Source organism: Oliverpabstia intestinalis (assembly GCF_009696065.1).
Classification (GTDB): Bacteria; Bacillota; Clostridia; order Lachnospirales; family Lachnospiraceae; genus Oliverpabstia; species Oliverpabstia intestinalis.
Genome location: NZ_VUMS01000006.1, coordinates 57,672 through 115,342 on the forward strand (window position 1 = coordinate 57,672; position 57,671 = coordinate 115,342).

A 57,671-nucleotide genomic window follows, 5' to 3' on the forward strand; every position below is an offset into this window, starting at 1 on the left:
TCGGCACTCTGAATATGAAAGACCTGATTCTGCGAGATCCGGAAAAAACGTTTTCTGTACGGGATTTTCTCAGAAACCCATATTTTACCTATGAATACAAAGGTACGGCAGATCTTCTGATGGAGATGAAAGAATATGCCGTCAATCTGGCAATAGTCCTTGATGAATATGGCGCAACCGCCGGTATGATCACACTGGAAGACCTGCTCGAGGAAATCGTCGGAGAGATCCGTGATGAATACGATGCCGACGAAGAGGAAGACTTTAAAGAAATCGTTCCAAAACGAGAATATCTTGCAAAAGGTTCTGCCAAACTGGACGATCTGAATGAAGCTCTGGATCTGCATCTGGAAACGGAAGATTACGATTCTATCGGAGGTTTTGTGATCGAACAGCTCGATCACCTGCCGGTTCCCGGTGAATCCTGTATCACAGATAATCATCTGAAACTGGTCGTTGATCAGGTGGACAAAAACCGTATCGAACTTGTACACATCTATATACCGGAAGATTTTTACGATAAAAAAGAAGAAGAGGATTAACCTCTTCTTCTTTTTTATTCCACACTTTTCAGTGATTCGATCATATCAATCTTTTTCAGCCGGTAATACATCATTCCATTGACTAACAATGCAAATGCCAGTGTGATCAGTCCGCTGTACAAGAAACTTCTGAAAAATATACTTCTTCCGAACATCATCATATCCACTTCTACGGTTCGGATCACCTTTCCATGCAGAAAAGCACCGATTCCCACACCTGCGAGGATTCCGAATACCGTAAGCACCATATTCTCACGATATACATACGAAGCCACTTCTCCGTCGTAGAATCCAAGCACTTTCAGTGTTGCCAGCTCTCTCTGACGTTCTGTGATATTGATATTGTTCAGATTATACAGCACCACAAATGCCAACAAACCTGCCGATACGATCAGAACCACAATGACGATATTCAGAGAGCGAAGCATGTTGTCGATCTCACTGATCAGATCTGACGTAAAGGAGATAGCTGCGATCTCCGGATATTCCATGATCGTCTGTCCCAGTCCGTCCTCGTAACTGTCTGACGTATCTTCGTAGCGAAGCAACAGCTGATTATACTCTGCCGCTTCCCCGAACAAGGTCTGATATGTGTCTGTCGTTATATAGATAAAATGCCGCACATAATTTTCAACAATCTCCGTGATTTCGACTTTCACAATCTGATCACCCTTTTTCATCTGCACTGTATCACCGACTTTGAGTCCCAGAATATCTGCCGTCTTCTCACTGATGGCAGCCCCCTGCGCCGGGAAATCATAATGTTTTCCACTGATGCGATCACGCAGATCAAAGAAATCTCCAAAACAAGTCAGATCTTTCGGTACTTCCATCACCGCATCCACACTGCGCTTCGGTGACTGCAGTTCCACACTCTGGCAATACATCTCCAGAATCTGCTGTATCCCCGGATACGTCTCCATCTCGCTTTGTACCCGTGCCTTTTTCTCTTCCGTGGCATCCCCGTTAAAAACAGCGCTTGCCTGATAGGTAAACAGATTGACAAACTGATTCTTTGCAATCGCAGTAATCGAATCCTGCAAGCCAAATCCCACCACGATCAGTCCCATACATCCACCGATACCAATGACAGTCATAAAGAACCGCTTTTTATATCGGATCAGATTCCGGATCGTTGATTTTGTTGTAAAGTTCAGATGTTTCCATAAAAATGGAATCCGTTCCAGCAGAATCCTCTTTCCGTTTTTTGGAGCCTCCGGGCGCATCAGCTGTGCCGGGCGCGCTGCCAGTTCCTTATAACATGCCACTACAGTTGCCACACCGGTACAGAGTGCACTCGCAAGGATCGCAAGTCCGCCCTCTTCCCAGTTTAACGGGGTCAGATACTCTTTCATACCCGTATACAGCATACCATACGCATTCATGATCACCCACGGCAGAATTTTCTCACCGAGCAGCACTCCGACAAATGCACCGGAGATGGTAAACATCAGTCCGTAGGCAAGATATTTTACCGCGATCACACCGTCTCCGTATCCCAAAGCTTTCAGTGTACCGATCTGCTGACGCTGTTCCTCGATCATTCGAGTCATCGTCGTCAAGCTGACAAGCGCTGCCACCAGAAAGAAAATGACCGGAAAGAACTTTCCTATATTTGTGATGCGCACTGCATCCTGTCCGTAATTTTCCGTGGAAGACACCTGATCTCGTCCCCATACATACCAGTCCGGAACCTTCAGATCTTCCAGTTTCTTCTCTCCGTCTGCAATTTCTTCTTTTGCGTCTGCCAGTTTTTTCTCTGCTTTCCGGCTTTCTTTTCTGTATTCCTTCCAGCCGTCCTCCAGTTCCGTCTCTTTTGCATCGATCTCATCTTTTGCCTCCCGGAGTGCGCTTTTTCCATCCACAATCTGCTGTTTTCCGGCAGAAAGCTGCGTCTTTCCATCTGCAAGTGCAGCTTTTGCTCCGGCAAGCTGCTTCTTTCCGTCCGCAATCTGTGCTTTTGCCTGCCCAATCTGCGCCTCACCATCCGCGAGCTGTTTTTGTACCTGACTGATCTGTCTTTCTCCTGCTGCAAGGTGTTCCTTTGCCTGTGCGATTTTCTCCTCGCCCGCCGCAAGTTCCTGACGATGCATACTGATTTCCGCTTCTCCGGCATCCAGCTGCGTCCTTGCCTGCTCGAGTTCTCCTTTGCCCAACTGGATCTGTGTAAGATTCCCGGTCAGTTCCGTCTCTTTCTGTGACAGCACTTCCTTTTGTGTTTCCAGTCCGGTAAGCTGCTGTTTTAACTCCTGCAAAGCAGTCTCGATCTGCTGCAGCTGTTCCGCATCCGGTTCTTCCATCTGCGAGAGTTGTTCTTTCTGTGCTTCCAGTCGGGTGATTTCTTCCTGCACACTTTGCATACCGGTGGCAAGCTGTTCCTGCCCTTCCTGTACCTGTGTGATACCCGCAGTTACTGTCACCTCATTTTCATCCAGCTCCTTTTCTTTTTCTTCCAGCTGACTTTTCTGTTCTTCCAGTTTCGCCGCCTGCTCCTCAAGCTGACTTTTGGCTGTATTCAGCTCTTCTTCCTGTATCTGCAGCTGTACCTTTCCATCCGTCAGTTCTGTCTGCTTTGTGGCAAGCTCCTGTTTTCCGGCTGCAAGTTCCTGCATTTTCTGCTGCAGCTGTTGTTCTCCGGCAGTCAGTTCTTTCTCCTTTGCAGCAAGCTGATTCTCCCCATTTTGCAATTCTGTTTCTTTTTCTGCCAGAAGGGATTCATTTTCCTTCAGTTCTTTTTCCTTTTCAGCGACGGTATCTTTTGCCTCTTCGATCTGCAAAGTACCGTCTTCCAGCGTCTTTTTTCCATCCGCCAGTTCCTTTTCACCGTCTGTTACCTGTTTTCTGGCATCGGAAAGCTTGTCTTGCCCCTCCTGATAAACCGTATCATATCTCCTCTGACATGCTTCCTCTTCCAGCTCTTCTACCCGGTTTTGTACCTGTTTTACAGCCTTTTCGTAAGAGGTACTGTAACTTTCCAGCTCCTTTGCCCCATCCACCTGCACATAGATTTCTGTATAAATCTCACTGGTAAACGTCTCCGGAAGTAACAGCCCAAAACTGTCAATACTGCCGTTTCCGATACTTCCCGTTCCACGGGTCAGTTCCATATAATAGGGTAACGTTGCCGATCCCACAATCGTAAACGTTTCATGAACAAGGTCATCCGAAAGTGCAGTGTCCGTACCACTCTCAAATATCACCTGATCGCCGATCTTTTTTCCGGTTCCATCCAGGAATTTCTGATCCACCAGAATTTCATCCGTTTTCTGCGGCAGCCGCCCATCCAGAATCTGTGGTTCATTTACGCCATCTTCTAACGCGATCAGCTTCACTGTCTGTTCTTTTTCCCCTTCTTTATGTAATACTTCTAACGTATGCCCGCCGGTTACCTGTGCTACGCCTTTCACCTTTGCGATATCTTCCATATCCGTGTCTGTAAGACCGAGCGTTCCCAGCACCCGCAGATCCATGTAATTTGTCTGATCGTAATAAGCATCCGCTGAAGTTTTCATATCTCCTTCTGCTGACCGAATACCCGAAAAGAACGCCGCACCCAGCAGGGAGATGAAAAAAACAGATAAAAACCGTCCTTTATTCTTTAAAATCTCTCTGAAAAAATCTTTCCGAAATGCTTTCATCCTCTCCACCTACCATTCTATCTCTTCCACCGGTGTTGGATTCTCGTTTTGTATCATCTCTGCCACCCTGCCGTTTCGTATCCGGACGATCCGATCCGCCATAGGTGTCAGTGCAGAGTTATGTGTGATCACGATCACAGTCATTCCCTTTTTGTGACAGGTATCCTGTAATAACTTCAGTATCGATTTTCCAGTCACATAGTCCAGCGCACCCGTCGGTTCATCGCAGAGCAGTAACTTTGGATTTTTTGCCAGGGCTCTGGCTATCGCCACCCTCTGCTGTTCCCCACCTGAAAGCTGTGCCGGGAAATTATACATCCGTTCCCCAAGCCCCACTTCTTCAAGAACTGTCTTTGCATCCAGCGGATCTTTACAGATCTGAAGTGCCAGCTCCACATTCTCCAGTGCAGTCAGATTTTGCATCAGGTTATAAAACTGAAACACGAAACCAATATCCTCTCTCCGATACTGGATCAACTTTTTCCCTTTCAGCTTATCCACCCGTGTTCCGTCCACAGATACTTTTCCGGTCGTTGCAGTATCCATGCCGCCGAGAATATTTAGCACCGTTGTTTTTCCTGCTCCACTTGGTCCGACCACGACCACAAATTCTCCCTTTTCTACCTGAAAAGAAATACCATCCGCAGCTTTGATCGTCACTTCTCCCATCTGATAGGTTTTTGTAACCTGATCCATTTCCACATATGCTGCCATAACACCCTCCTGCCTTCCGTATGAAATGATAACATCCTGTTCGTATCATCTGTTTATCCGAATCTCTCAGATACTCCATGAATCCGCTTCCCTGCAAAAGATCCGTTGCAGCTGTTCCCCACATTTTTCTACTTCTCCCAGTACTTCCTTTCTGCCTTTTTGCGTATCAAACCAGTTTTCCCGGTTGATTCCCACATCCGAAGGGCAAATGAGAAAGGTTGTCTGTGGGTATAAGTACTGATAATACAGCTTGCATCTTCTGGCATGCTGGGCTTTGCAGCAGATAATTGCCTTTTTCACCCGAATGCCCACTGCATCTGTCACTTTTCTGGAGTTGATCGCATTCTGATAGGTAAATGTAGCCCCGTCTTCCCGCAGGATCACTTCTTCCGGCACGCCTTCTTTTAGCAGCACATCTTTTATAAATTCCCATTCCGTCTGATACGGTCCCTGATATTTTTCCTTCATGGCCTGTACCCCTGTAAATGCACCTTTTCCGATACTGTATTTTCCGGAAGGCAGTATCCAGGGTGCCATTCCCTCTTTCCACAGTCTGGCCGCTTCTATGGACATCTGTGGAAATCCATTACCCGGTACAAAAATGATATCTGCCCTCTCCGGTTTATCCTCCACAAAAATGAAATCACTGATCTGATCTAAAAAACGTTCATATTCTCTGTCTTTCTTTTGTATTCCCATGGATCTGCTCCCTTCTTCATCCTGTCTTCTAGCGGGTTGTGATCAGAGTCTGATACCCATCCTTTCGAAGCCTTTGTTCCATCAAAACAGCATTCCCAAGCTGTTCAAAAGCTCCCACCTGGACTTTATAATATCCGTCCTGCTGTAAAATATAAGATGGATATCCCTTATCCAGAAGTTCATAATTCAGCCGGTCTGCATTTTCTTTATTTCTGAAAACTCCCACCTGCACCCGATATAAAAGTGGATCTTCCACAGTTTCCTGATCCAGTGTACCGAGAATCGCCTCAGAAATTGCTCCTGCGATTTCTGTAAATTTTTCATCAAACAGCTGATTATCCTGATCGTTGTTAATAAATCCTGCCTCCACCAGAAGTGCCGGCATATTTGTTCTTCGCAACACTACAAGTCCCGGTCGTTCTTTCACCCCGAGATTACGGAATCCCACCTCCTCCAGAGCCCCGTTAATTGCCTCTGCCATCTTCAGTTTGATTCCCGACTTGTCATAGATCAGTGTCTCTACCCCCTGATACTGATTCTGTCTTGGACTGGAATTTCTGTGAATCGAAATAAAATAATCCGCTTCTTCCCGATTTGCAATCTGCGCTTTTTCAAAGGGTGTCTGGTAGACATCCGTGGTTCTTGTATACACCACATCCTGTCCTCCTGCCTCCAGAAGTCTCCCTACTTCCAGTGCGAGCCGTAACGTATCTTCCTTTTCCTGCCTGCCAGGATAGACTGCACCCGGATCTTCTCCTCCGTGTCCACTGTCCACTACAATCTTATATGCCATATTTTTCCGCCCGTATTTCTTTTCTTCTTTTACTATATGCCGGTATACGGAGAAATGTTGTTTTATAATTTATTATAACAAAAAGGACACCGGCGTAAAAGCCGATGCCCTGATTTTATAGATATTTTATATTATTTGTTACTGTTCACTCCGTGCCCAGCAACACGCTGCGCGATGCACAGAATTTATGCTAATCGCATAAATTCGCGCGATATTTCTCGGGTTTTCTGTGACCTTCGCTCACAAAAAACACCTCGCGGGATATTACCAGTGAACAGTAACTATTATTTTACTGCTCCGTTTACCACGCCGTTGATAATCTGTTTCTGACAGATCAGATAGAAGATCAAAATCGGCAGCAGTGCCAGCAGATAAGAGGCGAATGCCAGGTTATAATTAGTTCCGAACTGAGTCTGGAAGTTTAACTGCGCCAGTGGTAACGTATTTTTTCCTGTTCCGGACATGATAACCAGAGGTGTCATAACATCGTTCCAGGTACTCATAGCAGTCAGTACAGCAACGGTTGCATGCATTGGCTTCATGATCGGGAAAATGATATTCCAGTAAGTACTCCATGTAGTAGCGCCATCCACACGTGCTGCTTCTTCCAGTGCCAGTGGAATATTTTTCAGATAACCGGAATATAACAGGATATTCATTGGCATAAAGAATACCACATACAGTACGATAACACCAAAACGATTGGCAATTCCGATCTGCGCAGTCTGTTTTACCAGAGGCATCATCAGAATCGCAAACGGTACGAACATACCACTTACAATATACAGATACGCAAAATTATAAAACTTTTTATTTGCCATACTTCTTCCAATCGCATACCCCGCCAGAGAATGGATCAGAATAGCAAGGATCACGGTCACGATCGTAAGCAGTAAACTGTTCCCCAGAGAATGCCAGAAATCAGTTACCTTCATCGCTTCCGAAAAGTTCGCAAAACTCCAGGTTTTCGGAAATGCCAGTGCTCCGGCGATATCATTTGTCATCTCAGACGGCTGTTTGAACGCAATGATCACTGCCATATACAGAGGAAAAAACACGGTGAGACAGCCGATGATCAGTAAAATGGTAATCGGCCAGTTGACTTTTGCTGTCTGATTATTTGTTTTCTTACTCATTATAACTGTTCCTCCTTCTTACCCATTACTGTCATCTGGAATGCAGAGATTGCCACGATAACGACAAAGAAAAGAACTGCGTTGGCACTCTGGAAACCAAACTGTCCACCACTCATACCATTCTGGTAGATCAGGTAAGAGATGGACTCTGTACTCTGGGACGGACCACCTTTGGTCAATGCCATAATCTGGTCAAATACCATCAGGAAGTTTTTCATACACAGCACCATATTAATCGTAAAGAATGGAATAATCAGCGGAAATGTAAGGTCTTTGAACCTTCTCCATCCGGTGGCTCCATCGATCGCACCGGCTTCATACACATCTTCCGGCACGGTCTGCAGACCGGAAATATAGATGATAGTATTCATTGCAATTGCCTGCCATGCACCTACAATAACGATACCAAACCATGCAGTACTTTCTTTTGCCAGAATACTGGAACTCAGCCATTCGATTCCTGCTGCCTGACCAGCTACCGGAAGAATATAAGTAAAGAAGAAACTAAAAATATAACCGATAACCAGTCCACCAAGAATATTCGGGATGAAATAGATTCCTCTCAGCACCGTTTTTCCTTTAATTTTCGCATTCAGTCCCAGTGCCAGAAGCAGACTGATGACATTTACAATGATCGTACAAACAATTGCATATTTAAAAGTAAATAGGTAAGATCTTCCCACGCGGGCGTCGGTAAACAGATCTTTGTAGTTTCGAAGTCCGACAAAATCATAGGTTCCATATCCTTTGAAATTTGTAAAACTATAGATAAAACCTTTGATCAGCGGTAATGTGTTAAAACAGAAAAACAGCACCAGTACCGGAATGGTAATCAGGAGAAACGTGCGCTCTCTGTCGTTGGTTTTCCCTTTCTTATTCATCGTTCTTATCCCCTTTCCTAGTTGTTACTTCCGTTTTCTTTTTCGTAATCCTGTACTTTCTGAATCAGATCACGGTTGTAACGAACCCACTCAGTATCAAATTTCTTCAGGAATTTGTCGGTAGCATTTTCGCTGTCATCCAACAGATAGGTCTGAATCATCGCATCTACGGACATTTCACTGGGATAATGATGATCCTGATAGTCCACCAGTTTTCCTTCGTTGATGTATTCTTTCATACCATCCAGCATAGACGGCAGTTCGAAATCGCCTTTTTCACATGGCACGGCACTCTGATCATCAATGTATGACTGTACATTTTCATCTTCCATAAAGAAACGCAGTACTTCATATGCTTCTTCTTTGTGTTCGCAGTTTTTCATAATGGAAAACTGTAAGTCGTTACCGGAGTTTAACACATTTTCTTCTGCATTGTTGCTTGCCGGAAATACAAAGGAATCAATGTTCATATCCGGATTCACTGATTTGATCTGAGGAACGGCATAACTTCCGATCACAAACATCGCAGACTCACCTTTGGCAAATGCTGTACACGCATCGTTGTATCCGTATGCTGCCGGATTATCCTGGGCATATGCCAGAAGCGCTTTTTCTTTCTCTGCCACTTCTCTGTAATTATCGGTAAATGTGGTATTCCCTTTATTTACCTCCGAGCACACATCAGACGGAGCCAGATCTACAGCGATCGCATTCCACGGAGCCAGACAGGTCCAGGAATCTTTGAATCCAAAATACAGCGGCTGAATTCCTTCAGCTTCGATTCTTTCACACAAAGCAGTAAATTCATCCCATGTGGTTGGAATCGTCCAGCCATGTTCTTCAAACATATCCTTGTTGTAAAGGACACCGGCCGCATTGGCCATGTACGGCATTGCATAAACTCCGTCCATCGGCACATATTCCAGTTCTTTATCTGTCTCAAGATACGCTTCTTTAATATCATCGAGCCCGTCAAAATCCGAAATATCCATTAACATATCAGAATCAAGGAAATTAGAGTAGTTTACATCACCGCCGATTCCGATGATATCCGGATAATCCTCACGAATAAATCTTGTTTTTAAAATAGTCATGGCATCGTTCGGAGAATCGATAACCAGTTCTATATTGTCGTGTGTCTCATTGAATTTCTTTTCCAGCTCTTCAAATACATCTACGGCTTCCGGTTTGTACTGAACAACTTCAATTTTAACTTTTCCGTTTGTTTGTTCTTTTCCACATCCGGAAAGCATTGTTCCAACTGCCATCACGCCGGTCATTCCAAGACAAAGTGCTGCTTTTCCACGTCTTTTCATTTTCCATAATTCCTTTCCTTATTTATCCTATAAACCGTTATGAATTCTAGTTAGTTTTGTCTGGTTTTGCAACACGTTTACAAAAACACCAATATTTTGTACAATATTTTTCCTCGTTTTTTGTCTATTATATCCAAAAAATAATTTTATTATCCTTTCCAAATCACGTATAAATTATTGTTTTTTGTATAGAATGTTGGTAGTATCGGTTCTTTTCTGCTCCCATCAAAGATTTTCAGACAATTCACAGAGCAGCAACGTGAAAATAGTTTCATTTTAATGTTTTCCATACATACTCGTTGATTTTTTCTATAGATAGCTTATAATAAAAATAGTATTATTACTGATACTTGTTTATTTATGTGAAAGGAGCTTTTATGCAGACACTAACCCGCAAGGAAGAACAGATTATGCAGGCTGTATGGCAAATCGGTCACCCCTGTCTGATATCTGAGATTCTGAAAAAAGATGTAACATTGAAAAGAAATACTGTTGCACCCGGTATTATCACACTGACAAAAAAAGGATATCTGAAAGTAGATTCCATCGGTAAGTCCATGACACGCACCGGGAGAGCCTATGCACCACTCATAGATCAGCATGCATACAACGAACAGAAAAAACTGATTCAGTGTGTAGTAGACAGCCCGACAACAAAAGGCGGTATTTTGAATTATATTCAGTCACTGATTGATACCAATCAGGCAGACGACGCCTTCAAAACAGCTTTAAAAGAAAAGATTGAGAAATAGCAGTATTTAGTTTTATGAAAGAAGAAATAGAATATATACAAAAAAGAACCGACGATTTCTGATTTTGTTTTTTTCAGAAAATACAAATCAGAAATCATCGGTTTTTCGTTTTATTACTTTACTTAGCGTAACTGTTCAACACTCTCACAGTTACTCCTGTTTTTAATGATGGAACAGACGGATACCGGTGAATGCCATTACCATATTGTACTTATCACAGCACTCAATCACGAGATCATCGCGGACAGATCCTCCAGGCTGAGCAATATAAGCAACACCACTTTTATGTGCACGTTCAATATTATCTGCAAACGGGAAAAACGCATCAGATCCCAGCGTAACACCTGTCAGCTGATCCAGCCATGCACGCTTCTCTTCTCTTGTGAATACTGCAGGTTTTTCAGTGAACGATCTCTCCCAGTTTCCATCACCGATCACATCCATGTATTCCTCACCCATATAAACATCAATCGCGTTATCACGTTCTGCACGGGTAATACCCTCTTTAAACGGCAGATTCAGTACCTGTGGACTCTGGCGCAGCCACCAGTTGTCTGCTTTCTGTCCGGCCAGACGGGTACAGTGTACACGGGACTGCTGTCCGGCTCCTACACCGATGGCCTGTCCGTCTTTTACGAAACATACAGAGTTAGACTGGGTGTATTTGAGGATGATCAGAGAAATCTTCATATCTCTCTTTGCCTCTTCGGTCAGTTCTTTGTTATTTGTCACCAGATTGGAAATCAGTTCATCATCAATTGCCAGTTCCTGTCTTCCCTGTTCAAAAGTAACACCAAACACTTCTTTATGTTCCAGTGGAGCCGGTACATAATCCGGATCAATCTGAATCACATTATAATTTCCTTTTTTCTTCTGAGACAGAATCTCCAGAGCTTCCGGTGTATAACCCGGTGCAATTACACCGTCAGATACCTCTCTCTTGATCAGCAGGGCGGTATCTTTGTCGCATACGTCAGACAGAGAAATAAAATCACCGAAAGAAGACATACGGTCTGCACCTCTTGCTCTTGCGTAAGCACAGGCAATCGGAGAGAAGTTTTTCCAGTCCATATCATCTACCCAGTAGATTTTTGCCAGTGTCTCACTTAACGGAAGTCCCACGGCAGCCCCTGCCGGGGATACATGTTTAAAAGAGGTTGCTGCCGCCAGACCGGTTGCCTGTTTCAGATTGGATACCAGCTGCCAGCCATTAAAAGCATCCAGAAAGTTAATGTATCCAGGCTTTCCGGAAAGCACTTTGATCGGAAGTTCCGATCCGTCATTCATATAGATTCTGGAAGGTTTCTGATTCGGGTTACATCCATACTTTAACTGTAATTCTTTCATTGTGCTTCTCCCTCTCTTATTTATTTTTATTTACAATTCTTGTCTCGCAGGTACCGTCTGCAATATCGATATAACGTACAAACAGAGATACTTTATTTTCTTCATTCAGGCTTTCCCATAACAGACCGGTAAATTCATCAATCTCATCCGGAATTGCCACAAGCTTCGGTTCTCCTTCAAAACTGGGCAGCGGATTGCCATCGCCCATATATGTATGAATAAAATGTCCTTCCCCTGCAAGTGCTGTTCCATAAGAGAATGTATAACGGTTACAGGAGTCCGGATTTCCATTATTGCTTTTTAAGATAGACATTGCATAATCAAACGCTCCGTTTTCAATATGCATCACTCCGGAGATTCGAGGAGTGTAATTTGGTGCATCCGGTTCAAATTCTCTGGATGTCAGAGCCTGCTCAAATGTCAGCTGTCTGTCCATTCCCTCATAAATGGTATCTGTCTGGTCTCCGTTGGTCACGATGGTTTTATTGCCCAGCACACGTACCGGCGCATAGATAATAAGACTGGGATCCACCAGTTTGGAAGGATCAAAGGCCTGGGTACGGATTCCCTGTCCTTCTTCTACAAAGACACGGTTTCTGCTGTTTTCACTTCTTCCCATGATGAAATAGGCCGCAACTGCTTTCGTTCCGTCTGCAGATCTGCCAATTACAATTCCTCTTCCCGGGTATGAATTTCCTCTCAGTTCCTGTTCCAATGATATCATCTTCATGAACAATTCTCCTTTTGTCTTATGTTTTGATTTTACCATGATCCGGATCGGTATAGCGAATCTTCATAACGAAAATCACTATACCCGGCTTTTCCCGTTTTCTCCATACTACGCAGAAATTATGCTGAAAATGAAAAAAGCCTACAATCCGAGCTACACTGCCCAGACGGTCGGCTTCAAACCCTTATACTCCCCGTGGTAAACTCCACTTCCGTCAGTCATATAAGTTACTTCAAAAATAGCATTTATTTTTCTTTCTGTCAACCCTCTTTTTATAATTCCGCCCTTCAGCAAACAGTGTCTTTGTATTCCTTCTTCTCCTTTTTTATAAAAACTCCGTCACATGTTTTCTGTATCGTAACGGAAACATGTTTCTCTGGCATACCGGATTCTTCCTTTTTTCCACTGCAATCGTATAGAAAAATTCTTTCCACATCTGCGTATAAAGATCTTCCTGCTGTTCCGTCTGACAAAGCCGCTCCATCTCTTCTTCCCGGAACTTTGTAACATAAAACGGCTCATTTTTCGGATGGATCACCCCCAGGCCTCGCCTATCATCAATGATCATCCAGTCTTCCGATGGCATCCGGTCTGCAAAATGTTCTGCTACCAGTGCCACCACATTTCCCTTTGGCTCCATATGTGCAACATAAATCCCGGGGTCGATTCTCGTAAACCGCAAAATTTCCCGAAAAAAATGTCTTTCATTCGATACCTGTCGGCTCAGTTCAAAGATCTGCATCACCGATTCTTCTCTCAGACACTCGGTTACTTTCCCTCCCACAGCAAATCCTATCCTCAGAAAACGATAAATATCATCCAGCCGCCCCGGATCATTGCTCATAGCCGCCAGATAGACCTGATAATAGGCTTTTGCAGATATTTTGGTCCGAATTGATCGAACCACCTTGTGTGCCAGCTCCGGATCCACCTCCACATGAACATATTCCGTCAGAAGGTCCATCTGTTCCACCGGTTCGATTTCCAACCTGACATTCTGACTTCCTTTTTTTGCCTCCCATACCCGGTAGATACAGGTCATCATACTCTCAAAATCTTCTTTACAGGTAAAACAATACATTTCCGTTCCCTTTCTTCTCACGCCTGCACACCAAAATCTCCGAACAACGACATCTGATGATACTCCTGCTGATTCATCAGCTGCCAGTTTTCTTTATATTCTACACTGGTCAGCTGTTTGGTGATAAAATTCTCTTCCATCGGAATCCTGTACATCATCTTTCCGTTACAGGTGATAAAATAATGCGCTCTTTTTAAAACGACACCCATCTTTTTCAGATGGTCAAAGTCCAGACTTCCGTATCTCCTTGCGCGCACGATCCTGCCCGCTGATTTTGGTCCCACACCCGGAATCCGCAGGATCCGCTCATAAGATGCAGTATTGATCTCCACCGGAAAAAGTTCCAGATGCCGGAGTGCCCACTCACACTTTGGGTCAATCTGCTCGTTAAAATTCGGTCTCTGTTCTGACAATAATTCCTCCGCATGGAATCCATAAAACCGTAGCAGCCAGTCTGCCTGATAGAGACGGTGTTCCCTTAAAAGGGGTGGTTTTTCATCAATCCCCGGGAGATCCGGGTCTTCGTTCACAGGCACATAGGCAGAGAAAAATACTCTTTTAAGATCATACCTCTGATACAGGTTCTGCGTCATGCAAAGCAGATGGTAATCTGTCTCTGGTGTTGCCCCAATGATCATCTGTGTACTCTGTCCCGCAGATGCAAAGGGTCGTTTTTTCAATTTTTCATGTTCTTTTGTTGTAATCCGGTAAACGGAAGACTCTCCGATCCGATCCGTTTGATTTCCCGTAATTTTCCTCTGCTCTTCCGAAAAAATACTGTCCGTCAGATACCGATTGGATGCGCTCCGTTCCAGATACGCACTTTTCCCCTGTGCCAGTCGGTTCGCAGCAATCGTATCCGTCACCTTCGCCATCGGCTTTAATATTGTCTGATGAGACTTGTTAGGGGCAAGTTTTTTCATTCCCTCTGCTGTCGGCAGTTCCAGGTTGATACTCATACGATCTGCCAGATAACCGGCACGCATGATCAAGTCGTCTGGTGCCCCCGGAACTGCTTTTACATGAATATATCCGTTGAAATGATATTCAGTACGGAGAAGCTGCAGCGCCTCACATATCTTTTCCATCGTATATGCCGGATTCTTTTGTACTCCGGAACTGAGAAACAGCCCTTCGATATAGTTTCTTTTATAGAATTCCACTGTCAGCTCACACAGTTCCCTTGGGGTAAATGCAGTACGCTCTGTATCGTTCGATACCCTGTTTGCACAGTATTTGCAGTCATAAACACAATGGTTCGTCATCAGCACCTTTAATAGCGAGATACATCTGCCATCCGCTGAAAAACTGTGGCAGATTCCACAGGCTTTTGAATTGCCCAGAGATCCTTTCATACCCTTTCTGTCTACACCACTTGACGTACACGCAACATCATACTTTGCCGCATCTGCCAGAATCCGCAGTTTTTCCTGTATCGACAGCCCTTGTCTCAATTCCATTTCTTTCACCTCCATCATTTCTTTTATTATACACGAATATATGTTCGGTGTAAATCTTTTTTTCGAACATTTGTACGTATTATTGTTTCAGGTGTCTGCTGAGCCTGCCACCGAAAGCTCATTTCAGATACTAAGTACGAAAAAAAGAAAAACTTCTGTCAGCGCATTCGCCAACAGAAGTTTTTCTTTTTTCACTTGTTAATGAATTAATGTAATTGTTGAAAACAGAGATGCCAGTGTATTGGCAACTGTAGACATACTCTTAATAAAAATATCCAATGCCACGCCGACAACGTCTTTTCTTGTATCACCAACAGTGTCACCGGTAACTGCTGCTTTGTGAGCAGCCGATCCTTTCCCGTGCCCTTCAAGAGCTTCACTTTCAATGTATTTTTTCGCATTATCGAAAGCTCCACCGGAGTTACCCATAAACAGTGCACGCGGAATCGCCACGATTGTGGCACCGATCAGGATACCGCCTACAAACTGCACCCCAAAGACAAATCCACCGATTACCGGGATACAAAGTGCCAGTACAGACGGTACTACCATTTTTTTCAAAGCCTGGTTTGCAGCCATACCGATCAGTTTATTATAATCCGGTTTTACTTTTCCTTCCAGTACACCGGGAGTGGAAAGCATCTTATCACCCTCATCGGCCATCAGTTTGGCTGACTCGATAGTGTTATCAGTGAGCATCGCAGAGAAATACTCGATCAGTGCACCACCGATCAGGCCACCGGCAACCACAATGAATGATGCAATATTTAATACCGGCTCTTCTCCTTTTGCTGTATAGTTTCCTACATAAGCCACAATCAGGGATACAGCTGCAAATGCAGCTGAACCAATAGCAAACCCTTTTCCGATCGCCGCTGTTGTATTGCCTACCGAATCCAGCTTGTCCGTGATGATACGGACTTTGTGTTCCAGATGACAGGATTCTGCCAGACCACCTGCATTGTCTGCGATTGGTCCGAAAGCATCGATGGATACCGTTGCACCTACAAAAGAGAGCATACCCAGTGCAGAAATTGCTATTCCATAAGTTCCGCTGATTTTTCCGGAGATAAACAGGGCAATACCGATGATGAGGATAGGCAGTAAGGTGGAACGGGATCCGATCGCATCACCTTTTGTGATAACGAAAGCCTCGCCCTCGATTGCCATCTCTGCCAGTTTTTTCGTCGGCTTGTATTTGTCACTGGTATAATATTCTGTAATACTTCCGATCGCAATTCCGCTGACGATACCGAGGATACTTGAGATCCACGGAGATATCCATCCACAGACCATATCTTCATATAACGGAACATTTCCAAACATCATATACGAAGCAGCCAGACCCAGGATAACCGTAATTCCTGCTGAAATCCAGGTGGCAAGATTCAGTTCTCTTGACGGATCATCTCCCATCTTCCGTATAAATGCGTAACTCAGGCCGATCAGACATCCAATCAGGCCGACACCGGCAAGAATCACCGGGAAAATAATCATACGGATAAAGGTTTCATCAGATACATTCACGATTCCATTGATAAATAAGGTAACTGCAATCATAATAGAAGCTGCGATGGTTGCAACGAAGCTCTCCAGAAGATCTGAACAGTTACCTGCGATATCATTGACATTATCTCCGATAAAGTCTGCAATAACATTTGGCACACGACTGTCATCCTCCGGCATATCATGGCGAATCTTGGCAAGAATATCAGATGAAATATCTGCCGCCTTCGTGTAATTACCACCTGCAACCCTGTTGAACATGGCTACGATTGAACATCCCAGAGAGTATGTAGTGATTCTCATGATGGAAGGATTGCACTCCAGGTTTGCCACCAGTCCGTGACTTGTTGCGTGAGGATCCACACCCCAGATGATCAGCACCAGCAACAATCCCAGCATACCAAATGCCTGTACAGCAATGCCACTGACACTTCCACCGCTCAATGCTACTTTTACGGTCTCTCCGATAGAAAGTGATTCTCTTGCCTTGTTTGCTGTACGTACATTGGCATAGGTGGCACTCTTCATACCAATGATACAGACCAGACTGCTCATCAGCCCGCCTAGCAGAAATGTGATTCCACTTGTGGCTTCCACAAACAGACTGAATACCAGAGCAATAATGACTCCTATGATTGCGATCACCTTAAACTCTGCTTTCAAAAATGTACCCGCACCACTCCGAATGATACCGGCCATCTCTACCATCTTGTCGTTTCCCTCTTTCAGTTTCTTTACTTTGTTGAAATTAAAAAGGACAAAAACGAGAGCAACTACTACGACAGCTAACATTGCGTACCATATAACGGAACTATCCATAAGCTCCACCCCCATAAAATATATTTTTGCAAATTACCGCCTCATCCGGTAACGATTGCCCAAATAGCTTTATACTTTTTTACAAATAAAGGTTCTTTCCACCCCTGTTAATCGCCTTTATTTTCATGAACCGACCTTCTTCCCAATTTATCATCATATTATCATATTTTCTTATATTTTTCAATAGATTCTCTTTGCATTTTTATTTATTTTACACAATACTCTTTCTTTCTTCATTTGCATTTTATCGGTATTTTGCATATTTTTTATTGTGTATCTTTATTTTTCTTGTTATTATTTTTTTCAACCCTTTGCGTATATTATAGAGCAAAAGTATCTCTTGCCACATTGTCACTGTGTGTTTTCTGTAAACGAGATGACGTACGCCTTGTGAATTTTACTCGTTGCATTACATATCAATAATCGATCCAGTGGATCGATTTTGATTATCGCAGTGCTTGCCAAATCTGCATATATGCGATTTCTCTCGCTGCTCGCGTAAATCAAAAAAGACCCCGTGGTCTGAATCACTTCAGACCCTCGGGGTCCATCTTTACGTTTGGACACAATTCATGTTTTCACATGCTTTTATATAATTTTAAATTATTTCTGATTGATTGCTGCCTGTGCTGCTGCCAGTCTTGCGATCGGTACACGGAACGGTGAGCAGGAAACATAGTCCAGACCCAGTTTGTTGCAGAATTCTACAGAACTTGGATCTCCACCGTGTTCTCCACAGATACCTACATGCAGGCTTGGATTAACCGGTTTTCCTAATTTCAGAGCCATATCCATCAGTTTGCCAACACCTACCTGATCCAGTTTTGCAAATGGATCGTTTTCAAAGATCTTAGCATCATAGTAAGCATCCAGGAATTTACCAGCATCATCACGAGAGAAGCCGTATGTCATCTGTGTCAGGTCGTTTGTACCGAAGCAGAAGAAGTCAGCTTCTTTAGCGATCTCGTCTGCAGTCAGAGCTGCTCTCGGGATCTCAATCATGGTACCAACTTCATATGTCAGGTCGCTGCCAGCTGCTGCGATTTCTGCATCTGCTGTCTCAACAACAAATTTCTTAACATATTTCAGCTCTTTGATATCGCCTACCAGCGGAATCATGATTTCCGGTTTTACATTCCAGTCCGGATGAGCTTTCTTAACGTTGATAGCTGCACGGATAACTGCGCTTGTCTGCATCTTAGCGATTTCCGGATAAGTTACAGCCAGACGGCATCCACGATGACCCATCATCGGGTTGAACTCATGCAGAGAATCGATGATAGCTTTGATCTGCTCAACAGTTTTACCCTGAGCATCAGCCAGTTTCTTGATATCTTCTTCTTCAGTAGGAACGAACTCATGAAGCGGCGGATCCAGGAAACGGATAGTAACCGGGTTACCTTCCAGAGCTTCATACAGTTTTTCGAAGTCTCCCTGCTGTTCCGGAAGGATCTTAGCCAGAGCTGCTTCTCTTTCTTCTACTGTTTCAGCACAGATCATTTCACGGAATGCATCGATTCTGTTGCCTTCGAAGAACATATGCTCTGTACGGCAAAGACCAATACCTTCTGCACCCAGCTCACGAGCTTTTTTAGCATCTGCCGGAGTATCTGCGTTTGTACGAACTTTCATAGTTCTGTATTTGTCAGCCCATCCCATGATTCTTCCGAATTCACCTGCGATTGTAGCGTCTACAGTCGGGATGATACCGTCATAGATATTACCTGTGGAACCATCCAGAGAGATTGCATCTCCTTCATGGTATTCTTTTCCAGCCAGTGTAAATCTCTTGTTTTCTTCGTCCATTGTGATATCTCCACAACCGGATACACAACAGGTTCCCATACCACGGGCAACTACTGCTGCATGAGATGTCATACCACCACGAACTGTCAGGATACCCTGTGCAGATTTCATACCGGTGATATCTTCCGGAGATGTCTCCAGACGTACCAGAACAACTTTTTCTCCTCTTGCAGCCCATTCTACAGCGTCATCAGCTGTGAATACGATTTTACCACAAGCAGCTCCCGGTGAAGCTCCCAGAGCTTTTGCCATTGGAGTAGCAGCTTTCAGAGCAGCTGCATCAAACTGCGGATGAAGCAGAGTATCCAGGTTACGAGGATCGATCATTGCTACTGCTTCTTCTTCTGTTCTCATTCCTTCATCTACCAGATCACAAGCGATCTTCAGAGCAGCCTGAGCTGTTCTCTTACCGTTACGTGTCTGCAGCATGTACAGTTTACCATGTTCTACAGTAAACTCCATATCCTGCATATCTCTGTAGTGAGTTTCCAGAGTTTTGCAAACTTCTTTGAACTGTTTGAATGCTTCCGGGAACTTCTGTTCCATCTCGGAAATATGCATAGGTGTACGAACACCGGCAACTACGTCTTCACCCTGTGCATTTGTCAGGAATTCGCCGAACAGACCGTTGTTACCTGTTGCAGGGTCACGTGTGAATGCTACACCGGTACCACAGTCATCACCCATGTTACCGAATGCCATCATCTGTACGTTAACTGCTGTTCCCCAGGAATACGGAATATCGTTATCACGACGATATACGTTAGCACGTGGGTTATCCCAAGAACGGAATACAGCTTTGATAGCGCCCATCAGCTGTTCCTTCGGATCTGTCGGGAATTCAGCTCCGATTTTTTCTTTGTATTCAGCTTTGAACTGATTAGCCAGCTCTTTCAGATCTTCTGCTGTCAGTTCAACGTCCTGTTTTACGCCTCTGTCAGCTTTCATTTTGTCGATCAGCTCTTCGAAGTATTTTTTACCTACTTCCATAACTACGTCAGAGTACATCTGGATAAATCTTCTGTAGCAATCCCATGCCCAACGAGGATTTCCGGAATGAGCTGCCAGAACTTCTACTACTTCTTCATTCAGACCCAGGTTCAGGATAGTATCCATCATACCAGGCATGGATGCTCTTGCACCAGAACGAACGGAAACCAGAAGAGGATTTTCTTTGTCGCCGAATTTCTTTCCGGTGATCTCTTCCATTTTTGTGATGGATTCCATGATCTGAGCCATGATCTCATCATTAATTTTTCTTCCGTCTTCATAGTACTGAGTACAAGCTTCTGTTGTAATTGTGAAGCCCTGCGGTACCGGCAGTCCTAAGTTTGTCATTTCAGCAAGGTTAGCACCTTTTCCACCCAGAAGGTTTCTCATGGTAGCATTACCTTCAGTGAACATATAAACCCACTTTGTTGCCATTTAAACATTCCTCCTAAAAGTATATTAAATTTCCAAACATCTCCCACCAGGAAAAGCGGAAAACATTTTCACTCATGCAGTTCGCACTCGTATATAATAATTGTAATCAAAAAGCACATTATAGTCAAGTCAAACCGAAGAAAAAAGGAAAAATACCTTAAAAATCCTTCTGTTTTTTTCAGGATTTTCGGCACGTTATTTCTTTTTCATATCCAGTACCAGATGACGTGGCAGACCATTTACCATAATCGGCTGATAATCACCCTGAATTAACGGTTTTACATAGTCAATAAAGTCTTTTGTTACATAATTGCCTTCTTTGTTTACCCATTCTCTCGGCACCAGTTTTTCCTCATTGGCGATCCGGTGCACATCGTAGATTCCCGCAGATGACATGTACGGATCATCGGATACACGGTCTATTACCACCATATTTCCATTGTATCCTTCGTCTGCCGCTTTTACTGCTGCTCCGCCTACCATAAATGCTTCTTCGATATCTACTCTGGATGCCATATGAGAAGCACTTCTTTGCAGTGTAGAGAATTCTACGCTACGAGTCTTGCATCCGATCTCTGCACCCAGGAATCCGGCGAGATAAGCTGCTGTACCCTGTAACTGTTTGTGTCCGAATGCATCTACATAATCTCCGCCACCGGACAGTTCGCACACATACCGTCCGTCAGCCAGTTTGATTCCTTCTGAAACTGCAATTACAATAGAGCTCTTCTTCTGCAGCAGTTCTTTTACTTTTGCCAGGAAATCGTCCACATCAAAAGCGATCTCCGGAAGATAAATCAGATCCGGTCCTTCACATTCCTCTGTTTTAGCAAGCGCTGCAGCTCCTGTAAGCCATCCTGCATTTCTTCCCATGATTTCCATAACGGTGATCATTTCTTTTTTGTATGTCAGCCCAAGTGCATCACGGATTACTTCTTTTGTGGAAGCCGCAATGTATTTTGCCGCACTTCCAAACCCAGGTGTATGATCCGTCAGAGCCAGATCGTTATCAATTGTTTTCGGCACACCGAGAAATTTTTGTTTATGTCCTTTTACGATGGCATAGTCGGAAAGTTTACGGATGGTATCCATGGAGTCGTTTCCTCCGATATATATAAAGGAATCAATCTCCAGCTTGTCCAAAATCTCAAAAATTCTGTCATATATCTCCATATTTTCATGAATTTCCGGGAGTTTATAACGACAGGATCCCAAAAAAGCGGACGGGGTTCTCTTTAACAGTTCAATATCCAGATCGGAATGGATCTGTGTGGACATATCCACATACTGTTCATCTAAAAGCCCCTGAACACCATGCAGCATACCATATACTTTGTCAAATCCTCTCTCGATTGCATTTTTATACACACCTGCCAAGCTTGAATTAATTACAGATGTCGGACCTCCGGACTGTCCTACGATTACATTTCTTTTTTTGCTGGCCATTGGCATCTCCTCCTATAAATATTTTGTACGATAATACTATAATCGTCATTATACTAAATTATTATTGTATTTTCAATATTTCTTTATATATATTTACCATTATTATAGTTTTCCCGTGTTTTCTTGTTGACCTTTTGTATAATACAGGTTATTCTTATACAAGATGTTTATACATTATTTATCCATAAAACATTATCAGATATTTTGTGAACCACGACAAATCGAGGTGGAAACATCTATGGAAGGTTTTGAAGTAACTAAAATCGGCAAACATATCTTTTGTATTCTGGATGCAGGAAATTCTTCTTTCTACATGGTAGAAGGTGATGAAAAAGCGGCAGTCATCGATACCGGGATTACCACCGGAAAGAAAATCATGCCACTGCTCCGTGAACTCACGGACAAACCACTTCTTCTTGTGGTAACTCATGTACATTGGGATCACATCTACCATATGGATGAGTTTGAAGAAGTTTATATGTGTCACGACGAAAAAAAAATAGAGGAAACGACGCTGCGCACCCTGACTGCTGGAAGACTGAAACCCTGGGATGAGATTCACGATATTCACACAGACTCTGTAATTTCTCTTGGTGGAACAGAGCTTCGTATCTGTCAGGTCCCCGGACACACACCGGGAAGTATAGTTATTCTGGAAACCAGGGAGAATTACCTGTTCACAGGCGATGCGATCGGAAGCGGATGTGGAGTCTGGATGCAGATTCCAGGATCAACGGATCTTAAAACATATTACGACAGTCTGATTCATCTCATGCATTGGCTGGTTGACAACGGTGGACGGATGAAGTTCTTCGGCGGTCATCATATGCAAGCCTTCGAATCTGTTGCACATCCGGTTTATAATCCACTGGGTCTCGGTGTTCTGGCTGATATGATCGACCTGGTGGGTCAGGTACTTTCCGGTGAAATCCAGGGACGTCCAAGCAATGTTTCAAGAGTATTCACCCAGGAACCATTACTTTATGCTTCGTATGGACGCGCAGAAATGCAGTATCTTCTTTCACAGAAATAGGGAACACAGTTTTCGATGTTCCATTCGAAAAAACAACGATTTCATATAGACAGCGAGGGAATTACATGAAAGAAACAATCTATACCATTCCACTAAACGATGCTTTTCATGCAGAAGATGAATGTCCTTTCTGCAGATTAGAACGGGATGCCGAGCAGCACGCTCTGGATTTCATACTTGGCAAACAGTCTTCTTATATGGAGGATGATATCCGCATGGAGACTGACCGGATCGGCTTCTGTCGTCACCATTATAAAATGATGTATGATTTTGGCAATCGTCTCGGTTGTGGACTGATGCTCAGCACACATCTGAAAAAACTGAATGAAGAGATGACCAGACAGATCAAATCCTTTACTTCCGGCAAATCTACTCTGATGGGACGTCTGAAAAAGACAGACCTGAACCCGGATGCCCCGGAAACACCATTAGGACAATGGCTCTATGAAAAAGAACACAGCTGCTATGTCTGTGACCATTTTAATGCAACCTATCAGCGTTATCTGGATACTTTCTTTTATATGTATAAAAACAGCAAAGAATTCAAAGAACTTTTCAAAAACAGCAAAGGATTCTGTATGCATCACTTCCGTGACCTTGTGGAAGTCGGAGAAAAAAAACTGTCTGTCAAAGAAAAACAGGAGTTTTATCCGGTTCTTTTTTCTCTGATGGAAGAAAACATGAAGCGTCTTGAAGAAGAAGTTACCTGGTTTTGTGACAAACAGGACTACCTGAACCGCGACAAAGACTGGGGTAATTCCAAGGACAGCATCCAGCGTGCCATCCAGAAACTCGGCGGAGGCTATCCTGCAGACCCTGTGTTCAAAATTGATTACTGACCCTGTCTGTTTTCAAAAATCAATCTTTACCAAGCCTGACTATGAAAAAGAGGAAGTAAGGCAAACTTTCCACAGTATTGTCTTACTTCCTCTTTTTTATCACAACTCTATTTTTTTCTTTCTTTTTCCAAAATCAATCTTCTTTGACTTTAAAACTCCATCTTCTTGGCAAGATAAGCTCTCAGATCTTCGATCTTCACTCTTTCCTGCTCCATAGTGTCACGATCTCTGACTGTTACCGCTCCATCTGTTTCAGAATCGAAGTCATAAGTTACACAGAACGGAGTACCGATCTCATCCTGACGACGGTATCTCTTACCGATATTTCCTCTGTCATCAAACTCACAGTTCCATTCTTTTGCCAGCATTGCATAAACTTTCTCAGCGCCCTCATTCAGCTTCTTGGACAACGGCAGCACACCGACTTTTACCGGTGCCAGTGCCGGATGGAAATGCAGTACCGTACGCACATCATTTTTCTCAGCATCCAGAACTTCTTCATCGTATGCGCTGCACAGAAATGCCAGTACCATACGATCCGCACCCAGAGACGGCTCGATAACATACGGGATATATTTTTTACCCTCTTCATCATCGAAGTAAGTCAGATCCTGCCCTGATACATTCTGATGCTGTGTCAGGTCGTAATCCGTACGGTCTGCAATACCCCACAGTTCACCCCAGCCAAACGGGAACAGGAATTCCACGTCAGTTGTTGCTTTGCTGTAGAAACTCAGTTCTTCTTTTTCATGATCGCGATACCGTACTTCTTCATCTTTCAGTCCCAGTTCATGTAACCAGTTCAGGCAGAAAGATTTCCAGTAATTGAACCATTCCAGATCCGTATCCGGTTTGCAGAAGAATTCCAGTTCCATCTGTTCGAACTCTCTGGTACGGAAAGTAAAATTACCCGGTGTAATCTCATTACGGAAGGATTTACCGATCTGTCCGATACCAAACGGCAGTTTCTTTCTGGAAGTTCTCTGTACGTTTTTAAAGTTTACAAAGATACCTTGTGCTGTTTCCGGTCTCAGATATACGGTATTCTTTGCATCTTCCGTAACACCCTGGAAAGTCTTAAACATCAGGTTAAACTGACGGATATCAGTAAAGTTATGTTTTCCACAGGTCGGGCACGGTACCTGATGCTCTTCAATGAAAGCAGTCATCTTTTCCTGGCTCCATGCATCTACGCTTTCTTCCAGTGCGATTCCTTTTTCTGCACAGAAATCTTCGATGATCTTATCTGCACGGAAACGCTCATGGCATTCTTTACAGTCCATCAACGGATCAGAGAATCCACCCAGATGACCGGAAGCTACCCATGTCTGCGGATTCATCAGGATTGCACAGTCCACACCTACATTGTAAGGATTTTCCTGGATGAACTTTTTCCACCATGCTCTTTTTACATTGTTCTTCAGTTCCACACCAAGATTACCATAATCCCAGGTGTTTGCCAGGCCGCCGTATATTTCGGAACCCGGATATACGAATCCTCTGGATTTGGCAAGTGCAACGATTTTTTCCATTGTTTTTTCCATAATTGATCTCCTTTATATTCCCTGAGACATAAATATATGTCTGGTATTAACGTATTAATTCCCACAGCAGTCGACAAGATAGCATCCTGCCGGCACAAATTTTTAATTATTATCCGTGTATATCACATAACCATATGCCTGTGTAGTCACGTGGCTTTCATCGTCTGTACCTTCATCGGCCGAAAGCCTTGCCTGACTTTTATTTACTACTTTCATATTCTTGCTGACATACTGAATCGTTCCCGGCACCAGAACCTGCATCGGCTCACGGATAATGATCACCTGCTGCTTTTCACATCCGTCAGGCATTCCTGCCCTGGAAACATCTTTTCCCTCTGCATCTGTAAAATCAGAAGCAAAAGTATATCCTTCTTTCTGTGCTTCTTTTACAGTGCCCGCAAAAAAATCTATCTGATTGAAGCCCCGATAATCGGCCACAGACTGATATTCCAGCTGTACTTTCGCTTTCTTATCTTTTACCTGCATACTTTTTACCGATACAGCCTCACTCCCTGCTTCCTTGTTATATGCTTCCACCAGTTCGTTAATCTGCGCTGCCAGCTCCTTTTCTTTATAAGTCTCGTCAGAAAAATCCTCCAATAACAATTCCTCTACCGTTCCGCTGTCATCCACCGTCACTGTAGTTTCTGTCATTTTTTCTATTCCACCACAACCGGTCAGTAGCAATACTGCTGCCAGTGCTAGTCCCAGCTTTTGTTTTTTCATGATTTTTTCCTCCGAATCACTCCTCTGACTTTCCATTACCGGATAGTCAGACCTATTATACCGTCTGGATAGTTAATTTTCAAGGTTTTTATAGTTGCGTTTTTCAGGAATCCATCACTTCAAGAATCTCCAGACTTTTAAATCGTTTATCGGTATAACGGTCTATGTAACGTTTTACCCAGCGGGTAACCTCCCATTCCACCTCCGGTTTCAGGGTAAATGTATAGATTTTTTCCATCGGTGTTGCCACCATATATTGCAATGCATACAATGCCGATGTCGAAACCGAAATTCCGTCTTTTACCTGTTTGCGACAGTTACTGCAGATACAGCCGGAAGCCTCCAGCGACAAGAAAGTAAGGTCCTCCGTCCTTCCACAGATTCCACACTCAAAAAGCCGCGGATACTCTCCGTTGATCATCATCGCACGCATCTCGAAAATTGCACGGATCAGTCGATTGGAAATCCGCCCCCGGATCAGTGCTTTCATCGTGATATACAGAAGATTAAGCATATCCGTCTCCCGGTTTCCCTCTCTTCCGTAATAATCCGCAATCTCCAGAAAATAAAAGCCATAATATACTCCCGGCTGCTTTGCTGCCAGTTCTGTAAAATACTCCCGGATATTTGCCTGTGAAAGTGTATAAGCCGTTCTTCCCTCAAAAAGCTGAAAACTTCCAAACACAAACGGGTTCGCTATAGCAAGATAGGGGCTTGTGCTTTTTCTTGCCCCTCTGGCAAACGCAGTGATTTTCCCACGCTCACGGGTCAGGATCACCATGCGCTTATCATAATCCCCTACCGGCGTGGCAGCTAATACCATGCCGGTGACGGTAATAGGCTCACTCATACAGATCAGATCTCTTTCTTATTATATCCGAAGTTTTTCATCAGAGTATCACTGTCTCTCCAGTCTTTTTTCACTTTCACCCAGATCTTCAGATTCACTCTTTCTTCGAGCATTTTTTCGATTTCAAACCGGGCATTACTTCCGATTTTTTTTAACATGGAACCCTGTTTTCCTATGATGATTCCTTTATGAGAATCTCTTTCACAGATAATTGTTGCCTCGATATCTACAATATGCTGACCCTTTCTCTCCCGCATCTTCTCGATGGTTACAGCAATACCATGAGGGATCTCCTCATCCAGCGCATGCAGTGCTTTCTCACGGATGATCTCCGCAACAATCTGTCTCTGTGGCTGATCGGTTACCGTATCTTCATCGTAAAACATCGGACCATACGGCATATATTTAAACAGGCTGTTCACGATGTCTTTCGTATTCTGCCCACGCAGGGCAGATGCCGGAATAATTTCCGCAAAATCATACAATTTCCGGTAATTATCGATTACCTGTAAAATATCTTCTTTTTTCACTGTATCTACTTTGTTGATCACCAGAATGACCGGCAGACTTGTCTTCTGTAACTGCTCGGCAATATGCTTTTCACCGGCACCAATATAAGTAGTCGGTTCTACCAGCCACAGGATCACATCCACATCTTTCAGTGTCTGTTCTGCCACATTTACCATATATTCGCCCAGTTTGTTCTTGGCTTTGTGGATCCCCGGTGTATCCAGAAAGATGATCTGTCCGTCTTGACAGGTATACACGGTCTGGATTTTATTTCTGGTGGTCTGTGGTTTTTTGGATGTGATAGCAATCTTTTGTCCGATCAGATGGTTCATCAGAGTGGATTTTCCCACGTTCGGTCTTCCGATGATTGCCACGAATCCGGATTTAAAATTTTCCTTCATATGTTCTCCTTTATTGTACCAGAGGTTCGATCTGTTTTAAGATTTCACGGTTTTTCTCCAGTGCAGATTCACTTCCAACGACACAGATGTTCCTCTGTTTCAACACTGCTTCTACCAGATCACCCAGTGCCTGAATATCTTCCGGCTGTGCGGTAAGGATCTGATTTCTCTCCTCCTGCAGTTCTTCCTCAGTGATTCCTGCAAACCATGCCCCAAGCGACAGTTCTCCTTTGGCATATGGGTTTAACGGCACATCCAGGTCGCTGATCGTACCGATGATATATTTTGTCATTTCTCTCTCATCTGCCGTGAATGTATGCAGATATTCCGGTGTATTTTCAAATATTTTCAGTGTATTTTTCAGATGCGGGTCACGGTAAGACACCAGGAAACTGTCTCCGGATTTTCTGAAGTTGCTCATACATCCATAAGCTCCACCTTTGACACGGATATTCATCCACAGATAATCATAACTTAAAATCACTTTCAGGATACGAAGTGCTCCGGTATACTCATATCCGGCTTCTTTGAAGTTTCCACTGACTGCTACATACTGTACCTGACCTGCGGTAGAAAATCCTTCGTTTCTTTGCTGCAGATCGTAATTGATCTTTCCTGTCTGTATCGGAGTCTGATACAGCAGATGACGCAGGGTGGAAACTCTTCCTTCCACACCCTGATAACCTTTTTCATCCGTCGTCACACTGACAAACAGATTCTCCGGGCGGAAGATCAAAAGCATCAGTTTCTTCAGATTTTCTTTCAGTATCTCTTTTTTCTCTTCAAAATGTTTTTCCAGTTCTTCAACCAAACGGAAATATCCGATTCCCGCGATCCGATCCTGAAAATTGGATACCGGAGAATAATAGGACGCTGCACGCATCACCGCGGTGGAGTGTCCTGCCGCTGCCAGGGAGGATTGCAGTCGTGCTTTCTGCTGAGAAAGAATCTCATACAGACGTTTGTCATCATCCAGTCTGGAAGTAAACAGAATCTCGCGGATCATGGAAAATACAAATTCTTCTTTTTGTACCAAATATTTTGTCTTTACACCAAACATCCGTATACAGTCATCTTTCTGGTCTTTTCCCTGGAATACCTGCAGCCCGCAGCTAATTCCACCACTCTGTGCATTGATCTCATGGAAAAGTTCACCATAAGTAAAGTGGGCTGTATCCACGTATCCGAGAACAGATTTTAGGATTCCCATATAAGAAATCAGTTCATCCGGCACCTGTTTGGTATCAAATAACAGCGTCAGATACGTAATACCGTTAGTATCCAGATTATGATGCAAAACGGTATTCCCCGTTACATGGTGTGGTGTATTATGGATTTTCAGCGCTTCTTTTCCGATATCACTACGTTTCAGCATCGGAATTTTGGCTTTTGCCTCTGCGCTGTCCTCGCTGTCCTGAAATTCTTTCAGTTTTCTGGTTTTCTCCACCAGTTTTTCCAGCTGTTCCCGAGACAGAGAGGCTTTATAGGCAGCCAGCTTCTCTTCTGTCTTCTTCTCCTCCTCTGTTGTAAGTCCTTTTTTCGGCATTCCCAATACCACAGCACTGTGCGGGTTATCCAGCATGGTTTCCTGAATCAGCTGTTCAAAAAGTCCTTCACCTGCTTCCTTCTTTAATTCATCAAAGGCTTTCAGTTTTTCCAGATGAACAAATGGTTTATTATCATCGTACAGCCAGCTTTCACATACATCAATGCTATACATCAGTCCACGCGGATAGGAACCATAATCTGACTCACGGAAACGGAATTCCAAATAGTTGATACCGGCAGCAATCGCCTTCTGATCAATTCCTTCTTTTACCAGCTTTTCCAGTGTTTCCCGGATCACCTGCAGGAATTTTTCTTTATCCTTTTCTTCTGCGCTCTTAACTTCCACAGTGAAAAACGGCTGATAAATACCGTCGTTATAACCCCCATCAACATCTTTACCGATTCCGGCATCTAAAAGTGCCTGACGAAGCGGTGCTCCCGGAGCCGAAAGCAGAACATAATCCAGGACTTCAAAAGCGGTACAGCGTTTTACATCCAGTCCGTCCCCTACTACCATACTGTATGTCAGATACGTATTTTCTTTTTCGGAATCATTTTCTCCTACCGGATAAAAGATCTTATGCTCCACCGGTTTTTCAAACGGTTTCTGTTTTGCGATCTGGGAATCTACAGTAATTTTATCAAATTTGCTCAGATACTCTTTGTCCATCCATTCCAGGCGTTCTGCCATATCCATATTTCCATACAGAAAAATATAACTGTTGGATGGATGATAATATTTTCCATGGAATGCCAGGAAATTTTCATACGTAAGATCCGGGATACATTTCGGATCTCCGCCAGATTCCACGCCATATGGCGTATCCGGAAAGAGTACATTAAAAATCTCACGTTCAAGCACCTCTTCGGAAGAAGAAAATGCCCCCTTCATCTCGTTGTATACAACACCGTTGTATTTTAACGGATCGTCCACCTGCTCCAGCTGGTAGTGCCAGCCTTCCTGACGGAAAATCTCTTCCTTTTCATAAATATTCGGATAAAATACTGCATCCATATACACGTGCATCAGATTTTTGAAATCCTGGTCGTTGCAGCTTGCTACCGGATACATTGTTTTATCCGGGTACGTCATTGCATTCAGAAAAGTATTCAAAGATCCTTTCACCAGTTCTACAAAGGGGTCTTTCAATGGAAATTCCCGGGATCCGCACAAAACACTGTGTTCCAGAATATGTGCAACACCGGTACTGTCAGCCGGTGGCGTCCGGAAAATAATGTTAAATACTTTATTCTCGTCCTGATTTGCCAGAAGCATCACTCTTGCTCCGCTTTTTTTATGACGCAGCAGATATCCGTCGGCATGGACGTCTTCGATTCTTTCTTTCTGTAAAATTTCATAAGCACTGCAATCTGTAATCTGCATTCCTGCCTCCCATCTCACACATCCGGCTAGTTTTCTTCCGGTTTCTGTGTCTCTTTCTTTCCATTGTAATAACTATTCAGCAGTTCAATCTGCTGCGTTCTCAAAATCAGATTGATTCCTTCCGGATTCAGAACATAACCCTGCACATCTTTGATCATATAACGCGACAGCTGATCGAAACGCACCTGGATCAGACGGTTCTGTACTTCTTTTCCACGATAATGTTTCACCAGTTCTCCGGTATCTGAAAAGATTGGCTGATAACGTTCTCCCTTTTTATTCTGTACATAGAGCAGGCGGACATTTTCTTTGCCTTCTTCATCTTTTTCCACATCTACCGGCATCAGATAAGTGGATCTTGCAAGATTCGCTGACATCTCCTCTTCCAGATCTTTTAATGCTTCTCTGTCAGGCTCCACTCCCGGTTTTCGTAACTCCTGCAGAAAATAAGCCGCAGACAGCTGTAACTGCGGGTTCAGGATCGGTTTCCGATTTTCCGGCAAAGCATCCACATCCGGCATTCTGACAATTTTTGTCAGTTCAATCTTGTTTTCCTGATCGCCATCGCAAAATACTACTTCATTGATTCCCATGGCAAACAGATTCATGTAGAACATCGATGCATCCTTTTTCTGCACTTTTACCGGAAGAATAAGTTTCTTTTCTTCTTTATATTTTTCCGCAAATGTTTTCAATTTATCCTGATCGGTAAAAATCCATACCTGATCGTTAAAACTCTCATCATCGCAGATGGCAAAGGGCATTCGTGTCACTGCGGAATATGCTACCAGCATCTCGTCCAGATTCTGCAATTTTTTAATAATAAACACCTGATCTACTGTCATTTTTCTATCTATCCTTTCGTCTTCCTTCGACTGCTTTCATTCACGTCGTTTATCATTAAGTATAACATAAAACACTCTTAAGAACAACGAGTGAAACATGCAAAACTTGTTTCACTCGTTACGGCACCGGACAAAGTTTCATGCAGACAAGGACTTTGGTTCATAACCTGCAAAAAGGACTGCCGCATGCGCGACAGCCCTTTCATTTCATTGCATATCAAAATTGATCCGGTGAACCAATTTTGATTCATTCTCACAGAAAAATCTTAATTCAGGAATTAATCTTCTTTTCCATACAGAGTGACCAGTTTGTTCAGATATGTGTATCTTTCTTTTGCTTCATTTTCATTCTTAGCAAACAGTCTTGCTGCTTTTTCCGGGTTAGAACGTTTCAGAGAGTTGTAACGAACTTCGCCGTCCAGGAATGCCTGATAATCTTCAGAAGCCGGTGCTTTGGAATCCAGTGTGAACTTGTTCTCTGCAGCCGGGTTGAAGCGGAAGTTATGCCAGTATCCACATTTAACTGCCAGTTCTTCTTCAGTCTGAGCTTTACTCATACCTTTCTTGATACCATGGTTGATACATGGAGCATAAGCGATGATCAGAGATGGTCCCGGATATGCTTCTGCTTCTGCAATAGCTTTTACAGTCTGGTTGAAGTCTGCACCCATGGAGATCTGTGCTACATATACATAGCCATAGGACATAGCGATAGATGCCATATCTTTCTTCTTAGTCTCTTTACCACCTGCTGCGAACTGTGCGATTGCACCTGTAGGTGTGGATTTGGAAGACTGTCCACCTGTGTTGGAGTAAACTTCTGTATCGAATACCATGATGTTGATGTCTTTACCACTTGCCAGTACGTGGTCTACGCCACCGAAACCGATATCGTAAGCCCATCCGTCACCACCGAAGATCCACTGGGATTTTTTAGCCAGGAAGTCTTTGTTCTTAACGATTTCTTTGCATGTATCGCATTCGCATCCTTCCAGAGCAGCAACCAGTTTATCTGTTGCAGCACCGTTGGTAGCACCTACACTGAAGGTATCGATCCATTCTTTACAAGCTGCTTTTACTTCATCAGAAGCTTTTTCACTTTCCATAACAGCTTCTACTTTTGTTTTCAGACCATCACGGATTGCTTTCTGAGCTAACAGCATACCATAACCAAACTCTGCGTTATCTTCGAACAGAGAGTTGGACCATGCAGGACCCTGGCCTTTTGCATTTACTGTATATGGTGTGGATGGTGAGGAGTTACCCCAGATAGAAGAACATCCTGTTGCGTTAGCGATGTACATTCTGTCACCAAACAGCTGGGTGATCAGTTTTGCGTAAGGTGTCTCTCCACAACCTGCACAAGCTCCGGAGAACTCAAGCAGTGGCTGTTTGAACTGAGATCCTTTTACTGTATTTTCTTTGAATTTTGCGATAACATCTTCTTTCTCCGGCAGAGTTACTGCATAATCGAAGAATTTCTGAGATGCAACATTTGCTTCCATGTTTTCCATAGCCAGTGCTTTTGCACCTTTCTTGCCTGGGCAAACGTTAGCACAGGAACCACATCCGGTACAATCCAGAGCGGAAACTGCGATAGCAAATTTGTATTCTTTCATACCTGTCATATCCAAAACAGCTGGTGCCTCAGCAGCTTCAGCTTCTGTCATGGCAACCGGACGGATTGCTGCATGTGGACATACATATGCACAGCGGTTACACTGGATACAGTTTTCCGGATTCCATACAGGTACATTAACAGCGATACCACGTTTTTCATATGCAGATGTTCCGGATGGAGTTGTTCCGTCTACATACTCTGTAAATGCAGATACAGGCAGGCTGTTTCCTTCCTGAGCGGATACTTTTGCCTGAATGTTGTTAACGAAATCAATAGCATCCTGTCTTCCGCTTGTTGCATGAGTCATAGTCAATCCTTCGTCAGCTGCATCTTTCCAGCTTTCCGGAACAGTTACTTCTACAACCTGTTTTGCACCTTCATCGATAGCTGCCCAGTTTTTAGCAACTACGTCATCACCCTTACGTCCGTAAGTAGCTTTTGCTGCTGCTTTCATCAGTTCGATTGCCTGAGCTTCCGGAATGATGTCAGCCAGTTTGAAGAATGCAGACTGCAGAATTGTGTTGATACGGGTTGGTCCCATACCTGTCTCGATACCGATCTTAACACCATCAATGATGTAGAATTTGATGTTGTGGTTAGCGATAAATGCTTTTACCTGTCCCGGCAGATGTTTTTCCAGACCTTCCATATCCCATGGGCAGTTCAGCAGGAATGTACCACCGTCTACCAGTTCCTGTACCATGTTGTATTTTCTTACATAGGACGGATTGTGGCAGGCAACAAAGTTAGCTTTGTGGATCAGGTATGTAGATTTGATCGGTTTTTTACCAAAACGCAGGTGAGACATTGTAACACCACCGGATTTTTTGGAATCATAATCAAAGTATGCCTGAGCGTACATATCAGTATTGTCACCAATGATCTTGATGGAGTTCTTGTTAGCACCTACAGTACCGTCTGCACCCAGACCCCAGAACTTACAGTTGATAGTTCCTTCCGGTGTGGTAACCAGAGGAGCGCCTGTTTCCAGCGACAGATTGGTAACATCATCTACGATACCGATTGTGAATTTCTGTTTTGTTGTATTTTCATATACAGCAACGATCTGTGCCGGTGTTGTATCTTTGGAACCTAATCCGTAACGTCCGGTAAAGATAGGTGTATCATTGAATTTTGTTCCTTTCAGTGCTGCAACAACGTCCAGGTACAGAGGCTCGCCCAGTGCTCCCGGCTCTTTTGTTCTGTCCAGAACAGAGATCTGTTTTACAGTTTCCGGAATAGCATCAACCAGAGCCTGTGCGCAGAATGGTCTGTACAGACGAACTTTTACAACACCAACTTTGTGTCCTGCTGCCAGCAGATAATCGATAGTTTCTTCGATGGTATCATTTACAGATCCCATAGCGATGATAACATGTTCTGCATCAGCTGCACCATAGTAGTTGAACAGTTTGTAGTCTGTTCCGATCTTTTCGTTTACTTTGTCCATGTATTCCTGTACGATAGCCGGCAGAGCATCGTAGTACGGGTTACATGCTTCTCTTGCCTGGAAGAAGATATCCGGGTTCTGTGCAGAACCTCTCTGACATGGATGATTTGGATTCAGTGCATGTTTACGGAATGCATCGATAGCATCCATATCTGCCATATCCTTCAGATCTTCATAATCCCATGTTTCGATTTTCTGGATCTCGTGAGATGTACGGAATCCATCGAAGAAGTTGATGAACGGAACTTTTCCTTTAATTGCTGCCAGATGAGCAACCGGAGTCAGATCCATAACTTCCTGTACGGAAGATTCACACAACATTGCAACACCAGTCTGACGACAGGCGTAAACATCGGAATGATCACCAAAGATAGATAATGCATGGCTAGCCAGAGCACGTGCGGATACGTTGAATACACCTGGCAACTGCTCACCGGCAATTTTGTACAGATTCGGGATCATCAGCAGAAGACCCTGAGAAGCAGTATAGGTTGTTGTCAGAGCACCTGCTGCCAGAGAACCGTGAACTGCACCGGCTGCACCGGCTTCAGACTGCATCTCTGTAACCTGAACTTCCTGTCCGAACATATTTTTTCTTCCCTGAGTTGCCCATTCATCAGTAGCTTCTGCCATAACAGATGAAGGTGTAATCGGGTAAATGGCTGCCACATCGGAAAATGCGTAGGAAGCATGTGCTGCAGCATGATTACCATCCATGGTTTTCATTTTTCTTGCCATTTCAAATTCCTCCTTATTTGAATAAAAAATAAAGTTGTTTTTACATAATTTCAACCTTATTTTTATTATATCACTCTTTGTTGAGCCTGTCCATTTTTTACAAAAAAATCATGAAATGTTCTTATAAAAAAACATTTCATGATTTTTCTCTTCTTTTTTATTCGGCAAAATGTATAAAATCGTTTAGTTTCTTACGATCCGTGCCATGATATCCCATTTTTCTTCCATATCTTTAACCAGTTTTAACTGGGTTCTGGTACGATCCAGGTTCTGTTCCGGATAATGGATTTTGAAATAGGTATCTCCCTGCAGATAATCCGTCAGGAAACGCATCCCGCACTCAAAGGTCATGATTTTTGCGCCCATCGGAAGTGCTTCCACTTCTTTGTCAGTCAGGCTGCCACGACATCCTTCCATAAAGCCATTAAAGTACGCTTCGAAAAGAGTCATATCACAGGATACTTTGTTCAGATCTTTTTCATCCTCCGCTGCTGTACTTGCACCAAAGCGAATCGCATCACCAAAATCATGGGCTGCAAATCCAGGCATTACAGTATCAAGGTCGATGACGCAGATGGCATTGCCGCTTGCTTTATCAAACAGCACGTTGTTTAATTTGGTATCATTATGGGTAACCCGCAGCGGAATCTTCCCTGCTGCCAACAGATCTCCGAAGTAGTGACAGTCTTTTTCTCTTTCTTTGATAAAGCTGATCTCTGCTTCCACTTCTTTTACTCTTCCCATTACATCTTTCTGTACCGCCTGTTCAAATTTTGCATAACGATCAACTGTGTTATGAAAATCCGGTATCGTCTCATGAAGCTTTTCCGCCGGGAAATCGGATAAGAGGTACTGGAAATTACCGAAGGCATAACCACTCTTTTTCATTGCTTCCGGTGTATCTGCCTTATCAAAGCTCAGGGAATCTGTAATAAACGGATACACTCTCCATCCATCACCATTTTCCTCTGTCAGATAGGCTTTTCCCTCTTTGGTAGGGATAACCTGCAATGTTTCCCGGTTCGGATCGCCACCCTGCTCTTTGATCTTTTCTGTCAGAAAACTGGTAACCTGTAAAATATTGTCCATCAGCTCTTTCTGATTTTTAAAAATATCTTTATTCATTCTCTGCAGAATATACAGTTTCTCCTTACCGTCTTCCTTTACTTCAAGGCGGAACGTATCGTTGATATGTCCGCTTCCATAGGGTTCCACGCTGACTACTTCTATATGATTTCCCAGTTCGAATTTTCCGGTCACATCCAGAAGTTCTTCTTTTGTTATCTGCTCCACGATCTTATTCCTCCCACAGTTTTTCCGGATATTTTCCTTCTGCTTTCAGTTTGCAGATAGCATTTACAACAACCGGCTTATCTTCTTTGTATGTTACGCCATACCATTTGTCCAGAGATTTCAGGACTTTTACATCAGCCTTGTCTTCTGCAAGCAGCTCGCTTACAACAGACGGAAGAAAATACTCTCCCTTTAACGGGTTTGTTTTCATTGCTTCATCCAGAAATGCCGGGAAGCGTTCTTTCAGTTCTTTTAAAAGGCTTGCACTGAATCCCCACATATTCATGGAAACGGTGCTTCCTTCCGGAATCACGGTCCAAGTCGCGCCATCGTCTTCGGTATACGCAGTTGTACCATCAGGTCTTTTTTCGATATGGGTTCGTTCCTGAATACCCATCAGATAACCGTCTGCATCCGTCTCGCATACACCACGGGCTACATGACCATTCTCGGTCAGTGTATTTTCCAGAATATATCCTACCATCAGATAGTGATATTTTTCATCGTCCTCATGGGTGGTCAGGAAATCATATATCATCTGAAATGCATGACTTCCGTAGTAATCATCCGCATTGATAACTGCAAACGGTGCATCCAGAGTTCCCAGACAGCTCAGCACTGCATGACCGGTTCCCCATGGTTTTACTCTGCCTTCCGGTACACGGTAGCCTTCCGGAAGATTGGTCAGTTCCTGGAATACATAAGAAACTTTCATGATTTTACTGATTCGATTTCCTATGGTTTCTTTAAAATCTTTTTCATTTTCTTTTTTAATAATGAAAATAACTTCTTCAAATCCTGCTTTCTTTGCATCATACAGAGAGAAATCCATAATGATATGGCCTTCCGGATCGACCGGATCGATCTGTTTTAATCCTCCATAACGACTTCCCATACCTGCTGCCATAATTACCAATACCGGTTTTTTCATGTTATCTTCCTCTTTTCTTTTATTATGATTTTTAGTAACTTTTCAGTAGCCACTGTTTCATTTCTTTCATGTTATCTGTTTCCTATAGATTACCATGTTTTCTCTTTTATTGATTTGCACAAAATTTGCTTTTATTTGCACAAAACTTGCTTTTATACAGTTTTTATTTTATACTTCTTTTCATAAAATACATATCTGATACTTTTTTCCCGAAAGGAGTGCTTGACTATGACCTACCAGCCGTTTCTCTTAACCGAAGAACTGCACATTACACAGATTATCACCATTCACTATTTTGAATATACCAACACGTATCACTTTCACGGAGAATCCCATGATTTCTGGGAGTTATTATGCGTAGACAAGGGGGAAGTTACTGTTACTGCCGGCGAAAAAAAACTGACCTTACAACAGGGACAGATCATCTTTCATGAACCCAATGAATTCCATAATGTACAGGCAAACGGGAAAATTGCTCCAAACCTCGTAGTCATTTCTTTTTCCTGTGATTCTTCCTGTATGAAGCAGTTTCGTAATCTCATCACCACCATCAGTGAAACCGAAAAGACCTTTCTTGCCCAGATTATCCGCGAAGCTCGACACTGTATCGCAACACCACTGGATAATCCGTTTACCAAGAAAATGGAACGGCGAACCGATTCTCCTTTTGCCTCAGAGCAGATGATCCAGCTTTACCTTGAACTGCTTCTTCTATCGATGCTTCGTCGCTTAAATCGAAAAGAGAAACCGGATCCTTCCGAAAAATCCACCAAAAAAGAAAACGATACCATTCTCTATCAGCGAATCCTGCTATATATGAAGGATCATCTACACAGCCAGCTGACCCTGGATCAGATCTGTCAGGCGAATCTGGTTGGAAAGTCTCAGTTGCAAAAACTTTTCCAGAAAGAACAGCACTGCGGCGTGATCCATTATTTTTCTTATCTGAAAATCGAGGAAGCCAAACAGATGATCCGCCAGGAACAGTCAAATTTTACAGAGATCTCGGATGCTCTCGGCTATACTTCCATCCATTATTTTTCCAGGCAGTTTAAAACCTTTACCGGAATGTCTCCATCAGAATATGCACTTTCTATCAAAGCATTATCGGAGGAAGACGCCGCGAACGCCCTGCACTGATTTGTGGCGGTGTTGCTGTCCACTCCGTGCTCAGTAACTACTTTCTGTTTTTTCTTTTCCCTTGCTTTTTTGCGGTAAATGGGATAACGTATTTTTAGATGCAGCTGCATTATTTGAACAGCGCTTTTTAATATGTAAGATCTCTAAGGAGGGTTTTTATGAGAATCATTGTAACAAAAGATTATAACGACATGAGCAGAAAAGCTGCCAATATTATTTCCGCACAGATCATTACTAAACCGGACTGCGTTCTGGGTCTTGCTACCGGTTCTTCACCGGTCGGTGCTTATAAGACACTGGTAGACTGGTACAAAAAAGGGGATCTGGATTTTTCTGAAGTTACTACCGTCAATTTAGACGAATACCGCGGACTGACACATAGCAACGATCAGAGCTATTATTACTTTATGAATGATAATCTGTTCTCTCACGTAAATATCGACCCGGCTCACACTCATATTCCAGATGGTACTGAACCGGATGCGCAGAAAGCCTGCGATGACTTTGAAGCAATCGTAAAGAACTGTGGCGGCACCGATCTGCAGCTTCTGGGTCTTGGTCATAACGGGCATATCGGCTTTAATGAGCCTGCAGAAGATTTCCCTAAATTCACTCACTGTGTGGATCTGACCGAGAGTACCATCCAGGCAAATGCCCGTTTCTTCGACAAACCGGAAGATGTTCCTACACAGGCTTATACTATGGGAATCGGCACCATTATGCGTGCAAAACGGATTCTGTTGATTGCCAGTGGAAAAGACAAATCAGCCATTGTAAAAGAAGCTCTCTTCGGACCGGTTCGTCCTCAGGTACCGGCTTCCATCCTTCAGCTTCACCCGGACGTAACCGTTGTTCTGGATGAAGAGGCGGCTTCCTGCCTGTAATTCTATTGTATCTTAAAAAGGAACAGTATGAGAACTGTTCCTTTTTTTCAAATCATTTTCTGTTTTTAAAGGAGGTATTACTTCTATGTTTATTCCAATTGATTATGAACAATGGGATCGGAAAGAAATCTACGATGCCTTTCACGGATATTTGTACTGTATGACTGTAGAACTGGATATCACGGAGTTTCTCAAAAAAATTCACGAAAATCACTGGAAATTCTATCCATCCATGTGCTACTGCATCGCCAAAACCGTAAATGGACATCAGGATTATCGCTATGCCAAAATCAACGGCCAGGTAGGTTACTTCGATCAGGTCAACCCGCATTACACTCTGCTTCGCACAAATTCCAACCATCTCTTCACCCATCAGTGGACTGATTATAGCGAGGATTTTGCTGCATTCCATAAACAATTTCTGGAAGATAAAGCCCTTGGGGAAGCCTGCGAAACTCTGTACTATCCAAAAGAAGATGACCTGAACAACGTACATATTTCCATTATGCCCAACACCACTTATACGGCACTGAGTTACTCCAAACCAGATTCTTTCACCCACTACAACACTCCTACCGTCAGTTACGTCCCCTTCGTCATGATTGGAAAATATCATGAAGTTGACGGCCGGGTAAAAATCCCGATCACTACCGAATTCCACCACGCCGTCAACGACGGCTACCACGCAGAACAATTCTTCCACCTGCTGGAAGACTGCTGCAGAGAATTCTGATGAACAAAACATTCTGTAAACTCTATTTTGCATGGGCAACGAACCAAAACCATGCTTGCACAACACTTTAATATCTGCCGAGAAAACGAGATAAAATCCATGAAACAGACCTTATCTTGTTTACTTTAGACTAAAAGTGCTGTACAAATATGATACTATACAGAACTCCCGGTAATCGAAGTCAAATTTGAGTCTGTCTCCTAATACCACCGGGAGTTCTATAGCTTATTCCATATCTGTACAATTTTCTTCACTTACTTATCTTTTCCTGCCGTCACTAACCACCAGAAAGCCCACGCTTGCCAGGTAAGGACAGACAGCCTTATGCTGGCGCCCTTAGCCAAGATGAGATCCAGTCCTTAGAAGAACTTGACAGTGAGCGGCTCTCCGCGAACTGGCACATAGTTCTTCTTAGGACTTAGCTCAGCTTGGCGTTGCCAGCGGTTGTCTGCCCTTACCTGGCAAGCGTGGGCTTTCGTCCGTTGCATGACGAGTAGTTTTTCGTTCCTACCCTTCATGCACCATTGCCAAATAAATCATAGCCACCCCGATCAGCAAAATCAAAACTCCCATCACTGTCCGCAAAGTCTTACTGATCTTTTCATACTTCGGATCATACATCCATCTCTCCACAACACTGTAACTCGTTCCCGCCGTAACCAGTAAAACACTGTGCCCAATCGCAAACATTACCATCAGGAAAATCCCCCAGACCGTCTTCCCGGCCTGAGCCGCCATCGCAAGCAACGCGATCATCACCGGTGTAGAACAATGAGAAGCCACCGCTCCACTCACCATTCCCGCAAGCAGCGCACCAAGATACCCTTTTTTTGTTACTTTTGGACCGCAGTGGCATTGTCCGTCCCCCTCCTGACAATCCACCGGATGATGATGTTCTTCTTCATGGTGATGGTGATGATCATGGCATTCACAGCCATGTTCCCTGTGGCCTTCTCCTGTTCCGTGATCATGTGGATGATTCGGTAAAATTCTTATCACACCCCAGATCTGCAATGCCATCAGTACCATGATTGCCCCAAGGATACCGTACCACCAGGCTCCTATCTCATGAAGATAATGTCCCAGCACAGATGCCAGTGAACCAAAGATCAAAAACGTCAGTGCAAGACCGCCCGCCATGGTCAGGGACAGGCGAAATGCCTTTTTTGTATCATTTTTTGCTGATCCGCCAATATAGGCAATGACCATCGGAACACTGGATAACGAGCATGGGGTAAAAGAAGTCACAAGACCTCCCAGCAGTGCCAGAACCGGTGCCAGCCAAATATACTGCTGAATTAAATTTGCTAATGTATTTAAACAATGTGTCATAATTACTCCTCTTTTCTTTTGATTTTCATGTATCTGTGCATTCCCTTTCCGTCAGGATACCAGAGTACGGAACCATTACGTTTGAACATATGAACGTTTCTTCATTTCCCCGAAAACGCAGACAAGGAGCCTGCCCGACTTCACGGGCAGTGCTCCTTGTCTCATAAAGCTGTTTCGATAAATAAAACCGCTCTTATTATTATTTAATTATCTTCTTCCTGCATCAGATAAACCTGACGTTTTCTTGCCATCTCATCACTTGCCAGATATTCATCATAGGTTGTAATTTTATCGATCATAGATCCGTTTGGCATGATTTCCATAATACGGTTTGCTGTTGTCTGCACGAACTGATGATCATGGGATGCAAATAACAGAACTCCCGGAAACTTGATCAGCCCGTTGTTCAATGCAGTGATGGATTCCATATCCAGGTGGTTGGTCGGTTCATCCAGAATCAGGATGTTCGCACCGGAAATCATCATCTTAGATAATAGGCAGCGTACTTTCTCACCTCCGGAAAGTACTTTCACTTTCTTCACACCATCCTCACCGGCAAATAGCATTCTTCCAAGAAATCCACGTACATAAGTGGCATCCTTGATCTCAGAATACTGCGTCAGCCAGTCTGCGATCGTCAGATCATTATCAAAATCTTTTGTATTGTCCTTCGGGAAATATGCCTGGGAAGTTGTTACACCCCATTTGTAATTACCGGAATCCGGTTCCATCTCACCCATCAGGATCTTGAACAAAACAGTTTTTGCCTGCTCATTGCCACCAACCAATGCAACTTTGTCTTCTCTTCCCAGTGTAAAGGAAATATTGTCCAGAATCTTCACGCCGTCAATGGTCTTAGAAAGATTTTCTACCATCAACACCTCATTACCGATCTCACGGTTCGGACGGAAATCAATATATGGATATTTTCTGCTGGAAGGCCGGATCTCATCCAGCTGAATCTTTTCCAGGGCTTTCTTACGGGAAGTCGCCTGTTTTGATTTGGAAGCATTTGCACTGAACCGGGAGATGAACTCCTGCAGTTCTTTGATCTTTTCTTCTTTCTTCTTGTTTGCTTCCTTCATCTGTTTTACCAGCAACTGACTGGACTCAAACCAGAAATCGTAGTTACCTGCATACAGCTGAATCTTACCATAATCAATATCAGCAGTATGAGTACACACTTTATTCAGGAAATAACGGTCGTGGGACACCACAATAACCGTGTTTTCAAAGTTAATCAAAAACTCTTCAAGCCATGCGATCGCATCCAGGTCCAAATGGTTTGTCGGCTCATCAAGCAACAGGATATCCGGATTACCGAACAGCGCCTGTGCAAGCAGAACTTTCACTTTTTCAGAACCATTCAGGTCTGCCATCTGTGCATAATGCAGCTCGGTCGGAATTCCAAGACCATTTAACAGCTGCTCGGCATCGGATTCTGCATTCCAACCATCCATCTCTGCAAATTCTGCTTCCAGTTCACTGGCACGGATACCATCTTCTTCGGTAAAGTCTTCTTTTGCATAAATTTGTTCTTTTTCTTTCATAATTTCATACAGACGGGCATTTCCCATAATTACGGTATCCAGCACCTGATACGCATCATATTTGAAATGATCCTGCTGCAGGAAAGAAAGTCTCTGTCCTGGTGTGATAGTGATATCACCATTCGTAGTTTCTAACTGTCCGGAGAGAATCTTCAGAAAGGTAGACTTTCCGGCACCATTGGCACCAATCAGTCCATAACAGTTTCCTTCAGTGAATTTAATATTTACATCTTCAAATAAAGCTTTTTTTCCAATTCGCAATGTTACATTATTTGCTGCAATCATATTCGTTTCCTTTCCTCTATGAAAGTTTCTGGTTGCTCATATACGAAGCCGGAGATCTTTACAGACCACCGGCTTTCCATATAATCCTATACTATTTTACAGGAAATCTCCAGATTTGCAAGAGGAAATTTCATCAAATGTGTTTTTTCTCTTGTTTTCGTTCTTCTTCCATTCCGTAATCAAACATCTTCATCGAAAGATGTTTTCCGATCAGCAGCAAATTGGAAATAACTGTCTCAATATCACTGTCTTCCTGTACTCCGAGACGATTACATAATGACACTTTTGCCTGATACACTTCTTCGTAAAGTTCACTGCAGTAAGACCCTTTGGCGAATTCATCTACTACCTGGTCTTTCCACAGATCTTTTACTTCATCCAGGACCAGACTTCCGTTCATCAGGTCGAAAATCAGATTTTTCTTTTCTTCACTTTCGTATCTCACATACGCATCCTTTCCTGTACGCCATCTTTGTCACGTACATATTTTTATTTTTTGTAACATCCACACATTGTTTTTTAACGTGCTCTGTGCTTCATGCTTTTATTATAGATGGCGGATATTTTTTTAGCAACGTACTTTCTTTGAAAATCCAAAGATTCGTTCCTGATTTTCTGACAGGTTTCGACAGATTTTTCTCTTTAGAACGGCGTTCCTTCAAGATCATATGGCGTACACTGATATACATAGTAATTTAACCAGTTGGTATACAGATTATTTGCATGTGCTCTCCACAGAAGTCTCGGGCGAAGCTCCGGATCATTCCCCGGGTAATAATTAGCCGGAATTTCAATTTCCAGTCCTTTACCTTTATCTCTCTTATATTCTCCGTCCAGTGTCACCCGGTCATATTCCGGATGTCCCATAACAAAAATCTGACGTCCACCCATTGCCATACATAGAAAAACTCCTGCTTCTCTGGATTCTGCCAGTACGGTCAGCGCTTTACAATTGTGAATATCTTCTGCTGAAACTTCTGTATGACGGGAATGGGGTGCCAGAAACAGATCATCAAAACCACGCACCAGGGGAATCTTTCTGTTCTGCACTTCATGCCAGAACAGACCGAACATTTTCTTTGACAGATGACGTTTTTTCAGTCCGTAGTGGTAATACAGTCCCGCCTGCGCGCCCCAGCAAAGATGAATAGTGGATGTCACATGACTTTTGCTCCACTCCATGATCTCTGTCAGTTCTTCCCAATAATCCACTTCTTCAAACTCCATCTGTTCTACCGGTGCTCCGGTAATGATCATACCGTCAAATTTCTGTTCTTTCACCTGTTCAAAGCTTATATAAAACTTATTCAAATGGCTTCGGGAAGTATTCTTTGCTTCATGACTCGCCACTGCCATAAAGGTCACATCAATCTGCAACGGTGTGTTGGACAGAGATCGGAGCAGCTGAAGTTCTGTCTCTTCCTTTAATGGCATCAGATTCAGAATCAGGATCTGAATCGGACGAATATCCTGGTGCATCGCACGGGTATCATCCATGACAAATATATTTTCCTGTTCCAGAATCTCTTTTACCGGTAAATCGCTTTGTATCTTAATCGGCATTGTTACACATCTCCTGTCTACTTTTTAATTTACATCAACGGGGCAATCAGTCGAAGTACTCTTCCCGTCAATTTCGTAATAAATTTCTCATTTTTCCAGTCTTCCATGCTGATTTCCCGACAGTCTTTCAACGTCTCCTGAAAATCTGCCTCCACATCTGCAATCTGTGGTACCTGGTACAAATATACTGCACATTCAAAATGCAGAAACAGACTCCGGTAATCCAGATTGATAGTTCCCACTACCCCTTTACAGTCATCTGAAGTGAAAGATTTTGCATGGACAAAACCAGGTTTATACTGATAAATCTTCACACCTGCCCGCAAAAGTTCAGGATAGTAAGTCTTTGCCAGTGCAAACGCATACGCTTTATCCGGAATCCCCGGCATAATAATCTTTACATCCACACCACGTTTTGCCGCATATGTAAGTGCCGTGAGCATCTCATGATCCAGAATCAGATATGGCGTCATAATATGCACATAATCTTTTGCACTGTTCAGAATATCCATATAGACAAGCTCGCCCACATTCTCATGATCCAGCGGACTGTCACCGTAAGGAATCACATAGCCTTCCCCTTCCGTCATGCCATAACAATAAGATGCATCCAGATATTTTTCATAATCCTCCTGCGGTTCATCTACGTTCCATATTTCCAGAAACATCAGAGTAAAGTTTCTTACCGCCTCTCCCTGAACCATAATCGCAGTATCTTTCCAGGTTCCAAACCTTTCCAGTTCTCCGATATATTCGTCTGCAAGATTAACACCACCGGTAAAAGCTGTCTTTCCATCAATCACTACAATTTTTCTGTGGTCACGGTTATTCTGCACCGTAGATAGTGCCGGTTTGATGGGATTGAATATCTTACATCTGATTCCGTATTCCTCCAGTTTTTTCGGATAATTATACGGGAGCAGTGAAATACTACAGGTACCGTCATACATAAACCGGACTTCCACGCCCTCCTGTACCTTCTTTTTCAAAATCTCCAGCACAGTGTTCCACATTTTTCCTTCCGCAACAATGAAGTACTCCATGAAAATGAATTTCTCCGCTTTATTCAGTTCTTCAATTAATGCTTCGAATTTGTCTTTCCCCCATGGGTAATATGTCGTATGATAATTTTTATACGTCGGAAAACCACCTTTTTCTGTCACATATCTGGATAAATTGGCAACCCGTTTATCTATCTTTTCCAGTTCTTCAAAAACATCAGGATCTTGCAAAACATATTTTCGCATCTGCTGTTCCACATTTTGAAGACGATGATTCAGCCACACTGTTCCCGCCTGAAATTCCACAAACAGATACAGCAGCATACCGAAAACCGGAAAGAATGTAATCGGAACCATCCACGCCAGCTTAAACGCCGGATTTCCCGGTCGATTGATAATCAGTATCGCTGTCAGCGCGGAGAGCAGGACAAACAGCCAGTAAGCATAAATTATATGCTGTTGCAGTCTGCTGAACACAATAAAAAGAATCCCCAGCTGCAAAAGCAGTAACAGAAGGATGATTCCGGTTCGCCCAAACAGAATCCGGCCAATGCCACTCTTTCCTTTTTTTACTATTGTCTTTCCCGTTTTCGATTCCCGAATTCTCTGAATTTTTCCCATTATATGCACCTGATTCTTTCTGTTCCACCATGGTATCTTCTGTCTTTTTTTCATATTTTCTTTCGTTCTTTTCTCCATTGTTACTGTACATTCTACTCAATCTGCCTCTGAAAGTCAATGCAGCGAACTTATACTCCCTCTTCTATCATCTTGAGAAACATCTCTTCCGAAATGATTGGAATTCCCAGTTCTTTTGCTTTTCGATTTTTTGAAGAGGCCGACCGGGTATCATTATTGATCAGATATGAAGTCTTCGAAGTCACGCTTCCCGTTACTTTTCCGCCCCTCTTCTCAATCTCCTCTTTCACTTCTTTTCGATTGGCAAAATGTTCCACACTTCCGGTGATCACAAAATTCATGTTCTCAAAAATCTGCGTTTCTAGCTGCTTTGGTGCCGATTCGATTTCGAGATGCGACAGCAGATGATCTAGTTTTTCCTGTGTTCCTTCTTTTTTAAAGTAGTTCACAAAACTCTTTGCTATAACAGGGCCAATACCGTCAATCGCCGCCAGTTCTTCTTCCGATGCATAACGAATCTTTTCCATATCATAATTCAGTTCTTTGCAGATCATCTTTGCATTGGCAAGACCGATATTGGGAATACCCAGTGCATATAGCACCCTTGGAAGTTCTGTCTTTTTCGCCCGTTTCAGACTTTCTATCAGATTTTCATATGATTTTTCTCCAAATCCCTCCATCCGGATGATCTCATCTTTATGTTTGCCGATTTCAAAAATATCCCCAAAATTCTTGATAAAGCCTCTGGCAATGAATTTCTCCAGTGTTGCCTCCGACAGGCCATCGATATTCATCGCATCCCGACTGACAAATAATGTAAACCCTTTAATTGCCTTTGCCGGACATTCCGGATTCCTGCAATATAAGGCTTCCACATCATTCACCTTTTCGATCACAGTTTTTCCTCCGCATGCCGGGCAGGTGGAAGGAATATCTTTTACACCGCTTTTCGTGAGATTTTCGCCAATCTGTGGAATGATCATATTGGCTTTGTAAACTCTGATCCGGTCACCAATGCCAAGTTCCAGTTTTCGCATAATGCTGATATTATGCACACTTGCCCGACTCACTGTAGATCCTTCCAGCTCCACCGGCGTGAAAATTGCCACCGGATTGATCAGACCGGTTCTAGACGGGCTCCATTCGATTTGCTCAAGTGTAGTCTCCACCATCTCATCTGCCCATTTAAACGCAAAAGCATTCCGTGGAAATTTGGCTGTTCTTCCCAGGGACTCACCATAGGCAATATCATCATACAGCGCCACCAGTCCATCCGATGGAAAATCGTTTTGTTCAATCCGTGTTGCAAAATATTCCATCGCATCATCCAGTTCAGCTCCTGTCACCACACGATACTCCACCACTTCAAACCCCTGATCTTTCAACCATTCCATCTGTTTTTGTCTGGAATTTTCAAAATCTACTCCATCTGCTTTTACCAACGAAAATGCATAAAAACGTACATGCCGTTTTGCTGTGATCTCATTGTTTAACTGGCGTACCGAACCGCTGCATAAATTTCTTGGATTCTTATATTTTGCATCCACATCCTCAATTTGACTGTTGATTTTTTCAAACTCAGAATATGTTATAATTGCCTCTCCGCGAAGAGTCAGTTCTCCCTGATATGGAATCTTTAACGGAATATTATCAAATACCCGTACATTATTGGTGATCACCTCACCAACTACTCCATTCCCACGTGTTACTGCTTTTTGCAATTTTCCCTGATAATAAGTGAGAACCACCGTCAGGCCATCCATTTTCCAGGAGAGCAATGTTTTGTGATCCCCTATGAATCCTCGTAACACTTCCCTGTCTTTTGTTTTATCCAGAGAAAGCATCGGACTTTCATGTGCCTCTTTCGGCAGTTCATCCACCGCCTCATATCCCACTGTAGTCGTAGCACTTCCTGCCAGGACCATCTGTGTCTCTTCTTCCAGTTTTACCAGTTCATCATACAGTGCATCATATTCCAGATTGCTCATGATTTCCCTGTCCTCAGCATAATATGCGCGGGATGCTTCTTTCAGTATTCCCGACAGTTCTTTCATCCGTCGGATCGCCTGTTGTCTTTTTTCTGCGTTCATATGCCACCTCTTCTTTCTCTCTGTTTTTCATTTCGTTCTTTCACGGACAAAGAACTGGAATCAGACAACAGGGCATCCAGTTCTTTTCGTTCTTCTCCCTCGATGTTCCTCCAGGTTCCTTCCTTTAAACTTCCCAGTCGAATATTCATGATCCTGACTCTTTGCAGAGTCATCACCCGATATCCCAGTGTCTCACACATCCGCCGAATCTGCCGGTTTAATCCCTGTGTCAAAATGATCCGGAAACTTTTTTCTCCTGTTTTTTCCACTTTACAGGGACGGGTCACTGTATCAAGAATCGCCACTCCGCGACTCATTTTTCTGCAGAATTCCTCCGTTACCGGTTTATTTACCGATACCAGATATTCTTTTTCATGATAATTGCCGGCACGCATGATCTTGTTAACCAGTTCTCCGTCATTCGTCAGCAGTAACAGCCCGGTAGAATCTTTATCCAGTCTTCCCACCGGATAGATTCGTTTCGGATACTTCATGTAATCCACAATATTATTTCTTTCTCTCTTCTCCGCAGTACAGACAATCCCCGCAGGTTTATTCATCGCCAGAAGAACTTTTTTCTCTTCTTTTTTAATCGGTTTTCCATCCAGGCATACCTCGCTGTCCGGTGCAACTTTCATTCCCATTCCGGCAATTTCTCCGTTCACTGTTATTCTTTTTTCTTCTATCCAGCGATCTGCCTGTCTCCTGGAACAGATTCCTGCATCACTCAAATATTTATTCAGCCGAATACTTTCCATTCTTTTACTCCTCCGGTGTTCGGGTTCTTTTTCCCTGTAAAGCAAAAGGCTGTTACTTTAACCTTTTCAGAATAGCTTCTGAAATCGATCAAGGCAACAGTCCTTTTTCTCCTGTCTACTGGAACATATCGCCCCTTACATAGCCAGTTTGTCCTTCAAATTCAATTTTAATCCAATCTCCATCCTCACCGGTCTTGGTCACAGTCTGTCCACCCACCAGTTTGCCGATGGATTCTGCATCCTGCGATGGTTCTTTTCTGATATTGCAATTGGATTTTACGGTAATCTGCGCCCCTTCTGCTGCTTCCATGGCCGCAGATCCTTCCACTCCAAGCTCTGACAGATATTTTGACAAAGCTTCATCAGAAGCCAGTTTTTCATCATAAGATGCCTGTGTACTGTTCAGCAGTTCCTGTACCTTGGCATCTTCAAGCTGTTCACTGATATATGCAAGCTGTTCCTTGTTCGGATCTGCCACAATATACAAACTTCCATCTTCTTTTGTATCCACATATAGATAACTGATTCCTGGCAGAAGTGTATCATAACCCACATACTTATGATCATAAGCTGCAAATACCACATAACTGGTATCTGTCATGCCTTTTTTTGTATATACCTGTACGTTACTGTATCCTTCAATATACTGAGAATTCGTGATCGCACTTTCATCTGACGGATCCAGTTCATCCACCAGTTCTTTTAAACTCTGCACGTCTTTGCCTGTCAGTGCTGCATAATATTTTTCTATCAGTGCATTGACCTGCGGATAGGCATTCAGTTCCAGCTCTCCTGCTGCCGGTGTTGTTTCCGGTTCCGCGGTTGTTGCCGGTGTTTCTTCTGCTTCCTGCGTCGGAGTCGGTGTTTCTGTCTCCTGCTGTGTCTCCTGTTTCGGTTCGGTTGTTTTCTGATTTCCAAATTTTGAGGAAATAAAACGAACACCGAAAAATAAAATCAATACCACTGCCAGAATGCCAAATCCCAACATGAAATATCTAAGATTATCTGACAGCCATTCTCTGAAATCATCCATATCGTATGCCTCCTTATGATTGGGTACGATCCTGATTTTTCTTCCGTTCTTCTGGAAAAATGTAAAAAGAAACGCATCTGGAGGGATTCGAACCCCCGACACATGGTACCGGAAACCATTGCTCTATCCCCTGAGCTACAGATGCGTATCCGTGAGACTTTTACCTTACTCACATTTATAAATAATAACACATCTGCTCTCGTTTGTAAAGAGTCTTGTTCGCTAAAACTGTTACTGTTCACTCCGTTCCCAGTAACCTAAAACTTATCCGTCATCTGCTGCTTTCACAAATGAACTCTTTTATCTTCCGCACTGTAAAAATACGCCTGATCCGACAGAACCTCCTTCGGATCGACCTGACTTTCATTGATTTCCGTTACAATTTCTGTCAGTGCTTCCTGATACATTCCTTCCTCCTCAGGGATCAGAATACATTCATGAATACTGCTTGGCAACACATAGAATCGCTCTCCCAGAAGTTCTTCAGCCTGTTTTAACACGCCCGGATATAAGAATGTTCCTGCTCCCAGTGACCGTTCTTTATTAGTCAAAACATACATTTGCTTTTCTTTTCCCTGTACCAGACCCAGCAGACCCTTCATATTAATAAATTCTGCCGGCAGTTTTAGATATGTATATCGTTTTGCATTTTCGATCAGTTCTTCCTGCGTAATTTTCCATGCGTTCAGATGAGCATACTCTATCAGAATGGTTGCCTGCATTGTCTCATCTTTCTGGATCCGATAATAAAATACCATCGCCAGATCCAGGATTCGCTTATGCGGGACTTTTTTTAACAGTTCCCGGTTTCTCTCGTAATTAATCAGTTTAAAACAGATGTTTTCTTTGATTTCCTGATAATTTTGAAAAAAATCCGTTTCCACATCCATCTGAGGTTTGCAATGTTCAAATTGCCACATCACTTTCCGAACCAGCTGTTCTAGCGGAACTCCTTTTTCCCAGTAAGAAAAATAATCTTCCATATAAAAGATCGAAGCAACCCGGGCATTCTCACTTTTTAATACAAGACCTTCCATAACGACCCCGTTATTTTTGTTGATTTTTTCGGTGGTAATACTCACCCCCTCTTCCATAACTTCTTTCATTCGTTCTAAAAATTCACATCGAAATTCCTGATAATTCAAATTGTTCTCCTTTGATTTTTATGAATTTCAGATGTTCATATGGGGAAAATGTGACGAAACATCACTGAAATAGAAATGTAAATTACTTTTATATCATACATGTTTTCTCTTAAAAATGCAAGCAATTTCTTGTATCTGTCTGCATTGTTACCATCAACAATTATTGTTCACCGGTAATATCCTGTGATGTGTTTTTTGTGAGCAAAGGCCACAGAAACCCCGAGACATACCGCATACTCTAAACTGATCCACTGCCAATTGCTGCTATGCAATGCTTCAAAAACAAAGCCCCGGAAAATCCTGTATTTTCCGGGGCTTTACGATCTGTTATCAATTTCGACTGTTAAATCTTATACTCTGGACAGATATTCACCTGTTCTGGTATCGATTTTGATTTTATCTCCCTGATTTACAAACAGAGGTACGTTTACCTGTGCGCCTGTTTCAACAGTTGCAGGTTTTGTAGCACCCTGAGCGGTATCACCTTTGAATCCAGGTTCTGTTTCAGTGATCTCCAGTTCTACAAACAGAGGCGGCTCGATAGCGAATACACTTCCGTTATAAGAACATACTTTAACAGTTTCGTTCTCTTTTACAAATTTCAGAGAATCGCCAACAGTATCTTTATCAACTGCCATCTGATCATAAGTTTCCATATTCATAAAGTTGAACAGATCCCCATCTGCATACAGATACTGCATATCTACTCTGTCGATACGAGCCTGTGGGAATTTTTCAGTAGGTCTGAAAGTTTTTTCTACCACACCACCGTTGATGACATTTTTTAATTTTGTTCTTACAAAAGCTGCACCTTTACCAGGTTTTACATGCTGAAACTCGAGAATCTGAACAACGTTTCCATCGATTTCCAATGTTACACCGTTTCTGAAATCTCCTGCTGAAATCATATGATATTCCTCCTTATAACTCACAATACCCGGTGATTTCCGGGTATCTGCCTTCTTAATATATTTGAGCTTGGCTACTCATATTCTATAATAACTACAGGGATTTTTCAACTAATTTTTTCAAATACGACCAGATTTCCTGTTTTTCTGATAAAAATGCAAAACAATTTTCTCCAGATACCGTTTCAGTATAATCTGAATCTCTTCTTTCGGATGGATCGGTTTCACAAGGATGTTCGCCATTCCTGTCCTCTTTGCCCCATACACATCAGTAAACAGCTGATCACCGATAAACACAGTATCAGACAAATCCGTGCCCATCAGTTCCATCGCTTTCAGATAATTTTTGCGGGAAGGCTTATGTGCATCCTCGATATAATGCACCTGCACATCTCTGTTGAACATCTGCACACGCTCCAGCTGATTGTTCGACAACAGACAGCAGGAAAAACCAAGCTCTTTCAGATGCGCAAACAACGCTTTCGCCCGCTCATCTGCCGGTTCTCCATGAGGTACCAGAGTATTGTCGATATCAAAGATAAGGCCACGGTATCCTTTTTTATACAGTTCATCAAAATCAATCTGATAGGTGGAATCCACCCAGGTATCCGGATAAAATGTTTCAAACAGCATCTTTTGTTCTCCCTCTAATCAACGGTTTAAAAACCATTTCATTTCCTCAAATTTCTCTTCCATCAGATCATAACCATGCTGATAAAAGTTCTCCAGCTTCTGTGTATCCCGCTCCAGACGGGCTACCGGCTCGATCTCCGGTCTGAGAACAAATACTTTTCCTTCTTTTTCCCATTTGTCAATATAATACAACGTCTTGTTATAGACTTTTGCACGCTGTTCGAGTACTTCGACCAGTTTCGGATATTTCTTTCCGTAAGCGAGTTCAAACAGACGGTCCTGTTTTCCGCTGGAATGTTTCCGATAGCCTTTATTTCTGGTCAGAATGATTACATTTCTCTGATGTCCTGTCTTCAGGGAATGGATGATGGGGATGGAATCGGCCACTCCACCATCCACATACGGAATGCCGTCCACAAATACTGTTTTCGTCGCCAGCGGCATACTGCACGACGCTCTGCAGATATCCATCATCCGTTTTGCACTGGAGTGTTCGCTCAGATATTCCGCTTTTCCTGTAAGGCAGTTGGTCACCACCATCTCGCACTGCATGTCCGAATTCAGGAAAGTATCAAAATCAAACGGAAAGATTTCATTCGGATATTTTTCAAAGATCAGATCCATATCCAGCAGTGTTCCCGTCTTCAGTGTATTTTTTATTGTTACATAACGCTTCTTCTTATCCGTAATAATGTTACAGTTTTTTGTGCGCAGTGGCTGTCTTGACACATAATCCACCGCATTGCACGCACCTGCAGAAGTTCCAACCACATACGGGATATAAAAATCCTGTTCCATCAGATAGTCCAGTGCTCCGCTGGTAAAAACACCCCTGTTTGCTCCACCTTCCAGTACCAGACCTGCTCGTTTCATGTTTGTAACGCTTCCTTTCTTCTTTGTTTACCGTTCTTCCAGAGGACGGTAAATCTCTTCTTCTTTTACTGTTTTATAAGCCGGACGGATAATCTTATCCATATTGATCAGTTCTTCCATCCGGTGTGCACTCCAGCCAACGATACGTGCAATGGCAAACATTGGTGTGAACAGCTCGGTGGGAAGATCCAGCATGCTGTATACAAATCCGCTGTAGAAGTCCACATTGGCACTTACACCCTTATAAATATGACGCTCTTCTCCAATGATCTTCGGTGCCAGCTGTTCTACCATACTGTAAAGTGCAAAATCTTTATCTTTGCCCTTTTCGTGGGCCAGTTTCTGTACGAACCCTTTGAAGATTTCTGCTCTCGGATCGGAAATGGAATATACTGCGTGCCCCATTCCATAGATCAGGCCTTTTTTATCAAAGGCTTCTTTATGAAGCAGCGCCCGAAGGTAAGCTCCTACCTCTTCCTCATCTGTCCAGTCTTTCACCTGTTTTTTCATGTCTTTGAACATCTGGACTACTTTGATATTGGCACCACCGTGCTTCGGTCCTTTCAGGGAACCCAGGGCGGCTGCTATTGCCGAATACGTATCTGTTCCTGAAGAAGTCACCACATGAGTGGTAAATGTTGAGTTATTACCACCACCATGCTCCATATGCAACACCAGTGCCAGATCCAGAATCGTTGCCTCTAACTGCGTATACTGCATATCCGGACGAAGCATCAGCAAAATATTTTCCGCAACAGAAAGTTTCGGATCCGGATTATGGATATACAGGCTTTTCCCTTTAATATAATGATTGTATGCCTGATAACTGTAGACCGACAACATCGGAAAAACGCTGATAAGATTCAGACACTGACGGAGGACATTCGGCAGAGAAGTATCATCCGCATTATGATCATAGGCATATAACGTCAGCACACTTCTGGATAACGTATTCATCATATCCTTGGTCGGCGCTTTCATGATAACATCGCGGACAAAGTTCTTAGGCAGAGATCGCTGGCCCGCCAGCAGAACCTTAAAGTCTGCCAGTTCTTTTTCGTTTGGCAGTTTTCCGAATAACAGCAGATAAGTAACTTCTTCAAATCCAAAACGCTGTTCTCTTAAAAATCCCTGCGTCAGTTCATGGATATCATACCCTCGATAATATAATCTTCCTTCACAGGGCACCGTTTTCCCATCCACCACATCTGTGGAACAAATGGATGAAATCTGTGTCAGACCTGCCAGCACACCTTTTCCGTTAACATCACGCAGCCCACGTTTTACATCGTATTTCCCATACAGGGACGGATCCATCTTACTGTTTTCCACACATACCTGTGTTAAGCTTTCCATCTCCGGTGTTACTTTTAATTTAAATCCCGCCATATTCTTTCCTCCTGTCCTTTTATTCGTAACTGTCAGACTTTTCGATAATTACGTTGCTTATTTTTCATATTATCTGATTTTTCTTTTATTACTCTGCTTTTTTTATGTCTGTTTTGCTGTTTTCTGTAGAGAGTATCAGTTATGACTATTATACAGACGAATGCTTTTCACCGCAATAATTGAATTCTTAAAAAAATATGAAACTTTTATGCCTTTTTTAGAACAGGACATTAGTTTTTTTACTATTCAACAGCCGTTGTGAAAGATACGGACAGTTACGATTTTTTATTTTCAAGTCCCAGTTCTTTGGCCCGATCCGGGAAATTTGTGAAAATACCATCGACGTTCCAGTTGTTTAACTGTTCCATGAGTTCTTTTTTGTTGACAGTCCACACATTGACACCAATCCCATGCGCATGACAATCCCGCACCATCTCTTCTGTCAGAAAGTTCTTATCCGGATGATAATATTCCACACCATTTTCTTCTGTGAAAAATCCCATATTATCCATCCGTGCTTCCATCAGATATCCCATCGGAACTTCCGGCAGCATTTTCTTGCATTTGTTGATGGATACCAGATTAAAGGAAGAAAAAATCACGCGGTCTTCCATCTGGAATTCCCGCACCATATCGATTACTTTTTCTTCCAGGTGTTCGTAGTAATACACACTGTTTTTCAGTTCAATATTGGTAACCAGTCCCGTATCCTTTACCCAGGTCAGATACTCCCGCAGCGTTGGAATCCGCTGAAAGTCATATTTTCCTTCAAACTTTCCGTAGCAGTCAACAAGACACAATTCCTGATACGTATAATCACGAATATTTCCTGTTCCACTGGTCGTTCGGTCAATGGTCTCATCATGCATGATCACGATCTCATCGTCTTTCGTCAGCTGTACATCCAACTCGATGCCATAACAGCCAACTTCTTCCGCTTTTTTAAATGCCAGCATAGTATTTTCCGGATATTTTCCGCTGAATCCTCGATGTGCAAATACCTTCATTATTAGCCCTTCTTTCCTGTATCCCTGAAAATTCGGTATCTGATATTTCAGAAATACATTTCTTCACTTCCCTTAGTATGACAGATTGTTGTCTGATTTTCAACTACAAACCAGACAAAACATACCACACCGGATTTTGCTGTTGTCGCAGAAGCCAGGATCTTATACACCCACGGATTTTAACTCATTTCCCACAAAAAGAGCAGAAAACTTTATGTGCTCCATAAAATTTTCTGCTCTTTTTATTATTGGATTCCCTTGCTCACTTTAGGTTTCTGCCATTGATAATCACCGTCGACCAGTTTGCTATCCTCTTCCTCCGGTGCCTGTGGAACCCGCAGGACAAAGACCGGATCAGTATACGGATTCTTCAGTTTTTTTTCATTCATCGTTCCGCCTGTACTCTCCGCGGTACCTGTATTATCCGCTATCACAGCAGCTTTTTTCCCACTGTTATTCTGCAGGCTTTCCTCTACCTGCCCATCTGCATCATTTCCACGGATAATCTGTGCGGACGAATCTCCTGTTCCGATTTCTGCTTCCATGGTAATCTGACCGGATTCGCCTGTTGCTTCTGTATTCTGTATATCTGTTTCACTTCCGGTTGTGGTATCTGCTGTTTCTGTCTCCTGCGTCGGTGTCACCACATTTCCTTCCTCATCCAGTACATCCGCACCATAAATCGTCTCTTTCAATTTTCGTACGGTAGGCTCCCAGTCCGGAACGAGATCCCCGTTGTAGCCATGATACATACCATCATAAGGAATGCGATCGGAAATAATTTTATACTTCATCAATGTCGGCGCTTTTGCCAGTAAACCCCAGAATTCACTTTCCGGTACGTTATGTGTCAGTAACGGAAGCAGACGGGTTGCCAAACGATCCAGATCTTCAAAGCTCATAG

At 43.1% G+C, this 57,671-nt stretch carries 45 protein-coding genes, 1 tRNA gene and 1 riboswitch (2 of these 47 cut by a window edge); of the genes, 7 read left to right on the forward strand and 39 right to left on the reverse strand.

Going from position 1 to position 57,671, the window contains the following annotated elements:
- A protein-coding gene (locus tag FYJ57_RS04220) for an HlyC/CorC family transporter (RefSeq protein WP_117524265.1) crosses the window boundary here: on the forward strand, positions 1 to 542 show its 3' end. The gene continues 745 nt to the left of window position 1, outside the view; 542 of the gene's 1,287 nt are visible here — the last part of the coding sequence; the start codon falls outside the window, past its left edge; it ends in the stop codon at positions 540 to 542.
- A gap of 14 nt (positions 543 to 556) precedes the next feature.
- On the opposite strand, the gene FYJ57_RS04225 is transcribed toward FYJ57_RS04220, so the two are convergent.
- The 7 genes from FYJ57_RS04225 to FYJ57_RS04255 form a co-directional block, all read right to left on the reverse strand.
- Complete coding sequence (locus tag FYJ57_RS04225) at positions 557 to 4,180, reverse strand: FtsX-like permease family protein (RefSeq protein ID WP_154431652.1); 3,624 nt, start codon at positions 4,178 to 4,180, stop codon at positions 557 to 559.
- A gap of 9 nt (positions 4,181 to 4,189) precedes the next feature.
- Complete coding sequence (locus tag FYJ57_RS04230) at positions 4,190 to 4,894, reverse strand: ABC transporter ATP-binding protein (RefSeq protein ID WP_022172549.1); 705 nt, start codon at positions 4,892 to 4,894, stop codon at positions 4,190 to 4,192.
- 66 nt (positions 4,895 to 4,960) lie between these two features.
- Positions 4,961 to 5,593, reverse strand: a complete 633-nt coding sequence (locus tag FYJ57_RS04235; RefSeq protein ID WP_154431653.1) for a YdcF family protein — start codon at positions 5,591 to 5,593, stop codon at positions 4,961 to 4,963.
- A gap of 28 nt (positions 5,594 to 5,621) precedes the next feature.
- A complete protein-coding gene (locus FYJ57_RS04240) occupies positions 5,622 to 6,386 on the reverse strand; it encodes an N-acetylmuramoyl-L-alanine amidase (protein ID WP_154431654.1) in 765 nt (254 codons plus the stop codon).
- Between the two features lie 284 nt (positions 6,387 to 6,670).
- Positions 6,671 to 7,522: a carbohydrate ABC transporter permease gene (locus tag FYJ57_RS04245; RefSeq protein ID WP_022172552.1), complete on the reverse strand. Its 852-nt coding sequence runs from the start codon at positions 7,520 to 7,522 to the stop codon at positions 6,671 to 6,673.
- Positions 7,522 to 8,403: a carbohydrate ABC transporter permease gene (locus tag FYJ57_RS04250; protein ID WP_154431655.1), complete on the reverse strand. Its 882-nt coding sequence runs from the start codon at positions 8,401 to 8,403 to the stop codon at positions 7,522 to 7,524. The genes FYJ57_RS04245 and FYJ57_RS04250 overlap by 1 nt, the downstream gene beginning before the upstream one ends.
- A 17-nt stretch (positions 8,404 to 8,420) precedes the next feature.
- Entirely contained in the window at positions 8,421 to 9,719 is a 1,299-nt protein-coding gene (locus tag FYJ57_RS04255; RefSeq protein ID WP_154431656.1) for an ABC transporter substrate-binding protein, read from the reverse strand.
- 377 nt (positions 9,720 to 10,096) lie between these two features.
- Here FYJ57_RS04255 and FYJ57_RS04260 point away from each other — a divergent pair, with 377 nt between their 5' ends.
- Positions 10,097 to 10,471 (forward strand): BlaI/MecI/CopY family transcriptional regulator, encoded by a 375-nt coding sequence (locus FYJ57_RS04260; RefSeq protein WP_022172555.1) that lies wholly within the window; start codon positions 10,097 to 10,099, stop codon positions 10,469 to 10,471.
- Between the two features lie 162 nt (positions 10,472 to 10,633).
- On the opposite strand, the gene FYJ57_RS04265 is transcribed toward FYJ57_RS04260, so the two are convergent.
- From FYJ57_RS04265 to FYJ57_RS04295, 7 genes are all read right to left on the reverse strand, one after another.
- The gene (locus tag FYJ57_RS04265) at positions 10,634 to 11,818 is read right to left on the reverse strand and encodes a phosphoribosylaminoimidazolecarboxamide formyltransferase (protein ID WP_022172556.1); all 1,185 of its coding nucleotides are present in this window, start codon (positions 11,816 to 11,818) and stop codon (positions 10,634 to 10,636) included.
- A gap of 16 nt (positions 11,819 to 11,834) precedes the next feature.
- Entirely contained in the window at positions 11,835 to 12,548 is a 714-nt protein-coding gene (locus FYJ57_RS04270; protein ID WP_154431657.1) for an IMP cyclohydrolase, read from the reverse strand.
- Positions 12,549 to 12,701: 153 nt separating this feature from the next.
- A riboswitch (ZMP/ZTP riboswitch) is annotated at positions 12,702 to 12,780 on the reverse strand.
- Positions 12,781 to 12,873: 93 nt separating this feature from the next.
- Complete coding sequence (locus tag FYJ57_RS04275) at positions 12,874 to 13,629, reverse strand: TIGR03915 family putative DNA repair protein (protein WP_154431658.1); 756 nt, start codon at positions 13,627 to 13,629, stop codon at positions 12,874 to 12,876.
- Positions 13,630 to 13,646: 17 nt separating this feature from the next.
- A complete protein-coding gene (locus tag FYJ57_RS04280; RefSeq protein WP_154431659.1) occupies positions 13,647 to 15,089 on the reverse strand; it encodes a putative DNA modification/repair radical SAM protein in 1,443 nt (480 codons plus the stop codon).
- Positions 15,090 to 15,287: 198 nt separating this feature from the next.
- Positions 15,288 to 17,414 (reverse strand): sodium-translocating pyrophosphatase, encoded by a 2,127-nt coding sequence (locus tag FYJ57_RS04285; RefSeq protein WP_205839908.1) that lies wholly within the window; start codon positions 17,412 to 17,414, stop codon positions 15,288 to 15,290.
- Positions 17,415 to 18,017: 603 nt separating this feature from the next.
- Positions 18,018 to 20,645, reverse strand: a complete 2,628-nt coding sequence (gene ppdK / locus FYJ57_RS04290; protein ID WP_022172563.1) for a pyruvate, phosphate dikinase — start codon at positions 20,643 to 20,645, stop codon at positions 18,018 to 18,020.
- Between the two features lie 195 nt (positions 20,646 to 20,840).
- Positions 20,841 to 22,091, reverse strand: coding sequence for a 6-phosphofructokinase (locus FYJ57_RS04295; RefSeq protein ID WP_129258049.1), 1,251 nt, complete (start codon positions 22,089 to 22,091; stop codon positions 20,841 to 20,843).
- Between the two features lie 238 nt (positions 22,092 to 22,329).
- On the opposite strand from FYJ57_RS04295, the gene FYJ57_RS04300 reads away from it, so the two are divergent.
- Both FYJ57_RS04300 and FYJ57_RS04305 read left to right on the forward strand, forming a co-directional pair.
- Positions 22,330 to 23,124: an MBL fold metallo-hydrolase gene (locus FYJ57_RS04300; protein ID WP_106493386.1), complete on the forward strand. Its 795-nt coding sequence runs from the start codon at positions 22,330 to 22,332 to the stop codon at positions 23,122 to 23,124.
- Between the two features lie 65 nt (positions 23,125 to 23,189).
- The gene (locus FYJ57_RS04305) at positions 23,190 to 23,963 is read left to right on the forward strand and encodes a DUF6062 family protein (protein ID WP_154431662.1); all 774 of its coding nucleotides are present in this window, start codon (positions 23,190 to 23,192) and stop codon (positions 23,961 to 23,963) included.
- Positions 23,964 to 24,112: 149 nt separating this feature from the next.
- Here the strand turns inward: FYJ57_RS04305 and FYJ57_RS04310 are convergent, their stop codons facing one another.
- The 9 genes from FYJ57_RS04310 to FYJ57_RS04350 form a co-directional block, all read right to left on the reverse strand.
- Positions 24,113 to 25,507, reverse strand: coding sequence for a glycine--tRNA ligase (locus tag FYJ57_RS04310; RefSeq protein WP_022172567.1), 1,395 nt, complete (start codon positions 25,505 to 25,507; stop codon positions 24,113 to 24,115).
- 102 nt (positions 25,508 to 25,609) lie between these two features.
- A complete protein-coding gene (locus tag FYJ57_RS04315) occupies positions 25,610 to 26,233 on the reverse strand; it encodes a hypothetical protein (RefSeq protein ID WP_154431663.1) in 624 nt (207 codons plus the stop codon).
- 103 nt (positions 26,234 to 26,336) lie between these two features.
- Positions 26,337 to 27,083, reverse strand: coding sequence for a DNA repair protein RecO (gene recO, locus FYJ57_RS04320; protein WP_154431664.1), 747 nt, complete (start codon positions 27,081 to 27,083; stop codon positions 26,337 to 26,339).
- Positions 27,084 to 27,088: 5 nt separating this feature from the next.
- The gene (gene era, locus FYJ57_RS04325; protein WP_154431665.1) at positions 27,089 to 27,994 is read right to left on the reverse strand and encodes a GTPase Era; all 906 of its coding nucleotides are present in this window, start codon (positions 27,992 to 27,994) and stop codon (positions 27,089 to 27,091) included.
- 10 nt (positions 27,995 to 28,004) lie between these two features.
- Complete coding sequence (locus FYJ57_RS04330; RefSeq protein ID WP_154431666.1) at positions 28,005 to 30,926, reverse strand: insulinase family protein; 2,922 nt, start codon at positions 30,924 to 30,926, stop codon at positions 28,005 to 28,007.
- A gap of 26 nt (positions 30,927 to 30,952) precedes the next feature.
- Positions 30,953 to 31,771 (reverse strand): SseB family protein, encoded by an 819-nt coding sequence (locus tag FYJ57_RS04335; protein WP_022172572.1) that lies wholly within the window; start codon positions 31,769 to 31,771, stop codon positions 30,953 to 30,955.
- Positions 31,772 to 32,049: 278 nt separating this feature from the next.
- Positions 32,050 to 35,580, reverse strand: a complete 3,531-nt coding sequence (gene nifJ, locus FYJ57_RS04340) for a pyruvate:ferredoxin (flavodoxin) oxidoreductase (protein ID WP_154431667.1) — start codon at positions 35,578 to 35,580, stop codon at positions 32,050 to 32,052.
- A 183-nt stretch (positions 35,581 to 35,763) separates the two neighbouring features.
- Entirely contained in the window at positions 35,764 to 36,876 is a 1,113-nt protein-coding gene (locus FYJ57_RS04345) for a phosphotransferase enzyme family protein (RefSeq protein ID WP_408636458.1), read from the reverse strand.
- 1 nt (position 36,877) lies between these two features.
- On the reverse strand, positions 36,878 to 37,804 hold the full coding sequence (locus tag FYJ57_RS04350) for a nucleotidyltransferase family protein (RefSeq protein ID WP_118617901.1): 927 nt from the start codon (positions 37,802 to 37,804) through the stop codon (positions 36,878 to 36,880).
- A 228-nt stretch (positions 37,805 to 38,032) separates the two neighbouring features.
- On the opposite strand from FYJ57_RS04350, the gene FYJ57_RS04355 reads away from it, so the two are divergent.
- The 3 genes from FYJ57_RS04355 to FYJ57_RS04365 all read left to right on the forward strand — a co-directional run bounded on the left by FYJ57_RS04355 (position 38,033) and on the right by FYJ57_RS04365 (position 40,561).
- The gene (locus tag FYJ57_RS04355; RefSeq protein ID WP_154431668.1) at positions 38,033 to 38,944 is read left to right on the forward strand and encodes an AraC family transcriptional regulator; all 912 of its coding nucleotides are present in this window, start codon (positions 38,033 to 38,035) and stop codon (positions 38,942 to 38,944) included.
- Positions 38,945 to 39,102: 158 nt separating this feature from the next.
- Entirely contained in the window at positions 39,103 to 39,828 is a 726-nt protein-coding gene (gene nagB / locus FYJ57_RS04360; RefSeq protein ID WP_154431669.1) for a glucosamine-6-phosphate deaminase, read from the forward strand.
- A gap of 85 nt (positions 39,829 to 39,913) precedes the next feature.
- Positions 39,914 to 40,561 carry a CatA-like O-acetyltransferase gene (locus tag FYJ57_RS04365; RefSeq protein WP_154431670.1) on the forward strand — a complete coding sequence of 216 codons (648 nt, stop codon included), beginning with the start codon at positions 39,914 to 39,916 and terminating at the stop codon, positions 40,559 to 40,561.
- Between the two features lie 507 nt (positions 40,562 to 41,068).
- Here the strand turns inward: FYJ57_RS04365 and FYJ57_RS04370 are convergent.
- The 16 genes from FYJ57_RS04370 to FYJ57_RS04445 form a co-directional block, all read right to left on the reverse strand.
- Positions 41,069 to 41,893 (reverse strand): cytochrome c biogenesis CcdA family protein, encoded by an 825-nt coding sequence (locus FYJ57_RS04370; protein WP_154431671.1) that lies wholly within the window; start codon positions 41,891 to 41,893, stop codon positions 41,069 to 41,071.
- Positions 41,894 to 42,096: 203 nt separating this feature from the next.
- Positions 42,097 to 43,728 (reverse strand): ABC-F family ATP-binding cassette domain-containing protein, encoded by a 1,632-nt coding sequence (locus FYJ57_RS04375; protein ID WP_117524315.1) that lies wholly within the window; start codon positions 43,726 to 43,728, stop codon positions 42,097 to 42,099.
- Positions 43,729 to 43,861: 133 nt separating this feature from the next.
- On the reverse strand, positions 43,862 to 44,173 hold the full coding sequence (locus FYJ57_RS04380; RefSeq protein ID WP_227338198.1) for a hypothetical protein: 312 nt from the start codon (positions 44,171 to 44,173) through the stop codon (positions 43,862 to 43,864).
- A 197-nt stretch (positions 44,174 to 44,370) separates the two neighbouring features.
- Entirely contained in the window at positions 44,371 to 45,291 is a 921-nt protein-coding gene (gene metA / locus FYJ57_RS04385) for a homoserine O-acetyltransferase MetA (RefSeq protein ID WP_154431672.1), read from the reverse strand.
- A gap of 29 nt (positions 45,292 to 45,320) precedes the next feature.
- The gene (gene cls / locus FYJ57_RS04390) at positions 45,321 to 46,913 is read right to left on the reverse strand and encodes a cardiolipin synthase (protein WP_154431692.1); all 1,593 of its coding nucleotides are present in this window, start codon (positions 46,911 to 46,913) and stop codon (positions 45,321 to 45,323) included.
- 128 nt (positions 46,914 to 47,041) lie between these two features.
- The gene (gene ligA, locus FYJ57_RS04395; RefSeq protein ID WP_235904393.1) at positions 47,042 to 49,021 is read right to left on the reverse strand and encodes an NAD-dependent DNA ligase LigA; all 1,980 of its coding nucleotides are present in this window, start codon (positions 49,019 to 49,021) and stop codon (positions 47,042 to 47,044) included.
- A complete protein-coding gene (rluF, locus tag FYJ57_RS04400) occupies positions 49,018 to 49,779 on the reverse strand; it encodes a 23S rRNA pseudouridine(2604) synthase RluF (protein ID WP_154431673.1) in 762 nt (253 codons plus the stop codon). The genes ligA and rluF overlap by 4 nt, the downstream gene beginning before the upstream one ends.
- Positions 49,780 to 49,894: 115 nt before the next feature.
- Complete coding sequence (locus FYJ57_RS04405) at positions 49,895 to 50,812, reverse strand: SH3 domain-containing protein (RefSeq protein ID WP_154431674.1); 918 nt, start codon at positions 50,810 to 50,812, stop codon at positions 49,895 to 49,897.
- 72 nt (positions 50,813 to 50,884) lie between these two features.
- Positions 50,885 to 50,957: transfer RNA gene (locus FYJ57_RS04410), tRNA-Arg, on the reverse strand.
- Between the two features lie 139 nt (positions 50,958 to 51,096).
- Positions 51,097 to 51,957, reverse strand: coding sequence for a DUF5688 family protein (locus FYJ57_RS04415; protein WP_154431675.1), 861 nt, complete (start codon positions 51,955 to 51,957; stop codon positions 51,097 to 51,099).
- A 350-nt stretch (positions 51,958 to 52,307) separates the two neighbouring features.
- Positions 52,308 to 52,865, reverse strand: coding sequence for an elongation factor P (gene efp, locus FYJ57_RS04420; protein WP_022172588.1), 558 nt, complete (start codon positions 52,863 to 52,865; stop codon positions 52,308 to 52,310).
- 120 nt (positions 52,866 to 52,985) lie between these two features.
- Entirely contained in the window at positions 52,986 to 53,495 is a 510-nt protein-coding gene (locus tag FYJ57_RS04425; protein WP_117524378.1) for a YqeG family HAD IIIA-type phosphatase, read from the reverse strand.
- A 21-nt stretch (positions 53,496 to 53,516) separates the two neighbouring features.
- Entirely contained in the window at positions 53,517 to 54,371 is an 855-nt protein-coding gene (locus FYJ57_RS04430; RefSeq protein ID WP_154431676.1) for a patatin-like phospholipase family protein, read from the reverse strand.
- A gap of 27 nt (positions 54,372 to 54,398) precedes the next feature.
- Entirely contained in the window at positions 54,399 to 55,760 is a 1,362-nt protein-coding gene (locus tag FYJ57_RS04435; protein ID WP_154431677.1) for a citrate/2-methylcitrate synthase, read from the reverse strand.
- Between the two features lie 275 nt (positions 55,761 to 56,035).
- A complete protein-coding gene (locus tag FYJ57_RS04440) occupies positions 56,036 to 56,767 on the reverse strand; it encodes a glycerophosphodiester phosphodiesterase (protein ID WP_154431678.1) in 732 nt (243 codons plus the stop codon).
- Between the two features lie 245 nt (positions 56,768 to 57,012).
- Positions 57,013 to 57,671, reverse strand: partial view of an LCP family protein gene (locus FYJ57_RS04445; protein ID WP_154431679.1) — the 3' portion only. The gene runs 874 nt beyond the window's last position; 659 of the gene's 1,533 nt are visible here — the last part of the coding sequence; the start codon falls outside the window, past its right edge — the gene reads right to left on this strand; its stop codon occupies positions 57,013 to 57,015.

Excerpts from the sequence above, each read along its gene's own strand:
- FYJ57_RS04310 (WP_022172567.1), bottom strand. The coding sequence starts at position 25,507 with ATGGAAAAAACAATGGAAAAAATCGTTGCACTTGCCAAATCCAGAGGA.
- FYJ57_RS04375 (WP_117524315.1), bottom strand. The coding sequence starts at position 43,728 with ATGATTGCAGCAAATAATGTAACATTGCGAATTGGAAAAAAAGCTTTA.
- FYJ57_RS04275 (WP_154431658.1), bottom strand. The coding sequence starts at position 13,629 with ATGTATTGTTTTACCTGTAAAGAAGATTTTGAGAGTATGATGACCTGT.
- FYJ57_RS04440 (WP_154431678.1), bottom strand. The coding sequence starts at position 56,767 with ATGAAGGTATTTGCACATCGAGGATTCAGCGGAAAATATCCGGAAAAT.
- efp (WP_022172588.1), bottom strand. The coding sequence starts at position 52,865 with ATGATTTCAGCAGGAGATTTCAGAAACGGTGTAACATTGGAAATCGAT.
- FYJ57_RS04260 (WP_022172555.1), top strand. The coding sequence starts at position 10,097 with ATGCAGACACTAACCCGCAAGGAAGAACAGATTATGCAGGCTGTATGG.
- FYJ57_RS04330 (WP_154431666.1), bottom strand. The coding sequence starts at position 30,926 with ATGCAGATTACAGATTGCAGTGCTTATGAAATTTTACAGAAAGAAAGA.
- FYJ57_RS04305 (WP_154431662.1), top strand. The coding sequence starts at position 23,190 with ATGAAAGAAACAATCTATACCATTCCACTAAACGATGCTTTTCATGCA.
- FYJ57_RS04225 (WP_154431652.1), bottom strand. The coding sequence starts at position 4,180 with ATGAAAGCATTTCGGAAAGATTTTTTCAGAGAGATTTTAAAGAATAAA.
- FYJ57_RS04315 (WP_154431663.1), bottom strand. The coding sequence starts at position 26,233 with ATGAAAAAACAAAAGCTGGGACTAGCACTGGCAGCAGTATTGCTACTG.
- FYJ57_RS04350 (WP_118617901.1), bottom strand. The coding sequence starts at position 37,804 with ATGAAAAAACCGGTATTGGTAATTATGGCAGCAGGTATGGGAAGTCGT.
- FYJ57_RS04300 (WP_106493386.1), top strand. The coding sequence starts at position 22,330 with ATGGAAGGTTTTGAAGTAACTAAAATCGGCAAACATATCTTTTGTATT.
- ppdK (WP_022172563.1), bottom strand. The coding sequence starts at position 20,645 with ATGGCAACAAAGTGGGTTTATATGTTCACTGAAGGTAATGCTACCATG.
- FYJ57_RS04285 (WP_205839908.1), bottom strand. The coding sequence starts at position 17,414 with ATGGATAGTTCCGTTATATGGTACGCAATGTTAGCTGTCGTAGTAGTT.
- FYJ57_RS04265 (WP_022172556.1), bottom strand. The coding sequence starts at position 11,818 with ATGAAAGAATTACAGTTAAAGTATGGATGTAACCCGAATCAGAAACCT.
- FYJ57_RS04280 (WP_154431659.1), bottom strand. The coding sequence starts at position 15,089 with ATGGAATTGAGACAAGGGCTGTCGATACAGGAAAAACTGCGGATTCTG.
- era (WP_154431665.1), bottom strand. The coding sequence starts at position 27,994 with ATGAAGGAAAATTTTAAATCCGGATTCGTGGCAATCATCGGAAGACCG.
- cls (WP_154431692.1), bottom strand. The coding sequence starts at position 46,913 with ATGGGAAAAATTCAGAGAATTCGGGAATCGAAAACGGGAAAGACAATA.
- FYJ57_RS04240 (WP_154431654.1), bottom strand. The coding sequence starts at position 6,386 with ATGGCATATAAGATTGTAGTGGACAGTGGACACGGAGGAGAAGATCCG.
- FYJ57_RS04270 (WP_154431657.1), bottom strand. The coding sequence starts at position 12,548 with ATGAAGATGATATCATTGGAACAGGAACTGAGAGGAAATTCATACCCG.
- FYJ57_RS04430 (WP_154431676.1), bottom strand. The coding sequence starts at position 54,371 with ATGAAACGAGCAGGTCTGGTACTGGAAGGTGGAGCAAACAGGGGTGTT.
- FYJ57_RS04295 (WP_129258049.1), bottom strand. The coding sequence starts at position 22,091 with ATGGCCAGCAAAAAAAGAAATGTAATCGTAGGACAGTCCGGAGGTCCG.
- FYJ57_RS04435 (WP_154431677.1), bottom strand. The coding sequence starts at position 55,760 with ATGGCGGGATTTAAATTAAAAGTAACACCGGAGATGGAAAGCTTAACA.
- metA (WP_154431672.1), bottom strand. The coding sequence starts at position 45,291 with ATGCCGATTAAGATACAAAGCGATTTACCGGTAAAAGAGATTCTGGAA.
- rluF (WP_154431673.1), bottom strand. The coding sequence starts at position 49,779 with ATGGAAAGTATTCGGCTGAATAAATATTTGAGTGATGCAGGAATCTGT.
- ligA (WP_235904393.1), bottom strand. The coding sequence starts at position 49,021 with ATGAACGCAGAAAAAAGACAACAGGCGATCCGACGGATGAAAGAACTG.
- FYJ57_RS04405 (WP_154431674.1), bottom strand. The coding sequence starts at position 50,812 with ATGGATGATTTCAGAGAATGGCTGTCAGATAATCTTAGATATTTCATG.
- FYJ57_RS04370 (WP_154431671.1), bottom strand. The coding sequence starts at position 41,893 with ATGACACATTGTTTAAATACATTAGCAAATTTAATTCAGCAGTATATT.
- nagB (WP_154431669.1), top strand. The coding sequence starts at position 39,103 with ATGAGAATCATTGTAACAAAAGATTATAACGACATGAGCAGAAAAGCT.
- FYJ57_RS04235 (WP_154431653.1), bottom strand. The coding sequence starts at position 5,593 with ATGGGAATACAAAAGAAAGACAGAGAATATGAACGTTTTTTAGATCAG.
- nifJ (WP_154431667.1), bottom strand. The coding sequence starts at position 35,580 with ATGGCAAGAAAAATGAAAACCATGGATGGTAATCATGCTGCAGCACAT.
- FYJ57_RS04355 (WP_154431668.1), top strand. The coding sequence starts at position 38,033 with ATGACCTACCAGCCGTTTCTCTTAACCGAAGAACTGCACATTACACAG.
- FYJ57_RS04255 (WP_154431656.1), bottom strand. The coding sequence starts at position 9,719 with ATGAAAAGACGTGGAAAAGCAGCACTTTGTCTTGGAATGACCGGCGTG.
- FYJ57_RS04335 (WP_022172572.1), bottom strand. The coding sequence starts at position 31,771 with ATGACAGTAGATCAGGTGTTTATTATTAAAAAATTGCAGAATCTGGAC.
- FYJ57_RS04250 (WP_154431655.1), bottom strand. The coding sequence starts at position 8,403 with ATGAATAAGAAAGGGAAAACCAACGACAGAGAGCGCACGTTTCTCCTG.
- FYJ57_RS04230 (WP_022172549.1), bottom strand. The coding sequence starts at position 4,894 with ATGGCAGCATATGTGGAAATGGATCAGGTTACAAAAACCTATCAGATG.
- FYJ57_RS04365 (WP_154431670.1), top strand. The coding sequence starts at position 39,914 with ATGTTTATTCCAATTGATTATGAACAATGGGATCGGAAAGAAATCTAC.
- FYJ57_RS04245 (WP_022172552.1), bottom strand. The coding sequence starts at position 7,522 with ATGAGTAAGAAAACAAATAATCAGACAGCAAAAGTCAACTGGCCGATT.
- recO (WP_154431664.1), bottom strand. The coding sequence starts at position 27,083 with ATGAGTGAGCCTATTACCGTCACCGGCATGGTATTAGCTGCCACGCCG.